At 64.1% G+C, this 56,678-nt stretch carries 51 protein-coding genes and 2 pseudogenes (1 of these 53 running past the window's edge); 21 read left to right on the top strand and 32 right to left on the bottom strand.

What is annotated here, in order from left to right:
• Together BMY71_RS22230 and BMY71_RS22225 are read left to right on the top strand one after the other, a co-directional pair.
• Positions 1-1,620: the 3' portion of an efflux RND transporter permease subunit gene (locus BMY71_RS22230; protein ID WP_062313670.1), read on the top strand. It extends 1,602 nt beyond the left edge of the window; only the last 1,620 of its 3,222 coding nucleotides appear in the window; the start codon falls outside the window, past its left edge; the stop codon is at positions 1,618-1,620.
• Positions 1,621-1,908: 288 nt separating this feature from the next.
• Entirely contained in the window at positions 1,909-2,622 is a 714-nt protein-coding gene (locus tag BMY71_RS22225) for an autoinducer binding domain-containing protein (RefSeq protein ID WP_057196271.1), read from the top strand.
• A gap of 19 nt (positions 2,623-2,641) precedes the next feature.
• On the opposite strand, the gene BMY71_RS22220 is transcribed toward BMY71_RS22225, so the two are convergent.
• From BMY71_RS22220 to traA, 5 genes are all read right to left on the bottom strand, one after another.
• Positions 2,642-2,956: a transcriptional repressor TraM gene (locus BMY71_RS22220; RefSeq protein WP_175557755.1), complete on the bottom strand. Its 315-nt coding sequence runs from the start codon at positions 2,954-2,956 to the stop codon at positions 2,642-2,644.
• 494 nt (positions 2,957-3,450) lie between these two features.
• Positions 3,451-4,074, bottom strand: coding sequence for a TraH family protein (locus tag BMY71_RS22215; protein WP_057196269.1), 624 nt, complete (start codon positions 4,072-4,074; stop codon positions 3,451-3,453).
• Positions 4,075-4,084: 10 nt separating this feature from the next.
• Positions 4,085-5,320 carry a conjugal transfer protein TraB gene (locus BMY71_RS22210; protein ID WP_082757517.1) on the bottom strand — a complete coding sequence of 412 codons (1,236 nt, stop codon included), beginning with the start codon at positions 5,318-5,320 and terminating at the stop codon, positions 4,085-4,087.
• Positions 5,241-5,771 (bottom strand): conjugative transfer signal peptidase TraF, encoded by a 531-nt coding sequence (traF, locus tag BMY71_RS22205; protein WP_062313680.1) that lies wholly within the window; start codon positions 5,769-5,771, stop codon positions 5,241-5,243. The genes BMY71_RS22210 and traF overlap by 80 nt, the downstream gene beginning before the upstream one ends.
• Positions 5,768-9,088: a Ti-type conjugative transfer relaxase TraA gene (traA, locus tag BMY71_RS22200; protein WP_062313682.1), complete on the bottom strand. Its 3,321-nt coding sequence runs from the start codon at positions 9,086-9,088 to the stop codon at positions 5,768-5,770. Before traA ends, traF begins: the two co-directional genes overlap by 4 nt.
• Positions 9,089-9,338: 250 nt before the next feature.
• Here traA and traC point away from each other — a divergent pair, with 250 nt between their 5' ends.
• Genes traC through traG form a run of 3 tightly spaced genes read left to right on the top strand, consistent with a single transcriptional unit; the run spans position 9,339 to position 11,743 of the window.
• Positions 9,339-9,608, top strand: a complete 270-nt coding sequence (gene traC / locus BMY71_RS22195; protein WP_062313684.1) for a conjugal transfer protein TraC — start codon at positions 9,339-9,341, stop codon at positions 9,606-9,608.
• A 4-nt stretch (positions 9,609-9,612) separates the two neighbouring features.
• Entirely contained in the window at positions 9,613-9,828 is a 216-nt protein-coding gene (gene traD, locus BMY71_RS22190; RefSeq protein ID WP_062313686.1) for a conjugal transfer protein TraD, read from the top strand.
• Positions 9,815-11,743, top strand: coding sequence for a Ti-type conjugative transfer system protein TraG (gene traG / locus BMY71_RS22185; protein ID WP_062313688.1), 1,929 nt, complete (start codon positions 9,815-9,817; stop codon positions 11,741-11,743). The genes traD and traG overlap by 14 nt, the downstream gene beginning before the upstream one ends.
• Before the next feature lie 365 nt (positions 11,744-12,108).
• Here traG and BMY71_RS22180 read toward each other — a convergent pair whose 3' ends face one another.
• Positions 12,109-13,035, bottom strand: coding sequence for a class I SAM-dependent methyltransferase (locus BMY71_RS22180; protein ID WP_175557754.1), 927 nt, complete (start codon positions 13,033-13,035; stop codon positions 12,109-12,111).
• A gap of 268 nt (positions 13,036-13,303) precedes the next feature.
• On the opposite strand from BMY71_RS22180, the gene BMY71_RS22175 reads away from it, so the two are divergent.
• The 3 genes from BMY71_RS22175 to BMY71_RS22165 all read left to right on the top strand — a co-directional run bounded on the left by BMY71_RS22175 (position 13,304) and on the right by BMY71_RS22165 (position 14,521).
• Complete coding sequence (locus tag BMY71_RS22175; protein WP_054164259.1) at positions 13,304-13,705, top strand: hypothetical protein; 402 nt, start codon at positions 13,304-13,306, stop codon at positions 13,703-13,705.
• A 235-nt stretch (positions 13,706-13,940) separates the two neighbouring features.
• On the top strand, positions 13,941-14,186 hold the full coding sequence (locus tag BMY71_RS22170) for a WGR domain-containing protein (protein WP_054164260.1): 246 nt from the start codon (positions 13,941-13,943) through the stop codon (positions 14,184-14,186).
• A gap of 146 nt (positions 14,187-14,332) precedes the next feature.
• Positions 14,333-14,521, top strand: coding sequence for a hypothetical protein (locus BMY71_RS22165; RefSeq protein WP_054164261.1), 189 nt, complete (start codon positions 14,333-14,335; stop codon positions 14,519-14,521).
• Here BMY71_RS22165 and BMY71_RS22160 read toward each other — a convergent pair whose 3' ends face one another.
• The 14 genes from BMY71_RS22160 to BMY71_RS22095 form a co-directional block, all read right to left on the bottom strand.
• Positions 14,522-14,791 carry a DUF4326 domain-containing protein gene (locus BMY71_RS22160; protein WP_054164262.1) on the bottom strand — a complete coding sequence of 90 codons (270 nt, stop codon included), beginning with the start codon at positions 14,789-14,791 and terminating at the stop codon, positions 14,522-14,524.
• Between the two features lie 66 nt (positions 14,792-14,857).
• Entirely contained in the window at positions 14,858-15,208 is a 351-nt protein-coding gene (locus BMY71_RS22155) for a DUF736 domain-containing protein (RefSeq protein WP_062313694.1), read from the bottom strand.
• A gap of 645 nt (positions 15,209-15,853) precedes the next feature.
• Positions 15,854-16,780 carry an ArdC family protein gene (locus BMY71_RS22150; protein WP_092686174.1) on the bottom strand — a complete coding sequence of 309 codons (927 nt, stop codon included), beginning with the start codon at positions 16,778-16,780 and terminating at the stop codon, positions 15,854-15,856.
• Positions 16,781-17,135: 355 nt separating this feature from the next.
• Positions 17,136-17,723, bottom strand: a complete 588-nt coding sequence (locus BMY71_RS22145; RefSeq protein ID WP_062313543.1) for a hypothetical protein — start codon at positions 17,721-17,723, stop codon at positions 17,136-17,138.
• A 476-nt stretch (positions 17,724-18,199) separates the two neighbouring features.
• The gene (locus tag BMY71_RS22140) at positions 18,200-18,538 is read right to left on the bottom strand and encodes a hypothetical protein (protein WP_062313545.1); all 339 of its coding nucleotides are present in this window, start codon (positions 18,536-18,538) and stop codon (positions 18,200-18,202) included.
• On the bottom strand, positions 18,535-18,786 hold the full coding sequence (locus BMY71_RS22135; RefSeq protein WP_062313547.1) for a hypothetical protein: 252 nt from the start codon (positions 18,784-18,786) through the stop codon (positions 18,535-18,537). The genes BMY71_RS22140 and BMY71_RS22135 overlap by 4 nt, the downstream gene beginning before the upstream one ends.
• The gene (locus tag BMY71_RS22130; protein WP_062313548.1) at positions 18,783-18,980 is read right to left on the bottom strand and encodes a hypothetical protein; all 198 of its coding nucleotides are present in this window, start codon (positions 18,978-18,980) and stop codon (positions 18,783-18,785) included. Before BMY71_RS22130 ends, BMY71_RS22135 begins: the two co-directional genes overlap by 4 nt.
• A gap of 9 nt (positions 18,981-18,989) precedes the next feature.
• A complete protein-coding gene (locus BMY71_RS22125; protein ID WP_062313550.1) occupies positions 18,990-19,868 on the bottom strand; it encodes a DUF7007 domain-containing protein in 879 nt (292 codons plus the stop codon).
• On the bottom strand, positions 19,865-20,341 hold the full coding sequence (locus tag BMY71_RS22120) for a hypothetical protein (protein ID WP_062313552.1): 477 nt from the start codon (positions 20,339-20,341) through the stop codon (positions 19,865-19,867). Before BMY71_RS22120 ends, BMY71_RS22125 begins: the two co-directional genes overlap by 4 nt.
• Before the next feature lie 92 nt (positions 20,342-20,433).
• Positions 20,434-22,086, bottom strand: coding sequence for a ParB N-terminal domain-containing protein (locus BMY71_RS22115; RefSeq protein WP_062313554.1), 1,653 nt, complete (start codon positions 22,084-22,086; stop codon positions 20,434-20,436).
• A 256-nt stretch (positions 22,087-22,342) separates the two neighbouring features.
• Positions 22,343-27,436 carry an N-6 DNA methylase gene (locus tag BMY71_RS22110; RefSeq protein WP_062313556.1) on the bottom strand — a complete coding sequence of 1,698 codons (5,094 nt, stop codon included), beginning with the start codon at positions 27,434-27,436 and terminating at the stop codon, positions 22,343-22,345.
• A gap of 166 nt (positions 27,437-27,602) precedes the next feature.
• Positions 27,603-28,202 carry a DUF1419 domain-containing protein gene (locus BMY71_RS22105; protein ID WP_062313558.1) on the bottom strand — a complete coding sequence of 200 codons (600 nt, stop codon included), beginning with the start codon at positions 28,200-28,202 and terminating at the stop codon, positions 27,603-27,605.
• A gap of 178 nt (positions 28,203-28,380) precedes the next feature.
• Positions 28,381-29,151 carry a hypothetical protein gene (locus BMY71_RS22100; RefSeq protein ID WP_062313698.1) on the bottom strand — a complete coding sequence of 257 codons (771 nt, stop codon included), beginning with the start codon at positions 29,149-29,151 and terminating at the stop codon, positions 28,381-28,383.
• Positions 29,152-29,221: 70 nt separating this feature from the next.
• A complete protein-coding gene (locus BMY71_RS22095) occupies positions 29,222-29,611 on the bottom strand; it encodes a hypothetical protein (protein WP_062313560.1) in 390 nt (129 codons plus the stop codon).
• A gap of 201 nt (positions 29,612-29,812) precedes the next feature.
• Here BMY71_RS22095 and BMY71_RS22090 point away from each other — a divergent pair, with 201 nt between their 5' ends.
• Positions 29,813-30,085, top strand: coding sequence for a type II toxin-antitoxin system Phd/YefM family antitoxin (locus BMY71_RS22090; RefSeq protein ID WP_062313562.1), 273 nt, complete (start codon positions 29,813-29,815; stop codon positions 30,083-30,085).
• Positions 30,086-30,094: 9 nt separating this feature from the next.
• Complete coding sequence (locus BMY71_RS22085) at positions 30,095-30,418, top strand: type II toxin-antitoxin system RelE/ParE family toxin (RefSeq protein WP_062313564.1); 324 nt, start codon at positions 30,095-30,097, stop codon at positions 30,416-30,418.
• Between the two features lie 9 nt (positions 30,419-30,427).
• On the opposite strand, the gene BMY71_RS22080 is transcribed toward BMY71_RS22085, so the two are convergent.
• The gene (locus BMY71_RS22080; protein WP_062313566.1) at positions 30,428-31,333 is read right to left on the bottom strand and encodes a DUF3991 and TOPRIM domain-containing protein; all 906 of its coding nucleotides are present in this window, start codon (positions 31,331-31,333) and stop codon (positions 30,428-30,430) included.
• Positions 31,334-31,823: 490 nt separating this feature from the next.
• Between BMY71_RS22080 and BMY71_RS22075 the strand changes: the two genes are divergently transcribed.
• The 4 genes from BMY71_RS22075 to BMY71_RS22065 all read left to right on the top strand — a co-directional run bounded on the left by BMY71_RS22075 (position 31,824) and on the right by BMY71_RS22065 (position 34,606).
• On the top strand, positions 31,824-32,150 hold the full coding sequence (locus BMY71_RS22075; protein ID WP_054164522.1) for a DUF736 domain-containing protein: 327 nt from the start codon (positions 31,824-31,826) through the stop codon (positions 32,148-32,150).
• A 106-nt stretch (positions 32,151-32,256) separates the two neighbouring features.
• The gene (locus tag BMY71_RS25595) at positions 32,257-32,652 is read left to right on the top strand and encodes an IS110 family transposase (protein ID WP_062313568.1); all 396 of its coding nucleotides are present in this window, start codon (positions 32,257-32,259) and stop codon (positions 32,650-32,652) included.
• Positions 32,653-32,738: 86 nt separating this feature from the next.
• Entirely contained in the window at positions 32,739-33,296 is a 558-nt protein-coding gene (locus BMY71_RS25590; RefSeq protein ID WP_062313570.1) for an IS110 family RNA-guided transposase, read from the top strand.
• A 338-nt stretch (positions 33,297-33,634) separates the two neighbouring features.
• The gene (locus BMY71_RS22065) at positions 33,635-34,606 is read left to right on the top strand and encodes an arsenic resistance protein (RefSeq protein WP_092686173.1); all 972 of its coding nucleotides are present in this window, start codon (positions 33,635-33,637) and stop codon (positions 34,604-34,606) included.
• Between the two features lie 179 nt (positions 34,607-34,785).
• Here BMY71_RS22065 and BMY71_RS22060 read toward each other — a convergent pair whose 3' ends face one another.
• From BMY71_RS22060 to BMY71_RS22045, 4 genes are read right to left on the bottom strand one after another with little or no spacing between them, the layout of a single operon-like run.
• The gene (locus BMY71_RS22060; RefSeq protein WP_062313572.1) at positions 34,786-35,121 is read right to left on the bottom strand and encodes an NAD(P)-binding domain-containing protein; all 336 of its coding nucleotides are present in this window, start codon (positions 35,119-35,121) and stop codon (positions 34,786-34,788) included.
• Positions 35,114-35,725, bottom strand: coding sequence for an SCO family protein (locus tag BMY71_RS22055; RefSeq protein ID WP_062313574.1), 612 nt, complete (start codon positions 35,723-35,725; stop codon positions 35,114-35,116). Before BMY71_RS22055 ends, BMY71_RS22060 begins: the two co-directional genes overlap by 8 nt.
• Positions 35,722-36,216 carry a copper chaperone PCu(A)C gene (locus BMY71_RS22050; protein WP_062313575.1) on the bottom strand — a complete coding sequence of 165 codons (495 nt, stop codon included), beginning with the start codon at positions 36,214-36,216 and terminating at the stop codon, positions 35,722-35,724. The genes BMY71_RS22055 and BMY71_RS22050 overlap by 4 nt, the downstream gene beginning before the upstream one ends.
• 7 nt (positions 36,217-36,223) lie before the next feature.
• The gene (locus BMY71_RS22045; RefSeq protein ID WP_062313577.1) at positions 36,224-38,353 is read right to left on the bottom strand and encodes a heavy metal translocating P-type ATPase; all 2,130 of its coding nucleotides are present in this window, start codon (positions 38,351-38,353) and stop codon (positions 36,224-36,226) included.
• 66 nt (positions 38,354-38,419) lie between these two features.
• On the opposite strand from BMY71_RS22045, the gene BMY71_RS22040 reads away from it, so the two are divergent.
• Positions 38,420-38,833: a MerR family transcriptional regulator gene (locus BMY71_RS22040; RefSeq protein ID WP_062313579.1), complete on the top strand. Its 414-nt coding sequence runs from the start codon at positions 38,420-38,422 to the stop codon at positions 38,831-38,833.
• A gap of 141 nt (positions 38,834-38,974) precedes the next feature.
• On the opposite strand, the pseudogene BMY71_RS25060 reads toward BMY71_RS22040, so the two are convergent.
• Positions 38,975-39,978 (bottom strand): annotated as a pseudogene (locus tag BMY71_RS25060) (OB-fold nucleic acid binding domain-containing protein); the annotation flags it as partial.
• Between the two features lie 186 nt (positions 39,979-40,164).
• On the opposite strand from BMY71_RS25060, the gene BMY71_RS22030 reads away from it, so the two are divergent.
• Genes BMY71_RS22030 through BMY71_RS22020 form a run of 3 tightly spaced genes read left to right on the top strand, consistent with a single transcriptional unit; the run spans position 40,165 to position 43,019 of the window.
• On the top strand, positions 40,165-40,836 hold the full coding sequence (locus tag BMY71_RS22030) for a DUF6088 family protein (RefSeq protein WP_062313701.1): 672 nt from the start codon (positions 40,165-40,167) through the stop codon (positions 40,834-40,836).
• A complete protein-coding gene (locus BMY71_RS22025) occupies positions 40,833-41,921 on the top strand; it encodes a nucleotidyl transferase AbiEii/AbiGii toxin family protein (protein WP_062313587.1) in 1,089 nt (362 codons plus the stop codon). The genes BMY71_RS22030 and BMY71_RS22025 overlap by 4 nt, the downstream gene beginning before the upstream one ends.
• A 12-nt stretch (positions 41,922-41,933) precedes the next feature.
• Positions 41,934-43,019, top strand: coding sequence for a hypothetical protein (locus BMY71_RS22020; RefSeq protein WP_062313588.1), 1,086 nt, complete (start codon positions 41,934-41,936; stop codon positions 43,017-43,019).
• A 71-nt stretch (positions 43,020-43,090) separates the two neighbouring features.
• On the opposite strand, the gene BMY71_RS24575 is transcribed toward BMY71_RS22020, so the two are convergent.
• Genes BMY71_RS24575 through BMY71_RS22010 form a run of 3 tightly spaced genes read right to left on the bottom strand, consistent with a single transcriptional unit; the run spans position 43,091 to position 45,241 of the window.
• Positions 43,091-43,987, bottom strand: coding sequence for a protein phosphatase 2C domain-containing protein (locus tag BMY71_RS24575; RefSeq protein WP_062313590.1), 897 nt, complete (start codon positions 43,985-43,987; stop codon positions 43,091-43,093).
• A 1-nt stretch (position 43,988) separates the two neighbouring features.
• On the bottom strand, positions 43,989-44,690 hold the full coding sequence (locus BMY71_RS22015) for a hypothetical protein (RefSeq protein ID WP_062313592.1): 702 nt from the start codon (positions 44,688-44,690) through the stop codon (positions 43,989-43,991).
• Positions 44,687-45,241: a hypothetical protein gene (locus BMY71_RS22010; RefSeq protein WP_062313594.1), complete on the bottom strand. Its 555-nt coding sequence runs from the start codon at positions 45,239-45,241 to the stop codon at positions 44,687-44,689. The genes BMY71_RS22015 and BMY71_RS22010 overlap by 4 nt, the downstream gene beginning before the upstream one ends.
• 240 nt (positions 45,242-45,481) lie before the next feature.
• Between BMY71_RS22010 and BMY71_RS22005 the strand changes: the two genes are divergently transcribed.
• Both BMY71_RS22005 and BMY71_RS22000 read left to right on the top strand, forming a co-directional pair.
• On the top strand, positions 45,482-47,065 hold the full coding sequence (locus tag BMY71_RS22005) for a hypothetical protein (RefSeq protein WP_139202709.1): 1,584 nt from the start codon (positions 45,482-45,484) through the stop codon (positions 47,063-47,065).
• A complete protein-coding gene (locus BMY71_RS22000) occupies positions 47,062-49,560 on the top strand; it encodes a phospholipase D-like domain-containing protein (RefSeq protein WP_062313598.1) in 2,499 nt (832 codons plus the stop codon). Before BMY71_RS22005 ends, BMY71_RS22000 begins: the two co-directional genes overlap by 4 nt.
• Here BMY71_RS22000 and BMY71_RS21995 read toward each other — a convergent pair.
• The 3 genes from BMY71_RS21995 to BMY71_RS21985 all read right to left on the bottom strand — a co-directional run bounded on the left by BMY71_RS21995 (position 49,533) and on the right by BMY71_RS21985 (position 55,237).
• The gene (locus BMY71_RS21995; RefSeq protein WP_244526136.1) at positions 49,533-50,399 is read right to left on the bottom strand and encodes a hypothetical protein; all 867 of its coding nucleotides are present in this window, start codon (positions 50,397-50,399) and stop codon (positions 49,533-49,535) included. The two genes, BMY71_RS22000 and BMY71_RS21995, sit on opposite strands and share 28 nt — an antisense overlap.
• 62 nt (positions 50,400-50,461) lie before the next feature.
• Complete coding sequence (locus BMY71_RS21990; RefSeq protein ID WP_062313600.1) at positions 50,462-53,965, bottom strand: ATP-binding protein; 3,504 nt, start codon at positions 53,963-53,965, stop codon at positions 50,462-50,464.
• Positions 53,966-53,968: 3 nt separating this feature from the next.
• Complete coding sequence (locus BMY71_RS21985) at positions 53,969-55,237, bottom strand: metallophosphoesterase family protein (protein ID WP_062313603.1); 1,269 nt, start codon at positions 55,235-55,237, stop codon at positions 53,969-53,971.
• Between the two features lie 141 nt (positions 55,238-55,378).
• Here BMY71_RS21985 and BMY71_RS21980 point away from each other — a divergent pair.
• Positions 55,379-56,678 (top strand): annotated as a pseudogene (locus tag BMY71_RS21980) (AAA family ATPase); the annotation flags it as partial.

The raw sequence follows: 56,678 nt of genomic DNA, 5'->3' as shown, positions 1-56,678 counted from the left end.
CGCTTTCGCAAGAGTGTCGCGGTTGGAGCCGTCGCTATCATTGCGGTCAGTGCGTTCGCCACAACGCGGATGGGCGGAGAGTTCATTCCAAGCTTGGATGAAGGCGACGTGGCGCTCGCAGCCATCCGGATTCCCGGCACGAGTCTTACGCAATCGATCGAGATGCAAAAGACTCTTGAAGACCGGATCAAGCAGGTTGCAGAAGTGAAAGACTTTTTCGCACGTACTGGCACTGCTGAAGTTGCGACCGATCCGATGCCACCGTCCATCTCGGATGGCTATGTCATGTTGAAACCGCGTGAGGAATGGCCTGATCCAAAAAAATCCAAGGCGACCGTGGTCGAAGAGATCCAGAAGGCCGCTGAGGAGATTGCCGGCAGCCAATACGAAATTTTGCAGCCAATTCAGCTTCGCTTCAATGAGTTGCTTTCGGGTGTACGCAGCGACATCGGCATAAAGATATTCGGGGATGATCTCGATACCCTTTTAAAGCTCGCACGGGATGTTCAGTCGGCGATCGAGCCGATGAGAGGGATTGCGGATCTCAAGACCGAGCAAGTTTCGGGCCTTCCCGTGTTGACTGTAACACTCGATTACGAAGCGCTGTCTCGGTACGGTCTCAGCGCGAATGATGTCCAAAGCCTGGTTGAGATCGCTGTCGGCGGCAAGGCAGTCGGGAAGGTGTACGAGGGAGACCGAAGGTTCGACATCGTTGTCCGCCTGCCAGAACAAATGCGCGGAGACATCAATACGATTCGAACACTTCCTATACCTCTGCCGCCGCTCGATGATACGCAGACAGCGACGAGGACCTCGTGGACCGCCTCACCACTCGCGCGAATGCGATATATTCCCTTGTCATCCGTCGCGAAAGTCGAAGCTGCCCCGGGCCCCAATCAGATCAGTCGCGAAAATGGTAAGCGTCGGATTGTTGTGACCGCCAACGTTCGCGAAAGGGATTTGGGATCGTTCGTCGAGGAAGCGCAACGTCTGGTCAATGAGAAGGTCAAGCTGCCCCCCGGATATTGGATAACGTGGGGGGGACAGTTTGAGCAACTGGTTTCCGCCACCCAGCGACTGACCATCGTTGTTCCGGTCGCCTTGCTGTTGGTCTTCCTGCTGTTGTTGATGAGTCTCGGTTCGGTCGCCGATGCCCTGCTGGTCTTCAGCGGAGTGCCTTTAGCCCTGACCGGCGGGATAGCAGCCCTACTACTGCGGGGCATTCCCCTCTCGATCAGCGCCGGTGTTGGTTTCATCGCACTGTCCGGTGTTGCGGTGCTCAATGGACTCGTCATTATCGCCTTCATCGAACGTTTGCGCGAGGAGGGCAAGCCTGTCCTAGACGCGGTGCGCGAAGGTGCCGTGACGCGGCTGCGCCCAGTGCTCATGACGGCGCTTGTCGCATCTCTCGGATTCGTGCCGATGGCGATCGCAACGGGGGCGGGAGCTGAAGTTCAGCGTCCCCTTGCAACGGTCGTTATCGGTGGAATCATCTCCTCGACAATACTGACGCTTCTTGTTCTACCAGCGCTTTATGTACTCTTTCGGAAAGATTCTTTGCCGACTTCTCATGGTGAGAGCGCTGATGATGTCGGACAGGCGAGCCCCGGCATGAGGTGATCGGAATGATTTTGGAACGGGGAAATCGTGCCGATGACGTTGATCGCAGGTTTTTGGCCGGAACCGGCGGTAAAGCGCTGATAGTAAACTCGCTCGCTGGGGAAATGCTTGAGGAGCCCTTTATTCGCGGTGCGCTGTGCTCGAGGTTCGGCTTGACATGAATAACATGGATATCAGCTGAGCCGCGAAAAGGCGGCTGAATAAGAAAGGCCGAGGATCGGTCAGGGCTATCAGCGACGCAGGAGAGCGACGTCAGATCAACCAACAAGAGAGGGAGATCGCAGAGGAATGAAGCGCGTCCAGACTCTTGATGGGGCATTCAACGACCTCATGGAAGCGAGTGGTCTCGCACAAGACGAGCGAGCCATCAATCAAGCGCTCCGCAACTTCACGGCCGCGGTCGGATTTGATCGCTTTGCCTACCTCAATGTCCGTGCGGGCGACGCCCGCGCTCTCTCCAACTATCCCGCCGATTGGCAGCACACGTATCTTGACAACAACTACGCCGCCATCGATCCGGTCGTCACCATCGCCAAACGGACGATGCAGCCATTCGTTTGGTCACGCGAAGAAAACGCAGGCAACGTGCCGGAAACGGTGCGCTTCTTTGGCGAAGCCGCCGACTTTGGCATCCGTAGCGGCGTTTCGATCCCGGTGCGCGGCGGCTTCGGCCGGACGGCGTTGTTGACGCTTGCAACCGACAGGCCGAGCGCTGACGCCGAGGTCCGCAACTCGATTCATGCGATCACGGCGGTGGCGTTTGTGCATGTTCACCTCAATCGGCTTGTCCGTGCGCCACATAGCACGATGGTCGTGCTGACACCTCGTCAGTCGCTTTGCCTGTCTTGGGCGTCCATGGGAAAGACCATGGACGAGATTGCCGAGTTGCTCGGCATCTCCGAGCGTGCGGTGCGCTTCTATGTCAAAGGCGCGCGCGACAGGCTCAACGCAACCAATACTACACACGCTGTCCGACTCGCCGTCGAACAGGGTCTGATCTAACTGCCAACCGAGCCTGCGCTTAAGTGGACGGCACACTCGGAATGAAACCGAGCCGTTCAATCAGGGTTGCAAGCACCATCTGTCGTGCTCGCGCTGCAAGCATCAGCCTCGTATAGTCACTATAAAGTTCGGCTACCGTCTCTAAGTTAGCAGCTTGTGCGCTCTTCCAAGAATCGAAAGCTGCTTCGGCTTTCGCAAGCGACTCACGATGCTCAAGAATCGCGTCGATTGTCAGGCTCTCAATTTGGGTTGATGATAGTGGCGCGATTAGATTCGCCATTGTCGTCGCCACGTCGACGTTGTTGTGCTGGCAGCCGTCGTCCTCTGTCGTCACCATAACCTTCAGTCGGTAGGTCCGCGGTGCGCCCCCGCTGACGTCAATCCCGTAAGCCCAAGCCGGGGGTTAGAAAACCGCACTCAAACGGTCCCTGTGACCTTTAGTGCCGAGGCACCTGGACATACGTCGCAGGCCCCCGGCCGTTGGCCAGAGGATCCCGGTGCCGTAGCGGTCGGCACCAACCGTTGAGTGCGGGGTTTCTATGCCCCAGACAGCGCGTACTGTCTGGAGGGGTTATAAGCGGGCAAGGCGAGTGACGCTAGCTGAGGCGCGCACGCACGCCGACTTTTCAGCAGTAGAATTTGCCCAACGGGTGCAGCGCTGGCGCAACGCTCTGCGGGGTTGCATTTTGCGTCGGTGCGCGAAATTCTTCAGGCAAGAGATGATGGGGCTAAATTGGTCGCCGTCACATTGACGGCGCAAGATAGATTCGTGGCGAACCCTTCGGCGCTGCCTTGCGACGACCTAAAGCCCCCGCTCTAGGCGGCGTCTCAGTCATCCACTTTGCTTCTTTGCTTATTATTCAACTTCGCACCACCGATTCCCGACAGGTCGATGCGAATTCCCGCGCGGTTCGGATCGATCTCCGGCGCCGGCTGCTCGGTAGCAGGCTTTGCAGTCGGTCCGCGCGGAGCGCCGTCGTCAGCCCGCCGCGGCGCGGCCGCCGTCGAACCGGGATCGGGCGCCGAGAACACGGCAACGTCCTCGAACGTCCCGGTCCGCCACGCGATGATGGCGTCCTCGAATGCGTTGTCGTTTTCGACGCCATACCATTTCACGACGATGCGATAGACCTTCGCGAACAGCGCCGTGCCCATGCGGATGTTCTTGCAAGGATCGACCAGGTCGGCTGTGAGCTGCGAGGCGTCCGTCACGCCGACGCCGGCCGGATATTGCGTGATGCCGACGCGCACGACGGCCTGGCCGACATAGCGGCGCACGAGCTCGAGCGCTTCGTCCGGCGATTTCGGCGGCGGTACGAGCACCACGCGCCCTCCGGCGCGTACCGTCATAGCAAAACGATCGGCCGACCCCGCCGTGGCGATGAACTTCTCGACGATCGCAGGCTTGAGCCCGGGATCGGCGCATTGCTGGATCAAGGCTGCATCGACCATCACTGTCTCCTCACAGATTGAACGCCATCACGAGCGGCACGCCGAACAGCCGCGCCCAGGCTTCGGCGCTTGCGCGTTGAATCCCGACGATGGATGTGCCGGCGGTCCACCATCCGTTGCCGGTCGCGACGATCATGTCGGGCGCATGCAGCATCGACTGCAGCACCGGCCAGACCAGAAGTTGCTCGTAGCAAATCAGCGGCGCGATCCGCCGGCCTTGCGACGTCACGATCGGATTGGCGAGGAAATGCGCTCGCGCGCTGTCGCCCTCGCCGATCCACGACAGCCACGGCTGCCACATCGACACCGGCACGGGCATTCGTTCTCGATAGAGGACGCGCGCCTGCCCTGCGGCAATCTCGACCAGGACATTGTCGTAACCGTGCCGATCAACCACGGCGGCGCCGGCGATCACGACAACGCGCGTCGTGCGCAACGCGTCCATCCAGACTTGCGAGACAGTCGAGGTCCATAAGCCCAGCGCGCTCTCCGGCAAGACGACGACGCGGGCGCCCGCCTCGTGTGCGCGCTGCACATGCGCCAGCAAGTCGCGATGCTGCTCGAGGTCGGTTGCGCGGCCGAGCGATGCGCCCATCGTGGTGTCGACACCGCGCCAGCCCTCCGGTCCGGACGGCGGCGCCCATCCTGCGGCGGACCACAGCCACGCGCCTATGACCGCGACCGCCGCAACCGGCCACAGCCTGGTCGTGAGCGCGAGCATGACCATCGCGGTCGCCCCCAGGCCCAACCACCCCCATCCCGGAAACAGCACGCCGGCCGCGGTCAGCGGATGCGCCCAGCCGACGATCCCGAGCGGCAGCACCGCCATCAGGAGGCTCGCCAGCGCAAACCGCCCGGCCCGGCCCCATCCCGGCCGAACGGACCATAGAAGGCCGTGGACGGCGACGAAGACAAGGCAGGCCCCGATCCAGAGCGCCCCGCCCAAGGCGATTCCTGGCCCATAGAAGGTCATCACGCCTTGAGGCAGGCCCCGCGAGGCGGCCAGGAAATACGCCGCCGAGACCGCGGTCGCGATCATGCGCGTCGGCGCGGCCGCCCAGAGCGCGGGGAAGGCCAACGCGAGAGGCAGCGCCAAGGCGACGCCGCTCCAGCCGATCGCTCCGGCCGCGGCCGCTCCGGCGATCAATGCCGCCGCGTGCAGCCCATCACGGATCGAACGTGGCAACCGGCCGGGCGAGCCCGAGGAGCCCTGCGTCGGGGAGTGGCCCGAAGTAGCGTGAGTCATATGAGCCTGCGTAGTCGGAGTGGAGATAGAGGTGTCCCGGCGGAACGACGCCGCCCGCATAGGCGGCAAGCGCCCTGCCCTCGGCGTCGACCAGGCGGATGCGGGAATGGGCGAGCGTGCGACCGTCGATCGTGACCGATCGACCGACCGCGACATGCGCGCCGGCCATGGCGGCGACCGTCTTGATGAGTGGTCCGGCGCCGCCTGGGCAGAGACCAGCGCGCAGGTAGCCGCGTTTGAGCCCAAGCGTCAGTCCGGGCCCCGCCGGCATGCAGATAAAGATGAGGTCGCCAACCTTGATCGGCGCGACGGCCCGCTCGATGCGCCAGAGACCAAGCGGATAGCTCGGGGTCGCATTCAAGCGGAAGCCGCCCGCCCAGCCAAGGACCGCGATGCCGGCGACGGCGGCTGCGCCAAGTCCCAGCACTGAGATGACAGGCCGCGGTCTCATTTCATGGCCATCCCGCGACTCCGGGCTTGGCGCTGAACCTGGCGCTCGGTCTCGACCTTGTTCGGCGCTTGAGCGGATTTCTGCTGCGCGGCGAGTTGCTGTCCTGCGCGGAGCATGGGCCATGCAGCCGCGAGCGCGGGTCGTTCATTTTCCCGCAGGCCGGCGGCGGCGGCATCGAAGGCTGCGCCCTTCGGCTCTTTCGCGCGATTGGACAGGAACGCGCCGTCCCCGAAGCGCTCCGCCACGGCCTTGTTGAACCCTTCGATCTCCGCCGCCACCATCTTGTTGGAGAGCGCAAAGGCGAGCGCGTTCGGCAGATCGTTGCGGTCGATGGCGTCGCGAACCCGCTCCAGCACCAGCGTCGCCGCGGGCGAAAGCGCCGGGACGTCGACGGTGACACGCAGCCGCAGCGCACGCTCCTCCGTTTCGTACTTGCGCAACGCCTCCGCGCGCAGTCGCGCATAACGCTCGATTTCGCGGCCGAGCGTGGCGACATTGGCTTCGGCCTCTTTGCGCTCCTTGGTGGCGGCTTTCCCTGCGAGCACGCCCTTCGCGCCGCGCAAATCGCCGAACGATGCCGGCTCGGTTGCGAGGCGGCTGAGTGTCGCCTTGCGGGTTGCGGGATCGTGCAACACGGCATCGAAGTTCATGGCTTTGAAGGCGGTCTCCGGCTTCGCGAACACGAGCGCGAAACGGCTCGACATTTCCTGCCACTGCTTCCTGCAGGCCGGATCGGCGACGATCTTGTCCTCGACCGACTCGGCGACGGATTTCGGCCATGTGGTGACACCGGGCAGCATGGACGCGGCCTCCTTTTTGCGGCTGGTGGGCGGAACATGACGAGGGTTGAAAAGGCCGAGACGGGCGCCGACGGCCCGAAGGCGCGCGGCCACATCATCGAGCCGCTGCTTCTGACGCCGCGCCCAGCGCACGCGGTCGGACACGAGGGTTCGGGCGACGCGCATCACATGCAGGCCGCGGTTGGCGGCGAAGCGAAGCGCGTCGCGATAGAGGCCGCCACGCTCGTAGTCGAGCGTCGTCTCCTTGGCGTTGCGCTGGGACAGGATGGGGATCAGTCCGCCGGCCTTGCCGAACGATCGGCGTCCATAATAGAGCGCAACATCCTCACGGTGTCGGGTCAGCGCCACATAGGCAAGATGCCGGTCAAGCGACAGGCTCGCCAGCACCTTCACGCGGTCGACGGTCGCGCCTTGCGCCTTGTGTATCGTGGTGGCGTAGCCGTGGTCGACATTGCGGTAGAAGCGCTGGTCAACCGCGACGCGCCGGCGGTGACTGCCCTCCCCGACGTCGGCCGTGAACCGGCCTGGCGCCGCTTCGATGACGCGTCCGATCATGCCGTTCTTGACGCCGAGTGACCCCTCGTTGCGCAGGAACACGATCTGATCGCCCGCCGCGAACCGGCGCTCTCCGTCCTCGGTGCGGAAGGCGTGACCCGTGCCGACGATTCCGCGCGATACGAGCGTGGCGCGCGCCATGTCATTGAGCGCGCGCACGTCACGGCGCAGATGCGCCAGGATCAAGGTCGACTTCACCGGATCGTAGTCGCGGCTCCAATCGTCGATCAGCGCAGCCACGGCCTGCGCTTTCAACTCGGAGCCCATGACGTGCCCATGATGGCGATACGCTGCCAGCGCCTTGCCCACGCGGCCGCGGGCGAGATCGAGCGATGCGTCACGCATCCATTGCGTGTTCTGGCGGTAGATCGTCTCGAGCTCTGCATAGCCGATGCGCTCGACCAGCGCGCGGAAGGCAGCGCCGGCCTCGATCGGCTGGAGCTGCTCGGCGTCACCGACCAGGATCAGCTTGGCGCCGGCGCGCGACACCGCCTCGACGAAGGTCGCCATCTGGCGTGATGCGACCATGCCTGCCTCGTCGAGGACAAACACCGTGCGGGTGTCGAGGATCGACCGGCCCTTGCTCCAGGCGAGCTCCCATGACGCCAATGTGCGCGAGGCGATCCCTGCTTCTTTCTCCAGACCCTCGGCCGCCTTGCCCGCCAATGTGCCGCCGACAACCCGATAGCCGGCGGCCTCCCAGACCTCGCGCGCGGCCCGCATCATCGTGGTCTTGCCGGCGCCGGCGCGCCCGACCACGGCCGCCGCGCGGCCGGGAGCGGTCACATGCTCGATCGCCGACCGCTGCTCGGCCGAGAGCATGGCGTGTCGATCGAGGACGGCATTGCGGATCTGATCGCGAACGCCGAACGTCTCCGCGCCGGCAAGCCCGATCGCGCGCCTGGCCATCTCGGATTCGATGCGGATCAGCTCGCGTGTCGTGTAGCGCGCCGGCGTTCTGGCGCCGCTCGCAAAGTCGATCCCCTCGTGCTCGAGGCGGACGGCATCCGGGCTTTGCAGGATGCGCGCGAGCAGTACCCCGAACGCGGTCGGATCGTCGACATAGCGATGCAGCACCTTGGCGACGTCGCGCTCATCGAACACGCTCTTCTCGCGCGACACGATATCCAGAATGATCTCCGGGCGGCGCAGCACGCGCTCGGCCGAGACCTGCCGCTGCTCCTCGAACAACCGCAGGCGATCGAGGTTTGGTCCGCGTCCCTGCCGCTTCGCCTTGCGCTCGATCGCCTTTGCGGCGACCCCGACATGGGTCGTCGGCACGATGTCGATGCCACGCTCGGCATAGGATCGGCCATCCACGCGCACGTCGAGCCCGGCGAGCGCGAGATGATGGTTCTGCAGATCGATCCATCCCTGGCGAACCGCCAGAAACTCATTCTTGTCGCCGGCCCAGAGCTTGTAGACGATCTTGCCGGCCCGGTTGCGCAGCGGTGCTCCGTCCGCGCCCAATACGGCCACGCGCTTGGGACCGAAACCGTCCTCGGTGAGCGCGCGCAGACTCGTCATCAGATGGACATGCGGATTGCCCGGATCGTCGTGATAGGCCCAATCCGCCACGATCCCTGCGGGCAGGATGTGCTCGGCCACGAACTGGCGCATGAGCGCGATGTTCTGCGCGGTCGTCAGCTCGATCGGCAGCGCGATGATGTACTCCTTGGAGAGCTGCGCATCCGAGCGCTTCTCGAAGCCCTCAATCTTGTTCCAGAACGCCTCCGATGCCTGCGCTACGGAGCGGTCCGCCACCATCGCCCGCGCCCATTGCGGCGCGTCCGCCGGCAGCAGGAATTCCTCATGCACCATGTTGCGCTTGGCCGTGTAATCGACGGTGCGGCCCTCCGCCTCGAAGGTCATCTTCGCGCAATGGCGATACGCGGCCGCCAGCACAGCGCTGCGGCCATCGGCGCGGCTGATGAGCTGGGGTGTGAAGTGCGTGATGGCCAAGGCGGCGGTCCTGCGAGAATGACGACACGGCTCGTCCGCAGGGATCGGCGTCGTCCTTCCGGCTGAGCAGACCTACGTCGCGCCAGCGACGTATTACTGCGCCCTTGGAGCCGACCCTTCGGATCGGCGGGATGATCCCCCAAAGTGTCGGCTTCGCCGACCTGTCGTTTCCGACGGGGTGCGCTTCGCGCATTCCCGGTCAATTCTCCTTCGCGCGTACCGCGCGCCAGAAGGAGGATCACCAACCGGAATGAAAAAGCCGTCACGACAGATCAGAGAGGAAATCGCCCGTCTGCAGGACCAGCTCAAGGCGGCCGAGACGCGCGAAGCCGAGCGCATCGGCCGGGTAGCCCTGAAGGCCGGGCTCGGAGACCTGGAGATCGACGAGGGGGAGTTGCTGACCGCCTTCGAGGAGGTGAAGGCCCGATTTCGCAAGGCCGGCGCCGCGCCGCGATCCGCGCGCGGGTCGGGTTCACCCGAGCCGCCTGGCGCGGGTCCGGGCGCATCTTCTGAGGCTTGAGCGCATGGACCGGGCTCGCCGCAGCGACGACAGGAAGAAGGACACCCGCGAGAAGATTCAGCTCGGCGGGCTGATCGTGAAGGCGGGACTGCGCTACGAGAAGCGGGCGCTGTTGCTCGGCATGCTGATCGACGCCGCTGAGCGGGCGCGAGCGAGCGAAGCGGAGCGCGAGCGGTTCGCGGCGATCGGCACGAAGGCCTTCAGCGATGAACGCGAATAAGGTGGCGCTGACGATCGTGCCCGCCGCGCTGATGATCGGCGCGATGATCGCGCTGCGCGGTCATGAGCAATGGTTTGCGAGCTTCGCAAAGACACCGCAGGCGGCGCTGTTGCTGGGGCGGACCGGCATCGCCCTGCCCTACCTCGGCGCGGCCGCAATCGGCGTCATCACCCTGTTCGCCTGCGCCGGCGCGCTCGCCGTGCGCTCAGCCGGCTGGGGCGTCCTCGCCGGCGCGACGGCTGTCGTCGGCTTCGCCGCATGGTCGGAAGGGAGTCGCCTGTTCGCCCTCGCCGGCCGCGTGCGCGACGGATCGGTTCTGGCTTATGCGGACCCCGCCACGCTGATGGGGTCGTTCGCCGCGCTCGCATGCGGTTTGTTCGCATTGCGCGTCGCGCTGGCAGGCAATGCCGCCTTCGCGGCGGCCGCGCCGCGGCGGGTGTCAGGCCAGCGCGCGATTCACGGCGACGCGCAATGGATGAGCGTCGGCGAGGCCGCGCGGCTGTTTCCGGAAGGCGGCGGCATCGTCATCGGCGAACGCTATCGTGTCGACAGGGATTCCGTCGGCGATCGCGCGTTCCGCGCCGGCGACCCTGAGAGCTGGGGCGCGGGCGGCCGCGCGCCGCTCCTGTGCTTCGATGCGTCGTGGGGCTCGACCCACGGCATCGTCTTCGCCGGCTCTGGTGGCTTCAAGACGACGTCGGTGACGATCCCGACCGCGCTCAAATGGGGCGGCGGCCTGGTCGCGCTCGATCCGTCCAACGAGGTCGCGCCGATGGTGATCGACCATCGCAAGCGCGCCGGCCGCACCGTCTTCGTGCTCGATCCGAAGACGCCGGAGACCGGCTTCAACGCGCTCGACTGGATCGGCCGGTTCGGCGCAACGAAAGAGGAGGACATCGCCTCGGTCGCGTCGTGGATCATGACCGACGTCGCGCGCACCCATTCGGTGCGCGACGATTTCTTCAGGGCGTCGGCGCTACAATTGCTGACCGCACTGATCGCCGATGTCTGCCTGTCAGGTCATACGGAGCAGAAGGACCAGCACCTGCGGAAGGTGCGGGCAAACCTGTCCGAGCCCGAGCCGAAGCTGCGCGAGCGGCTGCAGGCGATCTACGATCATTCGGGGTCGGACTTCGTGAAGGAGAATGTCGCCTCGTTCGTCAACATGACACCCGAGACCTTCAGCGGCGTCTATGCCAATGCGGTCAAGGAGACGCATTGGCTATCTTATGAGAACTATGCGGCGCTGGTGTCGGGCCGCAGCTTCTCGACCGACGAGCTGGCGGCTGGAACGATGGATGTGTTCATCAACGTCGACTTGAAGACGCTGGAGAACCATCCGGGGTTGGCGCGCCTCATCATCGGCTCGTTGATGAACGCGATCTATAACCGCGCGGGCGCGGTGGCCGGCCGCACGCTGTTCCTGCTCGATGAAGTGGCGCGGCTTGGGTTCCTGCGCGTCCTCGAGACCGCGCGTGACGCCGGACGCAAATATGGCATCACCCTTCTGATGCTGTTCCAGTCGATCGGCCAGATGCGCGAGGTCTATGGCGGCCGCGACGCCGCATCGAAGTGGTTCGAGTCGGCGTCCTGGATGTCGTTCAGCGCGATCAACGACCCCGAGACCGCCGAATACATCTCGCGGCGCTGCGGCGACACGACGGTCGAGGTCAGCCAGATCAGCCGCAGTTCGCAGGCCTCCGGGTCGTCGCGGACGCGCTCGCGGTTGCTGTCACGCCGGCCGCTGATCCTGCCGCACGAGATCACGCAGATGCGCGGCGACGAGCAGATCGTGTTCACGGCCGGCAACCCGCCGCTGCGGTGCGGACGCGCGATCTATTTCCGGCGCAAGGACATGACCGCCTGTGTTGCCAGCAACAGGTTCGCGCCCACGGGCGGGCGGCGATCGGCATAATCGCACAGAAGGCGAATCAACGGATGCGAAGGGTGCGGACGTGACGGGACGGGAGGAACAGCGCAGGTGAGGATCGGCGGACCTGGCAGAGGATCGACAGCCTATGACGTCGGCACGCGGCTTGTGATTGCGGCGTTGGTGATCGCCGGTGTCACGGCGTGGATGTTTCATTCTCGCGACGGCAGTCTGTCGGAAGCGCCGGTGACGCGCGGCGGTGACGTGCTTGTCGCCGAAGGCTTGGCGCGGCGGTGGAACGGCCCCCGGCAGAGCTGGTGCGGCGGTTGACTGCCGAAGCACCGGCTCGTGCTTCAGCTTCGGTGTTGCCTGTGGCTGGAATGCCGAACGGCAACCCCGCTCGCAACCGATCAGTCTGCCGCACGCCTGCCCGCAACGAGGTAGAACAGGCCTCCGCCCGCCGTGTGCCACCGGCGTTCCTGCACCGATGCGACGATCTCTTGATCGTGATTAAGATAGTCGTGCCAGGCTGCGTCAAAGAACGCTTCTGATCCTCCGCCTGCAATGACATTGACGCGCATTTCTTCGCGATCGTAGGGTCCGATGCCGTCGGCGCGCCAGCGCGCCAGCGCATCGAAGCCCGCGATTTCACCGGGGCTGGAATAGGGTGGATAGCTGGCACTCGCTCTGTCGGAGAGCCACACCCTGACGTCCTCGAGACCGAGGCGGGCGAACATGCCCGGTAGCTTTTCGCCGACGAATTCTGCGCCTTTGCCAAGTCGCGCTCGACCAAGGACATAGCGCCATGCCAACTCCGAGAGCCGGATCAGGCGCTCCGGCGGTTGCTCGCCCATGAGTCCGCTGAACGGGAAGCGCGCGACGAGATTGTTCGGCTCGGCGCACAGCACCAGGCCACCTGGCCGGGTGATGCGAACCAACTCCTCAAGAGCCTGCTCCGGGTGTTGGAGGTGGAGAAGCAGCGTTTGACAGGTCGCCATGTCGAACGCGCGATCAGGCAAGGGCAGATTGGTCGCCTCACCCACCAGCGCGGTAATCGAGGGGGGATCGGTGGCCAACGTGCGCAATCGAGAGAGATAGTCGATGACATGGCTTTGTTCGCGATCGATACCAACAAGACCGGCGCCGATCGCAAGATGCGGATAAAGCAGGGCGCTCCAATGGCCCACACCGCAGCCTATGTCGGCGACATCGGCGACGGCGCCGAGATTGAGGCGGTGAGCGACCAATTCGAGAAAATCTGAATTCCAGAAATAGTCGCGTTCCTTGCCGAAGAACTCGGAGGAATGCGGTCTTATAGACTTATTCGGTTTGGACATGCGTATCCCCATGACAAAGTTCGCGCGCAAGCGTGCGCGCTGGATGATTTCGGATGGGGATCGACCTCACATATGATTCCCTCTAGCACGCCGTACCTTGAAGATCGACTGCGAGTGCCGCCTTTGTGGCCGACGTTAAAGGGATCATATCGCCAGCGCTGCTCGTCTACCCCGCAGGGCCAGCCACATGGATCAACCTGGACGGTCGAAATTCAGCTATCCCAATTTAGCCCGTCCTGTGGCATTTTCGGCCTGATCAGAGGACACAATGCCAAACCGGATTACGCTCGACCCCAAGCTGCCGAAGGCCTTCGACGCGACCCCCAACGACGCACGAAGCAAGACGCAGCTCGATGCATGGTGGGATCGTCCCTATGGCGTCACGCTGTCGGATGGCCGCATCGAGGTCCGGTGCCTGAATGGCGGCGCGTGGGACCGCTCGACTCATCTCGGTATTGCAGACGATTATGACGCGGCCTGCGCCTTGGCCGAAGCCAAGCAAGCGGAATGGCTGAAGTTCCGCGAGCGCCCGTGCCTTTTGTTCGACGAAGGTCAGGTCCTGGTGATGCGGCAGGCCCAACGGCCGGACGAAGCGCAGCAGCAGCTCGCGGCGTTCCCCTCCGCGGACGCCGCGAACGCCTATCTTCGTGCGAACTTCCCCGAAGTGTAACCGCGATAGCGGGGCACCTGCCGTCCCAAGTTCGCGAGAGGATCGTCACCCGAATGGGCGGAGACCGCGCAGCGGGCTCCGTGAGCGAAGCGAATAGAGCCGTCCGCCGAAGGCGGCTCGCCCAACACGTCATGCCAAGCGCATCGGGGTTCCATCATGATTTTGAATCACTGGCGGACGATCGATTCGATCTCCTGATTGGACATCATGATGGTGACGGAGCGAGACTCGGCAGATGATCGAGGACCGCTCCACACCCACGCTGCTTCGCCGGATTGATCCTTCGCGCAACATGGCGCGGTTCTATGCCCTCAGCATCGAGCCGTCGCTGTTCGGCGCCGCTGCGCTGGTCCGGGAATGGGGCCGGATCGGCGCCCGCGGCCGGCGGCGGATCGAACTCTTTGGGCGCAGAGAAGAAGCGGAAGCGGCATTCAATCGGATCGAAAGCCGCAAGCGCCGCCGCGGCTACGTCGATCGGTGACGTGAGTGGTCGGTTCGCGCTCAGAGGCCATGTCTCCATGTCCCGCATGGATGTCGGTCAGAAGAATCCCATCAGCCAGCGATTGACATCAATCGCGCGGTGAGCGTCCTTTCAGCAATGTGGTCTGGCAAAGGAGACGCTGCGATATGCCGACGATTCAGCTTTCTGCCACGCCCAAAGGCAACGGCTATCAGGCGACCGTGACATTCCCCGACGGCGTCTCGATCAGTTCGCAGGAAACCTATCCGACGATCGCGGAAGCCCTCACCGCCGCGGCACGCAAGCTGCTCGACATGCCCGAGCGTTTGGCGACGCTCGATCGAACAGGCGCGTAATCAGCGCCTGTTGGCGAGGTCGATCAGCACGTCGCCGTGGCATGCGAGCGGCGCGCACCAGCAGACGAGATCGCGGCCGCGCAGCTCCTCGAGCGCGTTCATCAGCGCGGGCTGCGTGACGATCCACGCGCGATACTTCGCGACGACCTCGGCGCGCGAGCCGTCGCGCCCGATGACGAACGGGTTGCCCCATTTGCTCGGGCGTCCGATATAGACGCGCGTCGCGCTCGCGTGCTTGCCGACCTGTCGCGCGTTCAAGACCTTGCACATGATCGTTCTCCTTTCCGCTCACGAGCGAAGGCCCCGCCGCGCGGCGGGGCCTTCTTGCGTGACCGCTCAGTCGCGGTTCGGGCGGGACCAGATGAGCGAGTGGCCTTCCTCGCCTTCCACCTCGACCAGCGTGGCGTAGATGGGCGCTGCGAAGCTCGGGTCGTCGAGCTTGACCGAGAGATAGTCGCGGCTCGACTCCTGGGACTTCTTCTTCCACGCGGCACCGAACTCGATGGTGCCCGCGAAGATCCGGAAGTCCGGGGCCTTCTCCGAGGTGCGCTCGGCGGCGACGATCTTCGCCTTGACGGTGCCGAGGGCGAGGGTCTTGACGGTGCCCACGAAGCCGTTGCCGTTCACGGTGAAGTTGCCGATGGTAGCCATGTTCGTGTCCTCTTTCGTTTCTCGGGCCGCGACCATCGCGACCTCGATGGCTGTCGTTGACCGGAGGCGATCGGGCCGCACCCGAAGGGCCGCAACGCAGTGGAGGACGGCCAGGGCGAAGCTTTCTTGTCTCGCGAGGAATGGGCGCGCAGCGCCCAGGGGAAGAAAGCTGAGAACGGCCGTTGCGGACTTGAGATCGAGGCGGAGCGCAGGGACGACGGCCTTCGGTCAGACAAGCCAAATCGAGGACGCAGTGGACGCGTCAGACCGAACGATGGGGACACGACGGAGCGGCCGGCACACCACCCCGAACGACAACGGTGTCCGGGCACCTGACGAAAGACCCTCCCGCACACCGCGCAAGGCCTCTCGCCTGAGACCACCGCGACGCCCCGGACAGCCGATCTGCGATGCGACCGACGATCGCCGCGGGAAGAGGGTCAGGACAGGGACATGCCGACGTCGCGGACAGCCAGGCGAACCGCCGCTGCCCCACCTCATCGGCGCGGCTCGGTCGGGAGGGCGGAATGACCGCTCCTCTCCGGTCGCCGGCGCACGCATGACGAAACACGCAAGAAGGCCCCGCCGGGTGGCGGGGCCTTCGCTTATATCAGACAAGGAGAACGATCATGTGCAAGGCGGCGCGCCTGGCCTGCCCCGCAATCGACGGGGCGGGACACATCATGCCGCCTCCCGGACCATGCCAGAGTCGGGCTGAAGTCCGTGCAGATAGGCGACCGCGCGTTGCGCGTGCGCCGCCGCAGAGAAGATGAAGCGCTTGTCGTTGGATAGCACGTCCAGCCACGAAGCGAGGTAGCTCGCATGGTCGGGGCGCGGCGCGAGTTCGGGCACGATGTCGAGATCGGCGCAAAGGAAACATGCGCCGAGCTCGGCGACCAGTTCTTCGCGGGCGCGCTCGCTGCGAGCCTTCGCGTAGCGGCTGAGGTCGCGATTGACACGGTGCGCTGGCGCGGTCCAATGCACGCTTTCATGCGCGAGCGTCGCCGTGTAGCTCTCGGCGTCGCGAAAGCTTTCGAACGGCGGCATCTGAATGATGTCGAGCGACGGCGCAAAGTAGGCCTTGTCACCGCCATGTCGGATAGTCGCGCCGGTATTGGCGAAGAATGCGTCGGCGTGTGCGATACGCTGGGCCGGCACGCCGTTCGGCGCCGGGCGTCCGTAATGATGATCCGGCAGGTTGTCGATCTGGTCGACGCAGAAGACGATGTAGGCGCGCAGAAAGGGAATCGCGCGCTCCACATCGTCGCCATGCTCATCGGTCTCGGTTTTCGTGATCCGATTGGCATACACGACCATCGTGCCGGTCTCGCCCTTGCGGACATGGCCGCCGAGCTCGGCCGCCTGCTTGAATGTCATCCAGATCGGCGACGTGAAGCCGCGCGACACGGCCTCCGACCAGAGCAGCACGACGTTGATCCCCTGATAAGGCATGCCGTTGTGGCGCAGCGGGCGCGTGATGCGTCCGGCCGTATTGGCCGCGTTCCAGGGCTGGACCCAGGGTCGCACGCCGCGTTCGAGGTCGGCGGCGATGCGATCGGTGATCCGCGCATAGATGTCGGCGCGGGGCTTGGTTTCCTTCCGGCTCATGATTCAAACCTCCGTTTGGAGGCCGCGCCATCGCGGCCCGTCACGGCGGTCCGCGGCGGAGGTCCGCGGGGCCGCGCATCCGGTCATGAAAATGTGCGGCGTGACGGCTAAGACGCCGGACCGGAACGTCAGTGGAGGACGGCGCAGCCGTTGCGCTGCCGCGCGGGCCGGAGCATGGACCGAAAGCCGCGACGGGCCGCGATAGGCGCTCGAACCTGATTTATTTCTATTTGTGCAATTCCCTTCGCGCGCCTGCACGGCTGCGGCGCGCGACATGAAAAAGGCCGGCTCCGGAGGAGCCGGCCGGCATCGAAGGATGGTCGAGGAAGGCGGGGCCGAAGCCCCGCCGGCGGCGTCAGCCGAACGCCGCCATCTGCACCTCGGCCGCCTTGCGGCTGACGGTTTCGCCGGGTTGGTCGGACTGACGCTCGAACGGCTTCCAGCTCTCGCCGACGGCGTGTTCGTAAGCCGCCACGGCGCCCTCGGCCGCCATGCGCAGCGCGTGGGCCTGAAGGGCAACCTCAGCCGCGAACTCGCGCTTGCGCTGCGCTGCGGAGTCGAAGCCGACGGGACCGTCGAGGTCGGCGTCGCGCGCATCGTTGGCGAGTCGCGCCGTGGCCTCGCGCGCTTCAGTGACGGCGCGGCTGTAGAATTGCCCGGCGCCGTGCGCGGAGCCGACATACGACCCGACGATGCGCTGCAGGTGAATCTGCATCGCGCGTTCGCTGAGGCCTTCGTTGAGCGCGTCGGCAGTCTCGACGATGAGCCGCTGGTGCAGATCGCGGATGCCTTCGCTGTCGAGGACGGTGAGGCCGAAGCTTTCCGCGATGCGGGTGGCTTGTGCGGCATCCGGGCAAACGAGCCGGATCATTTCGAGGGTGGTGCCGCGGCGGAGCGGGACGACGCGGGCGCTGGTGCGGGGTGCGCGGGCGGTCTTGGTCATGTGCAGTCCTTTCCTGGTTTCGCCGCCGGGTTCGATCCGGCCCCTGCCGGACCTCCCTTCGGGTGCGGTCGCCGGGCGCCGCCGGTTTGAGGGCCACTTCTAGGCCCGGGGGCCGCCAGGCGAGCGAGGTCCGGTTGCGGACAAGCGGGGCGAAAGCCCTGCGCAGGCCGCGGCCGGGCCTTGCCGAGATCGGCGGGCTCCGGTCGCTTGCGACTTGGCCTTGAAGCGGACCGCCGGCGGCGCAGACCGCAGCAAACCCGAGGGGAGGACCGACAGGGTGCGGGCCGGCTTGGCGATGCCGGAAAGGATGTGACCTGGCCGCGCGGTCGCCACGTCCGGTATCCGTTCCGCCCCCGTGCCGCCGCCCCGAATTGTCGCGACGTCTCCGACGCCGCGTCCGCGTCGCGGTTCAGCTTCTCCCGGAGGAGATGTCGATGCACCGGGCGATCCGCGCGAGCGGCCACGGTTGCCGACGATCAGCGCTCGACGATGGCCGCGGTGGCCGCGATGCCGTGTCGAACGCGCAAGGCGGTGAGGGCGTCGTCCTGTCGGGCGAGGTGGCGGATCAACACGTCGAACTCCGGCATGCGCGCGAGCATCAGGTCGGCGACATAGCCTTGATAGGCGCGCTCGTCAGCGCCGGTCCAGGCGCCAGCGCTAGATCGGCGACGGCGCCGTTTCGCCCGCGCCGTGATCGTCATCCGCTCGGCGCGTTTGGCGACCTGCCGCTCTATCACGGCGAGATGGTGCTGGGTGCCGCGTCGCGCGGCGTCCATGCGGGCGAGCAAGGCGCCGATTTCCGTGTGGCGCGTCATGGCTGTCGTCTCCGCGGCCAGGCCGGAAACGCCGTCGCGTCGGGTTGGTAGTCGCCCGCGATGGCGACCGGGACAATCGAGCCCGCGATGTCGTCGCCGGCGACGGCCCAGTCGATGAGTGACGAGTGAGCGCCGGCATATTTGCGCATGTCCTCGGTGAGGATGCCGTGCAGCGCATCGGCGACCTCAGCTTCCGGCGATACGTTCGCCTCGACAAGGAGATGAACCGCGACAAGATAGGTCGTCATCGCGAGGCCTCCTTCCGCGTGTGTGGAAAGTTCGGCCCCGCAGGCGCGCGGATCGACAGCAGCGCGGCCCGCTTCCACGCGTCGGCGCCCGTGAAATGGCGTCGCAGCTTCGGATGCCAGACGACGAGCACATCCTCGTCGTCGTCATGCGCCGCCTTCCAGCCGAAGGCGGCGGCGATGATTTTCCAGGGCATCGCCGCCTCCTATCGCTGCCAGCCGATGAAGCTCGACGGACCGCCATAGAGGCGATGTCGAACCTCATTGATGACGAAGCCGAACCGGCCGACGTGATACTCGTCCGCGGGAACGAGGAAACGCCGCTCCTCGGTGCCAAGGCCGCGCTTGCCGCCGAGCGTGGCGACGACTTCGACGAAGCCCTTCTCGTGATCGGAGGTGATCGCGGAGACGACGATCCAATCGCCGGCATGGTCGCGCTCGAAAGCGCGCCGATCCTTCTCGCGGGATTCTCCAGGCTGCAGCACGGTCCCGAAGATCGTTTCCCACGCATCGGGCCAGCTATCCTTGACCGTGCGCTCCGCGCAGCGCCGCTCATAGCTGGTGAAGAGGTGCGGGAAGGTCAGCGCGACGATCGCCCAGGCCGCGTCTTCCTCGTACCAGCCGCCGCGCGCACGCAACATCGAGTGGACCTTGCGGTTGCGCTCGGCCGTGAGGTGGAAGCCGCCGTGACCGGCCGTCGCGTGGCAGGTGACACCCTCCGCATAGACGGTTGCGCCCTGCGACCGGCCCCATGGCGTATTCGCTGTGGAGGCGATGTCGCTGCGGCGGAGCATGCGCTTCTCGCGCTGGTGCTCGGCGTTTTCATCGACCTTGGCGCGGAAGGCGGCCTCATCTGCGAGCTCGCCGGAATGCCCGTAGAAGTCGGAGCGCATCCACTCCGCGATCGGCCGACCGATGCGCCAGCCGCTCGCGAGATGGTGACGTCCATCGCGCGCCGGCAGCATGGCGAGTGCGATGTCCCCGACGCGCGCGGCGAGAAAACCCTCGGCGCTGCGTCCGAATTCCACCTCCGGTATTGCGGAGGTGGGGTCGTTATCGATCGTGGCTGGAGCGCGCGTTGTCATGCGACGGCCCTCCCTTCAACGCTCCCGTTTGCGGCGGTCTCCGCCGTCACCTCGTCGAGGACGGCATCGGGATAGCCGTGGCTCTTGAGCCAGGTTTCGGCGTCGGCACGGCTGCCGGCGAGATGGACAAGCTCGGCATCGTCTCCGCAGCGGTCGAACACGCGAACGGCGCCGGCAGCGGGCTGCTCGGTGACGACGAAGGTGAGCGCACTGTCGACCGAAAACGTGCGATGCACGCGAAGGACGACGACACCGCCGCCGCCGTAGTCGCCTTCGTGCAGCGTGAAGGTCGCGGCCAATGTCGTGTTGCCGACGCGCCGTTCGGCCTGCTTGCGGATCAGTCGGCCGCCGCTGTTGCGGCGTTCCCACGCGGCGAGCTTCTTCGTGAATCGCGCGGGTGGCCGCGGAGCGCCGTCGGAATAGCGGATGATCGCGCCGAGCGGCGCGCAGTCGAAGATCGATCGTGCGGACATGATGTCCTCCTGTTGATGAGCGTGAAAGCGAAACCGCCGCCGGCTGGGTCGCCGGCGGCGGGGATCGGTTGAAGCGGCTGAAACGCGCCCGCCTATTCGGCGGCAACCGCATAGTCGTTGTGCTCGTCGTCGCCGGCTTCGGTCTCGTCGAACTCGCCGTCGTCGCCTTCGTCGACGTGCGCGTGCCTCTCGGTCCATTCCGCAATCGCGTCGGCCTGCGGCGCGAACAGCGCGGCGGGATGCACGAAGCGGCCCTCGGCGAAATGCGCGACAAGCGCGGCGCGCGTATCCTTCACGCGCGGACGCGGCAGGACCGACGTTCCCTGCAGCGCGGCCTCGAGCGCCGTGCGCGACAGGCACGAGAGAAACTCCTCCGTCGCCAGATTGGGGAGGAACTCGTTGGCGCCGACCGCTGCGCCGGCGACGCGCGCGACAACACCGCTGTTCGAACGGTTCTCGCGGCACGACAGCACGTCACTCAGCACCTCGCGCGCGACCACGCGCAGGGTGTCGCGGTCGTAGGCAAGCGTGCCGTCCTCGGCGATGAGGCGCCTCGCCTGCTTCGCGCACGCGCCGTATCCGGACGTGCGTCCCGATGCGACGGTGACATTGTTCGCCGCGATGGCGAGGACGAGCAGCGCGGTCAGCGTGTCGTCCTCGATCGGGGCGCGCGTCAGCGCCTCGTGCAGCGCGTCGGTGCGAAGATCGCCGATCATCTCCATGCCACGCCGGGTGACGTCGGGCCGCGACGTCGGGGCAATGCTGTCCGCTTCCGCGGCACGGGCGCCCTTGCCCTTCGCCGCATCCTTCTTCGGGCGCGGCATCCGGTAGGCGACCGACTGTACCGAGCCGTTGCGCGGGTCGAGATACCAGCCCGTGCAGTCGCTCTTGTTCGGCTTGCCATAGACGCGCTCGGCCTTCGGCGGCAGCTTCGGCTCGCCCCAGGTCGACACCTCGATGACCGCGCCGCGCTTGGGCAGGTGGTTGGTCATCCATTCCTGCTGCGCGCCGAGGAACGCCTCGACGTCGTTGGTGTAGCGGCTGTCCTCGTCGGCCGGCGCGAACAGGTCCTCCTGCCAGACGATGCCGTAGGCCTGCGCGAGATCATCGCCGAAGCTCGCGTCGCGCGCATACATCCGCGTCTTGGTGAGCGCACGCGCCACCTCGCTCCACGAGACCTGCGGATCGATCTTGCGCGGCTTGTGCTTCTTCCAGACTTGCGCCTGCTCGTCCTGCGTCGCCGCGGCGATCGTGCGCAGATGCTGTTCGTTCGGCATGTCGCCCTTGGCGATGTGGTCGAGCATCGCCGGCAGGATGTTGGCAAGCAGGCGGAGCTTACGGATCTGGCGCACGGACTGTCCGAGCGCGATGCCGATCGAGTCCTCGGTCCAGCCGAGCGCGACCAGGCGCTCGATGCGCCGCCACAGGTCGACCGGGTTCAGCGGCTCGCGCGCGACGTTCTCGATCAGGCTGCGCAGAGCATCCTTGTCGTCGTCGGGATCGGCGACGAGAACCTCGATCTCGTCGAGCTTGGCGGCAATCGCCTGCGCCACACGCCGCCGGCCGATCTGGATGACGAGGCCGTTGCCGCGGCCGGACTGCGGGGTGACGATGGGCGGCTGGATGACGCCGACGGCCTTGATGCTGGCAAGCAGCAGGGCGTCGCTCTGCGGCGTGGACTTGGTGAGGCGCGTCGGATCGGGGTTCTCGATAAGCGCGCGCGGATCGATCTTCATCAGTCTCATGGGATGATCTCCATTGCAGGGGTTGCGGACCGCGCGGTTCCGGCGGTCCTTTTCCGTCTCCTTCCGGAGACCCCTGCCGGCCCGCAGGGCGCGAGCGGCCGGCGCAACTGCCGGCGAGCGTCCCTGCCCGGCCGCCCAAGCGGGGCTCTTGGGCCCTGCGCAGGGCGCCGTGGCCGGGACTGCGGAGGCGGCGGTTGAGGCTCGTCGCCGGCCCGAACGCTCTGCGACCGACCTTCATCGCCGTCCCTTCTTTTCGTCAGGCGGCGGCGCGGGCATCTCCGGCCTCGCCGTCAGCCGGCTGATCGCGCGCGAGATCGGCTTCAACCTCGGCGAGCCGCCGCCGCTTCTCCTCTAGCTCGCCGGCGAATGCGAATTCCCCGCCCTGGCGGGCCTCGTAAGATGCGAGCCGGCGTCGGGCATCGGCCAGCCGCAGCCGATAGCGCTCCTGCTCGTCCTCGAATCCGGACACGGCGTGTTCAAGCCGCGCGACCGCGCCGAGCGGCGTGACCGTGACCGGAAGTTCGATCTCGTAATTGGCATTGGTGCGCATCAGCATCGCCGTGTAGCGATAGCCGTCGCGACCGAAGCGTTCGCCGCAATAGCCGACATCGAAGCCGCCAACCGCGGCGACTGTCTGCGTGCCATCCTGCCGACGCTGCGCGCGTGTCAGGATCTCCTGCATGAGCGCCCGCCCGGCGCTCTTGCGCTCGTCGTAACGCTTGCCTGCGACCATCATCGTGAACGCGTCGCCGGCGGTCGGCACAAGCCGCGCAATGTCCTGGCCGATTTCGGTGATGCGGCGTGTCGCGAGTTCGATGTCGCGCTCCGCGTCGCGCACCTGCCGGCGGACCGCGTGCTGATCGTCGATATGTGCAGCGCGCTGGCGCTCCAGCCGCGCGATGTCGGCCTCAAGGCCCGCCTTCTGCATCAACCGCTGATCGCCGCTCGCAATCGCCTTGGCCAACGCGAACTGGTTCGCCTGGCCTTCGCCGATATCCTCGAGCCTGCGGATCGAGGTATCGCCGGAGAGCGCCGCCGCGATAAAGCGGGCCTTGCGCTCATTGTTCTGCCACATGCTCGCGTCGAGCGAGCCCTCTGTCGCATAGGCGAAGATGTCGATGACGTCGTGCTGATTGCCCTGCCGCTCGATGCGGCCCTCGCGCTGTGCGATCTGCGAGGGCAACCACGGCACGTCGAGATGATGCAGCGCCTTCAGCCGAAGCTGCGCGTTGACGCCGGTGCCCATCGTGTCGGATGAGCCGATCAAGAAGCGGACCTTGCCGGCGCGAACGTCGCCGAACAGGCGCTGCTTGGCCTCGGACTTTTTGTAGTCCTGCATGAACGCGATTTCGGACGGGGGAACTCCCATGCCGATGAGCTCATCGCGTATCCAGCGATAGGCCGAGAAGTCGCGCGACTTCTCGACGCTCATGGTGCCGAGGTCGGAGAAGATCATCTGCGCCGCGCCCGGCAGCTCGTAGGGCTTGGCGTCCGGCCGGACGTAAGTGTTCGGCGCCGTTTCCTGCCAGATGCGGAAGGCGGTGCCGATCAAGAGATTGAGCTTGTTGTCCGGCTCGTTGTCGCTGTCCGGATCGACCAGGCGCAGGTCGATGGCAGCATGGCGGCCGTCGGTGATGACGGAGAGCAGGATATCGTCACCCGGCTCCGGCGCGCGGTCGCGCGCTTCGATCGCCTTGATGCGCTCCTCGAGGTGGCGCTGATAGACCTTGAACGCGGCCGACGGCTTCGCCGTGAGGATCTGCCGCTTGCCGGTCGAGATCGCCGGAACCTTCACATACTGGCGCAGATCCTCCGGCATCACGACATCAGCGAAGGTGCGGAACATCGTGATCAGCTCGGCCACGTTGACGAAGGTGGCGAAGCGCGTGACGGGCTTGTACTTGCCTGACGGCTGCAACTCGAGCTCCGTCGTGGTGTCGCCGAAGGTCGAGGCCCAGGCGTCGAACTCGTGCAGGCCGCGCTCGCGCAGCGCGGCCGCGCCGAGGAAGCGCTGCACGGTGAACATCTCGCCGAGCGTGTTGGTGATGGGCGTGCCGGAGGCGAGCACGAGCGCGCGGCCGGGGTTCTTCGTCTCGATGAAACGGGACTTCACATGGAGGTCCCAGGCGCGCTGCGAGCCGTTCGGATCGACGCCTTTCAGCGTCGACATGTTGGTCGCGAAGGAGAGCTTCCGAAACTCCTGCGCCTCGTCGACAATGATCTGGTCGATACCGATTTCCGAGATCGTCAACAGATCGTCCTTACGCGTGGAGAGCGATTCCAGCCGCTCCTGCAATCCCTCCTTCAGCCGCTCGAGGCGCTTGCGCGAGACGCGGTCGTCGCTTTCGACCTTGGTGAGCAGCTCCTCATAAAGCGCCAGCTCGTCGTGGATCATTTGCTGCTCGAACGCGGACGACACGCCGATGAAGCGGAACGCCGAATGCGTGATGATGATCGCGTCCCAGGTCGCGGTTGCGGCGCGCGAGAGGAACCGGGCACGCTTGTCCTTGGTGAAGTTGGTCTCGTCGGCCACGAGAATGCGTGCGTTCGGATAGAGCGCCAGGAACTCGCGCGCCGCCTGCGCAAGGCAATGGCCCGGCACGACGAGCATCGCCTTGGCGACCAGGCCGAGCCGGCGCTGCTCCATGATCGCGGCCGCGATCGTCAACGTCTTACCGGCGCCGACAGCGTGCGCGAGGTAGGTCGCGCCCGACGCGATGATCCGCCAGACGCCGCGCTTCTGGTGGTCATAAAGGACGAAGGCGCCGGACGCGCCTGGCAGCTTGAGATGCCTGCCGTCAAAGGCGCGCTGCGCGATGTTGTTGAAGCGGTCGTTGTAAAGACGCGCCAGCCTGTCCGTGCGATCGGGCTCCGACCACACCCAGGCCTGGAACGCAGTCTTGATCTTCTGCAGCTTCTCCTTCGCGGCCTCGGTGTCGATGACATTGAGCATGCGACGTTCGCTGTCGCCATCCTTGATGATGTCGAAGATCTGCGGGACGGCGCTGTTCAACGCATCGGACAGAAGCTGACCGGCATGACGGCGATCGGTTCCCCATTCCGACGTGCCGGCGGCCGTCCAGCCGAGCTGGCGGGCCTCGACCGTCCATGAGGCGAGTTCCGGCATGTGCCGGATCGTGATGTCGGCGCCCATCGTCTCCTTGACGAAGGCGACGACGTCGTCCGCCGGAATCCATGGGGCGCCGAGCCGCGCCGTGATGTCGGAGGGGCGAAGGTCCGCAGGCTGTACGGCCTGCAAGGCCCGGACATTGCGACCATAAGCGTCGTCAAGCCCCGCGGCCGCTTCCGCCGCCTTCAACTTGTCGCGGACAGGTCCGGACAGATAAGCGTCAGCGGTCTGCCAGGAGCCGTCAGACGGGTCGCGGAAGATCGCATCGCCCAGTTCGGCGATCACGTCGTCGACGTCGCGATGCAACAGTTCAGCGATATGTTCGGGATCAACGTAGCCGCGCTCATTGAGCACCACGGCGAGCGCATCGAGAGCCGAGGTGATGACGGGCGCGGGCGGCGGCGCGATCACGCGCTCGGTGAAGATCGGGCCGGGCCGCGCGGTGTTGCTGTCGAGATCGTAGTCCTCGATCGAGGCGACCAGCCAGCAATCGGGATCGTCGGCGAACGGGGCGAGGTTTGGGCGGCGATGGGTCTCGCGGACCTCGCCGGTTTCCTCATCCTCGACCGTGGAGACGACGGTCGTGTTGATCGGTCCGAAGTCTCGCACGAAACTCGACCAGGCGATGCGCAGGCGAACCTGTGCCTGCTTCCATGGCTCGTCGCGCTCCTGCGCGCGAAGCACCTCGCGCACGGCGTCGCGGATCGGAATGAGCTTGCGGATGATCCGCGCGTGCTTGTCGAAGATGCCGTCCGTCGAGCGAGCCTTTCGCACCCTCACGACGACGGGCGCGCCATCGAGCATCTGCATCAGCGCGGCCCCCGGGCCGACGACGTAGCTGCCCTCGCGGATCGTTGCGCCATCGGCGGTCACGGCCGCGACCTGCGGCGTATCGCCCTCGGTATCCGGATCGACCGCCTCCGGCTCGCCGTCATAAATGGCTTCCGGAAGACGAGTGACGGCCGCGGTCAGCGCAGCGTCGAGGTCCACGCCGCTGCGCGGCGTGCAGGTGTATGTCTCGCCGTATGGTCCTGACGTCAGCGCATGGATGCCGAGCACCATCTCCTGCTGCTTCGCGAACCAGCCGTTGATCCGAATGGCGCCCTCATCGGCGGTCGCAGCGCGGACCTGGGCGAGATCGAGCCAGCCCTCGCCGCACGCCGTCGCGCCGGCGCCACGCTTGCGAAAGAACACGATGTCGACGACGACATCGGTGCCGGCATCGGCGCGGAAGCTGCCTTCGGGAAGCCGGATCGCGCCAACGAGATCGGCCGTCTCCGCGATGTGCCGCCGTGCGCTCGCATCGGCCTTGTCCATCGTGCCATGCGAAGTCACGAAAGCCGCGAGACCGCCGGGCTTGAGCAGGCGAAGCGCCTTGGCGATGAAGAAGTCGTGCAGCCGCAATCCAAGCCCGCGGAAAGCGGGATCGCTGCGCACGGTTCGGTCGGAAAACGGCGGGTTGCCGACGGCCAGATCGAAATGCTGCGGCAGGCCGACGCGTGCGAAGTCCGCATTGAGGATGGTCGCGCGTGGATTCAACAGCCGGGCGATGCGCGCTGTCACGGGGTCAAGCTCGACGCCGGTGACATGCGAAGTCGTGCGCAGCTCGTCGGGCATCAACGCGGGAAACAGGCCGGTGCCGATGCCGGGCTCGAGGATGCGGCCGCCACGGAAGCCCAGTCGGAGCAAGCCATCCCAGATCGCGCGCACGATATGGTCCGGCGTGAAATGGGCATACTGCGTGCAGCGCGCGAGCGACGCATAGTCGAACGGCGTGACGAGCGCCTCGAGCTCGGCGCCGATCGTGTCCCAGCCGTCGCGGAATTCGTCCTCGCCCGGGCGGCGAAAGACGGTATTGGCGAGCGCCGATGCGCCGAAGCCGGTGAAGCGGATGAGCGCTGCCTGCTCGTCCGGCGTCGCCGGCCGACCAGCCGCGTCGAGCTCGGCTGCGAGACGGATCGCCGAGATGTTGTCGCGGGCGCGATCGCGCCAGGACGCAGCGAGGCCTCGCCCGTCGCGAAGCCGGACATTCTCGCCCTTCGGCATTGATCCGCCGGGCGATGCCGACGGCGCCGCAGGCGCCGGCATCGCAGGCGGCGGTTCATCGTCTTTGCCGTCGGCCGCGGGGTCCGGCGCGAAGGCGGTGACGCCGAGGCCGAGACCCGGCGCGATTGCGGAATTGCCAAAGAGGTCGAGTGTGAAGGGATCGTCGTGCGCCATTGGAGAAGCCCTTCTGTTGGGCGCGCGCGGCCATCGCCGGCGTCGCGAGTGCGACGGCGGCACGGCGTTGCGGAGGGTTGGGGGGAGCGGCTCCGTCACCGGGCCGCGAAAATGCGAAAGCCCGGCGCGGAGGCCGGGCTGGTCGCAGGTTCGGGGGGATCGCGGTCTATGCCGCCTCGGGAAGATGCCGGAACTGAACCGGCAGCTTCGCGGCGATCTCGACATCGGTGAGATCGGCGAGCGGCTTCAGGACCGTGCCGAGACCGCCGCAATAGACGAGCACGGTGCGCTTACCCTGCATGTTGGACGGCCAGCCCTTGCCGGCATAGCCGCGGTAGTCGTCATGCGTGCTCGACCAGATGTGCTCGAGGCGTTCGTCGCGCGTCATGGCGCGGATCGGCCGAGACTCGCGCTCAATGATCGTTCGCTTCATCTGCTCGGGCGAGCTGCGATCGGACAAGTCGCAATAGGCGTGGAAGAAGCGTTTGTGACCGTCGATCCAGAGCGCGAAGAAAATGCTGGTGACGTTGTCCGTCATGAATTCGCGCATCGCGAACATATCGCCGCGCATCCACAATGGCGGCAGAATTTCCAGCATGTAGTCATGCTCGCGCTCGGCGATCTCGAACCACTCGCCGGCAAAGAGAGGCGCGGCATCGCCTGCCCCATAGGACGGATCGCCACGATGTCGGTTGAACAAACGGTGCATCTCATGGCGCGTGGCGACGCCCTGGAAGATCTTGCGAATGATCGGGAGGGTGTGCATGGCGGCTCCTTTCAGCCTCGCGGACCGAAAGCGTGAGTGATCCGCCTGATCCCTCATTCACTTCAGCCCTTCATCACCTCCTCCCGCGGGCCGCCTCTCCGGTCCGGCGGGTCAAGGGCCGCGGAACGCGGGCGAAGCTTCCCTTGACGCGCCGGCCGGGCATGCGGCATCGCGTTTCTCATTCCCCCTCCCTTCTTCCTTTTCCTGCATTCGATTCGGCACGGCGCTGTTCGGCGCTCTTGATGGCCGCGAGCGCGGCCTTGAACACAGCCGTGCCATGCTCCTCCATGAGTTGGGTCGCTGCGGCAACGGCGAGACATGCCGCATGCACGTCATCGCCGGTGATGGCATCCGGCGACAGCGTCGTAAGAGCGTCGTCATAGGTGATGACCTCGCCGATCATCGTCCGCACCTCGCTTTCGTCGAAGCGCAGGAGCACATGCGTTCGCGGCGCTGCTGCGGTCGCAAGCTCCTCGCGGAATTGCTGCAGCGCCTCGTCCGTCGAGCATGACCGGATCGAATCGGCAGTGATCAGTGTGGCCATGCCGCCAAATCCGTCCGGCCGCATGCGCGAGCACGTGAATGCCGATGAGACAGCTATCTCCTCGAGCGTCACGGAACGCCGCACGATGTCCTGAAAGACGGTCGCCCACGACGTCACGGTCAGGTCGAGCTCGATGTGGGTCTCGGCGTCGGCGCTTTCCGCCAGGCGCTCCCCGACGATTGAGTCGAGAACGCTGTCGCCGTCGGCAGAATCCCGGTGCGCGGCGCGCAGCTCGGCGGCGTCGACCTTGATGCACTCGCGCGGGCTTTCCTCGGCGAAGAAATAGAGCCCGTCGTCGTCCGGCTCAGCGTCGAACATATGTGAGAGGACGAGCCGCTCGAGCGGCGTCATGTCGGTGTTGGGAATCGTCGTCTGCACGACGGTCGGCACGTAGTAGCTGGCCATGTTGGTCTCCTGAAATGACAAAGCCCGGCGGGACCGGGCGGGATTACGGGATGGTGGGGCTGGCGCCGGATCAGTCCGGATCGCGGGCGCCGACGAGGATGGCCTCGGCCTTGGCGATCGCGGACACGGCGCGGTCCTGCCAATAGGCGCGATCCGACGCCTCAGCGCCGCTCAGCACCTTCACGAGGCCGAGCAGCACCTCGAAGTGATCGGCCTTGCGCTGGACGGTCTCGCGATAGTGCGAGGGGACCGGCGCGGACGGACCGCTATAAGCGGCGTCGCGGCCTTCCCAGACGCCGGTGACATAGGTCTCGCCGACGGTTTCGTGGTCGTGCTTCGCGCCGTCCCAGTCGTCGTCCTCGACGGCAAGCCGGCAGGCCGCGGCGAGATCGGCCGCTTCGTAGCTGCGCTGGCGATAGACCGGCAGGCGATAGGTCGTCTCGATTGTAAAGATTGGCATGAGGTTGTCCTCCCCTTCGGGTGTTGAAGACACCCTCGGGGCGCGGCCGCCTCGCCGGTCCGGCGGGTCAAGGGCCGCGGAACGCGGGCGAAGCTTCACCCTTGAGGCGCCGGCCGGGCATGCGGCAGCGGGAGCCCCTTCCCTCTCCTTCTGGTTCGGACTATATTCGGTCCATATTCTGGTCTGGTGAGGCGAAGGCAGATGAAACTATCCGATCGGGTGAAACCCCTCAGCCATCTCAAGGCGCATGCGCCGGAGATCATTCGCGGCCTGGCAGAGGGGCAGGATCCCGTCGTCATCACGGTGCATGGCGAAGCCAAGGCCGTGCTGCAGGATGTCGGTCGCTACGAGCAGACGCAGGAAACCCTCGCGCTTCTCAAGGTGCTCGCCCTGACCAACGCGCAGGTCGAAGCGGGCAAGGTTCGTCCCGCCGGCGAGGCCTTCAAGCGCATTCGCGCGCGCGTCAAAGGCTGATCGCGCGCGATGCGCTTTCGCGTGCTGCTGGCCGAGGATGCCGAGCGGGACATCGAGGACATCTATCGCTACATCGCGAGCCACGACTCTGTCGGCAGCGCGGATCACGTGCTGGCCGCGCTCGAAGGGGCTTGTGAGCGGCTGTCCGAGATGCCAGAGCGCGGTAACATCCCGAAGGAGCTGGCCGGTCTCGGAATCACCGACTATCGCGAGACGCACTACAGGCCGTATCGCATCATTTATCGCATCATGGGGCGCGACGTCGTCGTCTACTGCGTCGTCGACGGCCGTCGTGATATGCAAACGCTCCTGGAGCGCCGCCTCTTGCGGTGAGGCCGGGCCCTAACGAGTCGCTCGCACCGCCTCCTTCAAGTCCTCATTCCAATCGTCACGCGACGGCCGCAGGCGATCGTAGCGGGCGCCGACATCCTTTGCGATGGCGCGCAGGCGGTCGCCGAACACGTCGCCCTGCAGGTTGCTGTCGGTCGCGGCGACAAGAAGCGTGCCTGGGCGCGCGGCGATGGCGCGGATCGCAGCTTCGGTCGCCGGCGACCAGCCGCCGCCGGTGCTGACATAGAGCGTATCGTGGCGCAGACCTTCGATCGCCGCGCGGCTCATCGCGTCGATCGCTGCCTCGGTGATGCAGACACGCGTCGCATGCGTCGCGCCGAGGCGGAACAGCACCTTGGATCCATCGGTCGCAAAGCCGCGCCATTCGGAGCCGCGCTCTTCCCAGCCGACGACGGCGCCGGACTCGTCGGTATGGGCCGCCCACATGCTGCCATGCGGGCCTTCGCGCAGCCGGTCCTGATCGACGGCCTCCTGAATCAAGTGATCGGGAATGGCTCGCGTCTCAGCGAGATAACGCCAGGTCGGCGAGCCCGGCCGCGGCTTGAGGCGCGCGGTCCAGCGATGCGCAAGCGGCGCCGGCGGCTTCGTCCGGGCCGGGCGTTTCCAGGCCGGCTGCCTCGGCGTGAAGCCAACGAGATCGGCGACCTGCTGCAGAGCTACCGCAAAGCCGGCTGCGCCGAGATGCACGGCGAGGTCGAAGACGTCGCCCTTCGCGTCCGACATCGGATCGAACCAGCCGCGCCCGTCGTGAATGACGATGACGATCTGGCCCTCGCCGTGGCGGTACTTGACCGCCTTGCGGGTGCTTTCCTTCAGGTCGACTTTCCAGCCCGCCTTCTCCAGGACGGACGCGCAGGGCACCTTTCCCCGCAGCTCGTCAATGTCTTTCTTCGCCATGACCCTTACGCCGAACCCGCCGCGGCGGCGATGTCCAGCCCTTTCTTCGGTTGGCTTCGCAATTCCCGCCATTGACGGGACGACTCCGACCGGCCGCGAAGCCTGCCGGGGGCAAGGGCGCGTTGACAAGACGTCGCATTCGTCGGGCTCCGGGCGCGGCGAAGCCTCCCTTGCGGCCGGCATGGCGCAAGCGGCAGCCAGCACCCGCCCCAGCCACCCTCCATCCGGCCGATCGGGATCGGAGGGCGGGCTTTGTCACAGGGACATTGGGCTTGTGAGACCCGTCGGATTCGACAGGGTGTGCGGCGCGGCGCCCCGGTGGATGCTCCTGCCCACGGCGCGCGTCGGCATGGGAGCGATCGGAATGCGAGCAAGTGGAATGGCGCGGCTGCTTGGGCATGGCGCGGACGCAGGCAAGTCCGACGTTCCGGCCAAGACCGCCGCGCATGCCGGGCCGGATGCCAGCCGGAATGAAACGGGGAGACATCACATGCCAGCCATCGGCTACGTCAACAAGCTCGACGACGGTTCCTATCGCGGCACGCTGCGGACGCTGTCGATCTCGGCGGCGCTGAAGATCATGCCGAACAAGGAGAAGAAGCCGGATAGCGACCAGCCCGACTATCGCGTTTATGCCAATGGCGCGGAGATTGGCGGCGCCTGGATTCGCAAGAACAAGGAGAACGGCGCCGACTATGTGTCGGTTTCGATCTCGGCGCCCGAGTTCGGACCGCGCAGGCTGTTCGCCAATCTCGGCCGGGCCGCCGGATCGGAGAGCGACGACGAATTTGCGGTGATCTGGAATCCCACGGAATAGACAACGCCAAGGCTGGCGGCGGCGTTACGTGAGCTGGGGTAATCCGATCCCGGCCTCTCGATAATCTTACGCTGGGATTGATTCTGCCCAGCAAAGGAGATGCGCGATGTACCTGTTCGTCGGACTGGACGTTTCCCTCAAGACCACTTCAATCTGTGTTGTGGAAGCGGATGGCTCACCCGTTTGGGAGGGCAAGGCCGAGAGCGAACCCGCAGCTCTCATCAAGGCACTCATACGCTGGCGCGAGACCATCACGCTCGTCGGTATCGAAGCCTGCCCGCTATCGGAATGGCTCTACGGCGCGCTGGTCGAGAGCGGATTTCGAACAGTCTGCATCGAGACTCGTCACGCGCAACGCTTTCGTTCCTCTCGGCCCAACAAGACTGACCGGAGCGACGCACGCGGCATCGCCGACATGATGCGGCTTGGTCACTACCGGCCCGTCCACGTGAAGAGCAAAGACGTCGCAACTGCTGCGAACCATGCTGATCGCCCGTCGTAAATTCGTGGACCACATGCTGGCGGATCGAAGATTCCATCCGTGGTCTGCTCAAGGTTCACGGCATCAAGCTCGGATTAGTCCATCGGGTGCGTTTCGCAGCGAAGGTTGAGGCCATGCTCGCCGATGCGTCGGAACTGCGCGGCGCGATTGAGCCATTACTGGAAGCACGCAACATGATGCGGGCAAAGAAGGTGACGTTAGATCGGCAACTTTCGCAAGTGGCCCGCAAGGATGACGTTTGCAAGCACCTGATGACGGTCTCCGGTGTTGGGCCAATCGTGAGCCTGTCATTTAAGGCGACGATCGACGATCCAAGCCGGTTCAAGGATTCCAAGGCGGTCGCCGCGCATCTCGGCCTGACGCCCCGTGTCTATCAGTCGGGTGAGATTGACCGCTCGGGCAATATCAGCAAGTGCGGTGACAAGATGATGCGCCACGCGCTGTATGAAGCCGCGAACTCGCATCTGCGGATCTCGAAGAAGTGGTCCGTTCTGCGGGCCTGGGGCGTGAAGCTGGCCAAGCGCATTGGCGCGAAGAAGGCTTGCGTGGCGGTGGCTCGCAAGCTTGCAATTATTATGCATCGCATGTGGGTGGACGGAAGGGACTTCCAGTTCGGCCATCCGCCTGTGGCGCGGTCTGCATAGGGATCGTTCCGGCGTAGCGATCTGCTCTGCCGAGGACGTGGGGAAGGTCAGTCCGTTTCGATCCCTGTGCGGTGCGAGTATCCAGCACGCGCTGTGAGCTTGGACGACCTAACTCGCCGAACCCCATCATGGAGCGCGCCTTAGGCCGACTCCGGACAGAAGCGCGGGCCAGGCACGAGCAGTTTGCGGCAACGATCGTCACCCGAAGGGCGGAGACGCGGCGCGGCTCCGGTCGCAGGCGTCTGCCTGCGAGTAGAGCGTGACCGAGCAGAGCGAAGGGGCCGCCCAAGAAGGCATTTTCATGATTATGCTACGATGCCCGTTCGACTCGGGAGGGGATGTTGGTGGAACGTGTTCGTTCGTGGATGGAGGCAAATCAGATCGCGGTCTACTTCGCCGCGATTGTACTGGGTATGCTTGCCGCTTTCTCTATTGCAGGCGTTGAGAAACTGGAGTGGTCCATCAACCCTGCGCTGGCGTTGATGCTCTTCGTCACGTTCCTGCAAGTGCCTCTATCAGACCTGCCGAAGTCCTTTTTGAGTAAGCGGTTCCTGCTGTGCCTTTTGATCGTCAATTTCGCGATCATACCGCTGATCGTGGCCGCGCTTGTGATGTTCTTGCCCGCTGATCCGATGTTGCGTCTGGGTGTCCTGCTGGTGCTTCTGACCCCATGCATTGATTACGTGGTGACGTTTACGCATCTCGGGCGGGGTGACGCAAAATCCCTTTTGGCGGCAACACCGCTGCTCTTGATCGTACAGATGCTGCTACTGCCTCTCTATCTCGGCGTTTTTCTCGGACCAGACGCTTCGCGTTTGGTCGAGCCGGAGCCTTTTCTTCATGCCTTTATCTGGCTTATAGCTGTGCCGTTGGCGCTCGCTGGCATCGTGCAGGCGCGAGCGACACGATCCTCTGGCATCGCGCGGTTTTCCAGCGCGCTCAACCTATTGCCCGTGCCAGCGACAGCCTTGGTCCTGTTTCTAGTATTGGCCATTGTCATGCCGCGCGTTGGTCAAGCCTCCGCCGCTGCACTCGCAGCTCTGCCGATCTATTTAATCTATGCCGTGGTAGCGCCGTTGTGTGGGTGGCTAGCGGCTCGCGCTGGACGTCTCGGCCCGCAAGCTACCTTGGCCGTCGCTTTCAGCGCCGCGACGCGCAACTCACTGGTAGTCCTTCCTTTCGCTTTTGCCGTTCCTGGCGGCGTTCCACTCATCCCTGCGGTTATCGTGACCCAGACGGTGGTCGAGCTGCTGTCCGAACTGGCGTATGTCCGCTTCCTCAAACTACTGCCCGCGCGGAACGGCCCGTAGCATCGCGCCGCTTGACTTGTTGGGTCGGATTACAGAAGGGATCGACGCCCGAAGGGTGAAAACCCGGCGCGGCCGGGGTTTCAGCGGAGCCGAGAGCCCGGTCCCGCAGCGACACGCCCGGCCCTCTCATCTCGCATTCGGTTCGGCACGGACCTAAATGATGGGTCTATGTGCAATGTCTATGCAGGATCTGGAGCTTGGTATACCGAACTCGACTTGCCACGAGCCGACGACCTTAGCCGCCATCCCGCGGCATAGTCCTCCAGATAGTCGGCGAACTCCTCACGCGACGGATAGCCGTCCGGATCGCCGGCGAGCGGCAAGCCGGGAAGGGCGCTGAGGTTGCGCGGCGTGAACAGTGCCAGGGACTCGTATCGCTTGCGCCAGCTGTCGCCGATGCGGACCAACTGCTCGACGATATGGAGGTCGAGACCTTTGCGTTTGAGATGGTAGTCGGTCGCGAGACCCGCCTGGCCCGCGCCGATCACAAGCGCATCGAGCGGCCCGTCAGGCACCGACCAGCCGCCTCAGCTTCGTCAGCACGGTCTCGCGCGGTTCGTGCATGTCGAGCGTGCCGGCGAGTTGCCCTTCCGCATTCATGAGGATCACGCCGGCCGTGTGGTCCATCGTGTAGCTTCCGCCCTCGATGGGAACCTTGCGATAATAGGCCGCGAACGCCTTCACGGCTGCGTCCGTCTGTGCCTGACTTCCCCGCAGCGCGACGATGCGCGCGTCGAACGAGGTCATGTAGCTGGCAAGAAGCTCCTGCGTGTCGCGCTCGGGATCGACAGTGATGAAGAGAGGCGTGAGGCGATCCGCGGCAGGACCGAGCTTACTCATGAGATCGGTCAGCTCGAACAGCGTGGTCGGGCAGATGTCAGGGCAATGAGTGAAGCCGAAGAAGACCAGATAGGGCTTTCCAGCAAGCCGGGCATTGTTGTAGGTCTCGCCCTTGTGCGAAGTCAGCTCGAACGGACCACCGATGGCGGCAACGCCGGTCGCGACAGGCTGCTGAACCCGCCCGGTTCCCGGCAGGATGCCGCTAAAGCCGATCCAGATGCCGGCCGCGATCGCAACCGCCACCCAGGCCGCGATCCGGAGGATCTTTAGTGCGCTCATTGCGAGCCACCATGCCCGGAATGATCTTCAACCGCCGGCGCGGATGTTCGCATCTGCACCATGAACTCGATATCGACACGACCGGCCTTCTCAAAGACGAGCGTGGCGGGAAAGCGTTCGCCGTTGCACAACTGCCGGTTCGGCTCGATGAACATGAAGTGCAGGCGCTCCGCCACGAAGTCGACGGTTGCGCCTGGTTCGACGGTCACGCCATCGAGCGACCTCATCCTGGCTATGCCGTCCTCGACGACGGAACGATGGATTTCAGCACGGTTCGCAATTGGCGACGCAATAGCGACCAACCGATCAGGCTCCGATCCAGCGTTGTTCAGTTTGACATAGCCGCCGGCGACCTTCGCGGAGGGCGGCGTCGGCCGCGACCAGGGATGGCCGATCCTGATGTCGCCAGCCGTGTAGTCGTGGGCGATCGACGGAGTTGCCAAGCCGATGAACACGGCAAGCATCACGAGCGTTGTCTTGAGTAAGGCCATATCCTGGTTACTTCGATGGTCTGTAGGTGAGCAGCCTGAGCGCATTGGCGGTAACGAGAACGGTCGCGCCGGTGTCGGCCAGGATCGCCATCCAGAGCGTCGTTACGCCGAACAGCGTGGTGACGAGGAACACGGCCTTCAGTCCGAGCGCAATCAGGATGTTCTGCCAGATATTGCCGAGAGTCGCCTGTGAGAGAGCGACCAGGTCGGCGACGCCTCCCACGCGGTCTCTGAGCAGGGCCGCATCGGCGGTTTCCAGCGCCACGTCGGTTCCGCCACCCATCGACACGCCGACCGAGGCCGTCGCGAGCGCGGGCGCGTCGTTGATGCCGTCGCCCACCATCGCGACGGGGCCTGCCTCCTTCAACCGGCCGATCTCGGCGAGCTTGGCGTCCGGCAGCAACTCACCCTTGGCTTCGAGCCCAAGCCCTGAGGCAATGGCGGTCACGGTGCGCTGATTGTCGCCCGACAGCAGGAGCACCCTGACGCCGCGATCCTTCAGACGCCGGATGCCCTCGGCGGCATCGTCACGCGGCTCGTCACGCAGCGCGATCAGGCCCTCCATCTTCTTGCCGGCCATCAGCACGACGACGGTCCTGCCTTCGCTTTCGAGCGCAAGGATGCGGCCGCGCACATCGGCCGGTATATCAGTTTCCTCGGCAGCATGGCGCGGGGAGCCGACCGAGGCAAAGCCGGATTTGAGCCTCGCCGTTACCGCCTTGCCGGGCACGGCGATTCCACCGCCGAAGACCTGCGGAAGCTCCAGCGCGCGCTCGGTCGCCGCTTCGACGATCGCAATGCCAAGCGGATGGCTGACATTGCGCTCGACGGCGGCTGCCTTGGCAAGCACGTCGTCCTGAGAGCCAGACAAGGCGATGACGTCCGTCACCTTGGGATGGCCGCGTGTCAGCGTGCCGGTCTTGTCGAAGGCGACGGTGACGACCTTGCCGAGCGTCTCAAGTGCCGCACCGCCCTTGATGAGCAAGCCCTGACGCGCGCTGGCCGCAAGACCCGACGCGATCGCGGCCGGCGTGGAGATGACCAGTGCGCAGGGACAGGCGATCAGCAGCGTGGCGAGACCGCGATAGATCCATGTCATCCAGTCGCCGCCGAAGGCCAGCGGCGGAACGATGATGATGAGCGCCGCCACGATCATCGCGCACGGCGTGTAGTATTTCGAGAAGCGGTCGATCATGCGTGCGGTCGGCGCCTTCGATTCCTGCGCCTCTTCGACCATGTGGATGATGCGTGCGATCGTGTTGTCGGCGGCGACATGGGTGATCCTGACCCGCAGCTCGCCGTTGGCGTTGATCGAGCCGGCAAAGACTTGGGCACCCGGCTCCTTCAGGATTGGAACGGACTCGCCCGTCACCGGGGCTTCGTTGACTTCCGACGAGCCGTCCTCGACCACGCCGTCGGACGGTATCCGGTCGCCTGGGCGCACCACGACACGATCGTCGATGGCAAGCGCCTCCACTGGCACGCTTTCGGTCTGGCCGAAGGGGCCGAGCCGGAACGCGGTGCGGGGCACAAGGTCGATCAGGGCCTCAATGCCGGCCCGCGCCCGCCCTGCCGCGACCGTCTCCAAAAGCTCGCCGACGGCGAACAGGAATATGACGACCGCGGCCTCTTCGGCATCACCGATCGCGACGGCGCCAAGCGCGGCGACCGTCATAAGCGTCTCGATGGAAAAGGGCGAGCCTGCCAGCGCCCCGGCAACTGCACGGCGGGCGAAGGGCACGACACTGACCAGCGCCGCGGCCGCGTAGAGCCATGTATCCCACTTGGGAAGGAAGAAGCTTGCGACGAAGGCGGTGGCGAACAGCGCGCCGGTCATGAATACCAGCCGCGCCTTCATCCCCTGCCACCAGGGCTCCCTTGCGCGCTTTGTCGGCAGAGCGGGTTGGGTTCCCGGCGCCGAGCCGGCCGGCTGGTATCCCAACGCCCTGATCTTCTCCTCGATGGTCCGTTGAGAAGTCCTGTCCTGATCGACGTTCATCGCCAGCGTTCTGGCCGCATAGCTGACATTGATGTCGCTGACGCCGGGCAGCCGCTCCATGGCGGCCTCGATCTTCAGCGCACAGGCCGCGCAGTCCATGCCTTCGATCTGGAGTTTGAGCGGGCTTGCAGCCGCCATCGTGTCACCTCGACTCTTGCGACGTGACACCCTAAATGATCCCTGTAGTCACTACAGGGTCAAGCTATGGACGCGAGAATATTGACGATCGGCCAATTGGCCCGCGAGACCGGCACGAAGGTCGAGACAGTCCGCTTCTACGAGAAGTCCGGCCTGCTGCCGGCCCCGGCGCGCACCGAGGGCAACTACCGCTCCTATGACCGGACGCATCTCAACCGGCTGAGCTTCATCCGCCGGGCGCGCGACCTGGGATTCTCGCTCGACCAAGTTCGTGCGCTGCTCGCGCTCTCCGACGACCGCGAACAGTCCTGCGCAGCGGTCAACGCGATCGCCAAGGAGCATCGCGCCGAAGTCGAGCGCAAGATTGCGGACCTGCAATCGCTCAAGAAGGAACTCGATCGGATGATTGATCATTGCGGCTGTGGCATTGTCGCCGATTGCCGCATCATCGAATCACTCTCACCGGATGGGCGCAGGTAGCTCATTCGCCGTATCAGCGACAGGTTGGCGGTTGATCCAGACGCAGGCCAGAACTATGCCGAGCCGATTGATCGGCTTTATCGGAAGTCCCGCGGCTTAGGTAGCTTGATCGGCATAGTCTCCGGCTCGGGATGAGACCCTTTATGCCGAGTTCGGCAGGCCACGCCGATCGAGCGCCGGACTGCCGTGATGCAGCTCGTCGCCGCGGCCATGCGGTAACGAAAGGCGCTGTCCCGGCGGCCGACGCTGGCAAGTTCGGCCGAGGTCGGACAGGTGCCGCGCAACCGGATGCACCACCTCGCCTTTCCGCTGGATGCGGCCGCGCACGGCCAGCATGCCGGCGGACAGAACGACACGCCGATATTGCTCAAACACCTGCGGCCAGACCACCAGATTGGCGATGCCGCTCTCATCCTCCAGCGTAATGAATATAACGCCCTTGGCGCTGTCCGGCATCTGCCGCACCAGAACGAAGCCCGCGGCTTCCAGCCAAAGGCCGTCACGCGCAGACATCGCCTCGGCGCAGGTGACGATGCTGCTACTCCGCAGATCATCGCGCAGGAACGAGACCGGATGCGCGCGCATCGCGCACGACTTGCGCGGGCGCGTAAAAGCCCATCGGCTGCGCGTTGAGCAGCGCACAACAGAAGACATCGGGATGCCAGCATTTCATCCAGGAGGAGGCGTAAGCGAGCAACGCGAATGAGGCGACATGGCTTTCAGGAAAGCCGTAGCTGCCGAAACCCTCAAGCTGACTGAAGGTCTTTTCGGCAAATTCGCGCGTGTATCCGTTTGCGACCATCCCTTCGACCAGCTTCTTTTCAAACTTGCTGACGCCGCCGGTGTGCTTGAACGTCGCCATGCTTCGTCTCTCAATTGATCCGCCTCGCTGGCGGTGAAGCCGGCGCAGCCCATCGACACCTTCATGGCCTGCTCTTGAAACAGCGGTACGCCGAGCGTCTTGCCGAGCACGGCCTCAAGCTCGGGCCGCGGGTAAAAGACGGCCTCTTTGCCCTCGCGTCGGCGCAGATACGGATGCACCATGTCGCCCTGGATCGGACCGGGCCGCACGATTTCGCGACTTCGATCACCAGATCATAGAACGTGCGTGGCTTGAGCCACGGCAACGTGCTCATCTGCGCGCGGACCACGAAGGGCTTAACGCCTCAGCATTGAGTATGTTCTATATTTGTTCTCGTTTCGAAGAGAGTCAATGCAGCCGTATTCGCCCGGGAGAAACCGGCTGGGTAGGGAGCCGGGCGCATGTCCGAAAAATGCAGCATCATTCGGACGCCCTTGCTTATGTCCGAAAATTGCATCATATTTCGGACATGCTTGATAAACCGACCACAGACCTCCGGCCGCGACTCCTCGCCCGTATCAACGTGGCACCTCCTGGAGAGGTATGGACGCCGAGCGATTTCGCCGATCTCGGCAGTCGTGCGGCCGTCGACAAGACGCTGCAGCGCCTCGTCGCCGCTGGCGAGTTACGCCGTATCGACCGTGGACTCTACGACCGGCCGCGAATGAGCAAACTCATGAGCAAGGTCGGGGTCCCCGACTATCGAGCCGTGATCAGAGCTGTGGCACGCCGCGACCAGGCTCGCATCGTGGTCGACGGAATGACGGCCGCGAACGATCTTGGTCTCACCACAGCCGTACCGGCGCGCATTGAGGTCCTCATCGACGCCCGTCTGAAACCGATCAAGCTCGGAAAGCAGGTTATCCATTTCAAGGCGGCGGCGCCGAGCCGTCTCTATTGGGCTGGACGCCCTGGCATGCGGGTCGTTCAAGCGCTTTATTGGATGCAAGATATGATGGAGGGGGACAATGATCGGGAGGCCATAAAGAACGGCCTCAACAGACTGTTCAAGAATCCCGAGCATGGAAAGGAGATCTGCGACGATCTTCGCGCAGGCCTGGCGGCAATGCCGATCTGGATGCAGGATTTTCTCAGACCTTTGCTCGGATCCGCCGACGCCGTGCCAGAGACTCGCGCGTGAGCAGCGCCGCCTATAACAAGGTCATTCTCGCGCCAGCGAACGAAAGGCTCGATCTCTTCTTGACGACGGCAAACCGGCTCGGCGCGCCGATCGGAAACATTGAGAAGGACTTTTGGGTCTGTTGGACACTGAACGCTCTCTATCATGAGCGACCAGCCGGAGGGCCGCGTCTGCTGTTTAAGGGCGGCACGTCTCTGTCGAAGGCGCATGGGCTGATCGAGCGCTTTTCCGAAGACATCGACGTCACAGTGTTTCGCGATGATCTCGAAGAGCCTGCTTCGGTTGAGGAGTTCGAAGCGCTTTCGAACAAGAAGCGTCGTGCTCGACTGGATGCGATCCGGGACGCCTGCCGTAGCTACATCACCGGCCCACTTCATGCGTTCCTGGCTGAACAACTTGCCGAGGCCACGGGAGGAAGAGGACGCGTCGAGATTGACGAGGTTGATTCCGACGCCCAGACGCTTCTGATCTGGTATCCGGAGGTCGAGCCGCGGGACGGCGCTTATGTGCGTCCTGCGGTGCGCATTGAATCGGGAGCGAAGTCGGCGCTCGACCCGAACCATCCTGCGGACATCCGTCCTTACATTGCAGATGAAGCCGCAGACCTCGATCTGTTGGTGCCTAACGTCACCACGATCGACGCAACGCGCACGTTTTGGGACAAGGTCGTGATCGCGCACGGCTTGCGTCGCTGGTTCGAGCGTCGCGGCGAACTGAGGCAGGAAGGGCAGCGCATCTCACGCCACTTCTACGACCTGCATTGCCTCTTCGCGTCCGAGGCCGGCAAGACAGCCCTCGCCGACGCGGACTTGGGCGCCGACTGCGTCCGACATGCGCGAATGTTTTTCAACCGGCCCGATTACGACCTCGCTTCTGCCGTGGCTGGCTCGTTCGCGCTTGTACCAACTTCGAAGATGGTTCCCGGCCTCACCCGCGACTATTCGAACATGACGGCGATGATTTTCGGCGCGGCGCCTTCGCTTGAGGAAATTATGGCGTCAATTGAAGCGATCGAACGCTCTGTAAATGGCGGTGCGGCGGGCGACCGCGCGAAGCCGGTCAAGGACCGCGCGGGCCCGAAATGATAAGGTGGCCACATGGCTGAGATTTCGGAGAACGCACCTACCAGACTGCCTGACCACGGCTCGGTCGAGGCCGTCCTGGCGCGTCTGTCGGCGGGCGCCGACGAGACCGCTTTGGCGGCGGCATTGAGTCGCGCCTTCCCGGGATTTGCATTTTCGGCGTCGAACATCGACGACCAGTATTGGCGGGACACGCGCTCGGTGCTGGCCGTCGACGGAATGCGGATCGCCGAGTATCGTCCGTGGATGAAAGTCGAGCTTGCGAAAGACAATGGAGACATCGCGGCCGTCTGGCGACGGTTGCAGGACACAGATCTCCAGATCTCGGAATGGCACGGCAACAGCGTCTATGCTTTCGCGCCGACAGGACCCAGCGCCGCTGACTATGTGCAGATTTCGCTCGGTCGCGAGACCGAGTGGTGCGCGGGTCCGATCGTGAACCCATCCCGTCGGCCGTGGGGCGAGGAGGAACTGCTCGATCCGTCGTGGATCAGCCACGACGAAATGTCAGCTGACAAGGTGCTTGCGGGTCCGCTTTACAGCCTGAATCGCACCAGCAGCGTCGTGTATGTCCGTACTTTTCTCGCGCGCTGCGCGCGCCTCGAACGCGACAAGCGGGAGGCGCGACGGCCGGAACTGGAGCGGCGCGTCTGGGTGGGCTCCGACGGCACGCGGACACCGTTTCTCGATCTGCAGCCCAACTACTTCGATTTCACGCCGCGCGAGGTCCGCTTCTTTCAGGACTGGGAGGAGTCGAGCGCGCGCACGAGCCGCGTCTACGAGCATTGGGCCCTCGACATCAGGGACTACGAACACAAGGGTGAGCGCGAGCTCGCCTTCATTCCTCGTCCGCTGCGTCTGCCGGAAGAGCACTTGGAGGCGGGCGATTCTTCCGTTCACATCCTTATGGATCGCGTTGAGGCGATCGACCGGGAGATGGGCCTGCCGTTCGCGTGGTTTTTCTTCATGACGCACGGCAACAAAGTCTCTCCCGCAGTCGGCGAGGCGATCGCGCAAGGCCTGCGCGAGGCGCGTGTCCGCCTCCCCGAGCACGATGCCAAGGTGCTGCTGCGCTGGGCCGACGAACAATATCTCTTCTAGCCCTGGGATGATTCCGGCCTGCATGACCTTCCTGCAGGCGTCGAAGCTAATAGCCGTTCGCCTAAGTTCAATCAGGACAACCCTGGCGGCCGACATCGAGCGCCTCTGACAGGGTGAGGCTGCCGGTGCATCCCGACGGCCGGCCGCCGTTCACGCATTTTCTCAAATCCGCGGCTTTCGATGGATTGATGTCGTAGGTTACTTCCTATTGGCTTTCGCCGCGTTCCACCATTCCTTCTCTCGCGCCCTTTTATGTAGATCTTGCGTGGAGCTTCAGTCCCTGAGACCTTGGTCGATCCATCTCCGCCAATCCGCATTATTTGAAGCACGCTGCGATCATCTCCCTCTCCGGTGTGCTCCGTCATGCGTCCATGGATGAACGCGCCCTGTTGTGCCTCATCAAGCTCAGCCCAAAATCCATCCGTTGCCACAAGCAGCGTCGTCTTGTCCGACGAGATTGAACAGGTGGCTGGTTCGACAAATTCTCGCGAGCGGAAGCTTCGTGTGAGACGATGACGACTGACATCCTTCGCGAGTTCGCTGATCTTCATGGGCGCTACGGCGTTTGCGAGTGTGTGCGGTTGGACCAGCCAGGATACCTGACCTGTCGGTGAGCAATCGCCAACCAAGCAATCGCCTGCGTGCAGGATGAGCGCCTCTTGCCCATCGCCGAGGTGTATCAGGAGGTAGCTCGCCGAATCCTGCCGGAAATCCGTCGCGAGTTCGGCATGCGTCGCCCGAAGCTGCGCAGTCAGGACTGCCGCAGTGATTGCCTGTTCCGTCGACACAAACCAATCGACCATTCGGCGCGCAATCTCCCAGGCGAACGCTCCGCTGTTTGCTCCGGAGCTCGAACCGTCAAGGACGATGGCGAGGATGTCCGTTTGCCGTATGCCGATCCCTGCACAGTCCCGGTTGTCAGGCGTTCTCGTTCCCTGCTGGCTCTGCCATTGGATTGCGAAGGCCATGTCAGTCGCCGCCGAGCTTGCTCAGTGCGATGACGCGGTCGCGCACAATATTAGCGCGTCCCTCCGGCCCGCGAATATTTCCCTGGAGGAAATGATCGAAGTCGCGATCTGCAAGTAGGCTTTTGCATTCCTCCGCAATGTAGGCGCGAACGTCCCCATCGGCGGCAGCAACTTCGTCAACCAATTCCGGCCGGCCATCAATGACGAGGAGTATGTCCTCGGCGTCGCGGCTGCCGATCAGGTCGCCAGCCCCTCTTCCGCGATAAGCTTCCAGCTTGGTTGCGATGAACAATGGCGCGGTGAGACGACGGATGGTGATGGCGTCATCCAGAGACGTCTGAACGGCTGTTTCGATCCCGTTTGCGTACCAGCGATTGCTGAAGCCGAGGATCGCCTCGTCGTCCGGCATAAAGTCGACCTTGAGCTCGCCGAGCTTCATCCGACATATGACATTCTCGTCGGCTGCCTCGGAGAAGCCTTGCTGGCGAAGTTGCTCCACGAGCTGTGCCCACGCCGGGAAGCCGGCGAGATCCACAATCAGGTCGACATCATCTGTGGCTCGGACTCCCTCGAGCGTGACGGGATCGGTTATGTACAGAGCGGTTGTACAGCCGCCCACAAAGACCAGTCGCGCAAGAAGTTCGTCGCCGAGCGCGACGGCAACCGTCGTCAGCATCTCCTTGAGACGGCCTTGGATCGTCATCCCAGCCTCTCCTTAAGCAGATTGGCGGCAAGGTTCGCCTCGCGCTGATTGCCGAGCCGTATTGCGTCAACGAGCGCCAAATAGGCGTAGAGGCGCTCATCCTTCTCGGCAGCTTCCGGCACGGTCTTAAATAGCGGTTCGATAGACTGCCCCATCTCGTAGCCACGAGCATAGGGCCAGACGTGAATCAGGCTGCCCGCGCTGTGGAGTGACTCTTTCAGGACAGGGGCGGCGAAAGCTGTCGGCAAACCGCGCTGCATCGGACCTGGCTTTGCCGGAAAAACAAACTTCAGCCCGTAGGTGATAAAATCGCGCAGATTTCTGCGATTGGGATTTGGGCGGTTCGTGTTGCGATCCTTGATCGCTATGCCGGATGCGAGACTGCGCTTGATCGAGGCCCCGATTTCCGTTTTGCTGATCCCGAGAGAAGCCTCGAGCCCTCTCACGGAGTACGGGTCCTCGCCATCTCGGTGGTGGTTCGTTCCGCCTGCTGTTTCATGATCTTGCAAGCTCACAAGCTTGAGCAGGACGACAATATCCTGAGTTTTCATGGCATCACCGATCTGTCCTCTGTCCTCGGACAGAGGACACTAAGTCTTCGCCTGGCTGATTTGTCAAGTTTTCCCGAGGGCTGGGGCGGCCTGACGCACTTCCAGCACTGACACCGGCCGGGCGTCGAACGGTACATGCTCGAGACCGAACAAAGGGGCGGAAAGAAGGTATCGCTCGCCAGGTTCCGCGAAGCTGCGGCATAAGGAAGTCACTTCACCTTCCTAGCGACAGGTGCCTCCGTGAGCGCTGTGGCCGTAGTCAATTTTCCCGAATGGACCGAGTACCGCAAGAAGAACGGACTTGATCCCCTGGGGATGCAGAATAGCAGCGTCACGCTGTACCAAACGCTGATACCCGGCATCGGCAACGTGACGCTGCGGATGCGATATTATGGACTCTACGCTTGGCTTAGCTGGGTCTACGCCAAGCGCATTGGCGATACCAATCCGCAAACCTGGCAGCGGATGATACGCCGTGCCGAGGCGCTCTATGCGCTCATCGCACAGCGCCGGGGTGACGAGGGCGGCGTTACCGGCAGCGACTGGGCCCAAAAGACACTCGACAATTTGCACGGCCGCACGATCGACTTTGCGGAGGCCGCCAAGACCAGAAAAGAAACCCCGGACTACTATTTCGCAGTCGATTGGGGCGCCTATGGGTTGGCATACGCGAGCCAGCTTTTCCAGATCGGGATCTTTGATCCGTCACGAGAGCACGCTATCGCCCTCCCCAGTGTTGACCTCGGTGAGAAGCTGGCGCTCGCTTTTGACAAGGAACTAGGGGAGCTGTCCGGTCAGTTCTACGACGCGATCCAGCGCGGCCGAGTATCCGTTCGCGATCTCGACGCATTTGTACGCCTCGCTCCGTCCGGGATCCGGAACGGCGGGACTGAGCGCAAGCTCTACGAAGACATTCTCTTCGGTCGCATTGGCCCGCAAGATGAGGCCGCCACCTCCCGGCGTGCAAGCCTGCTGTTGATCCTGACCATCGCGAAACAAATTCAGCGCGCGCCAACACCGGATGACGTGCGGTGGACCCTCTACGCTGGCAAGGACCAAGAAGGCCGATTATTCACACCCGCCGCGCAACAACTGCAGGCGCAGACCGAGCGCTGGCGGCTCTATCATGCGAATGATCTGTGCCATGTCGCTCTCGAATGCCTGCTGAAATACATTCTGGACACACTGGACGAGTACCCGCGCGGCATCGCCCCATCTTCGTTGATCGCGCGGTGCGTGGATGAGATCACCTCAACGTCAACCCATCCGCCCCCTTCTTGGAATGCCTTTGTCTTAAGCTTGCCGCCCGGCGCCAACCCCGGCGATCCGAATATCCAAGACAGTGAATTCGCCCTCGTAAATGCTATCATGGCGGCCCGCCGCCCGATTCACCGCTGCTCGGCGGATGTCGCTCGAAACGCCCTCACGCTTCTCGCCATCCTCCACAGGGCGTTTCGCGCCAATACGCAGGCAATCACCGAAGAACTGAAGAACCTCGACTTCACTGCATTTCATTCATTGCTGACGGAAGGCCGGTATCTGGAGCAAGTCGGTGACGCGCCGTTTCAGGACGCCGTCGCGCGAATTATCGAGGAGCGCGTAATGCGTCGACATCTTTGGGTTGCTCTCCGCAAATTCCAGCGCCAAGGCGACTACACCTTCCTCGTCGAATCCGATGATGGCCTCATTCGGCTTCGGGAAAAGGACGGTCCCGTGTTCACGAACCCGCGGCTCGGGCCTGCTATCCGGTTTCTTCACGATATTCATCTCTTGGGCGAGAACGGGCTTACCCGCCGCGGCGTGGAGGTGCTTCAGGCGTCATGAAACTCTACGAACGCTTTGGAGAGCGCGGCTACCACACCAGCATCATCACCACCTTTGGCCTCGATTTCGACACCTATGAGAATGTCGTGTTGGCTCGCCTCAAGGGCGCCGGCTGCAACAACAACATCCTGCTGTGCGATGCTGCGCTGCTCACGCAATCTCTAGCTGGTTTATCGTCACTCCCGCGCACCGCTGGCCGCCACTATACGGTCAATAGCGCCTATGCGCCGGGCGCCTTCCATCCGAAGCTGGTGGTTCAATTGGGGAGAAATGGCGGACGGATCATCGTCAGCTCCGCCAACATGACTGCAACCGGCCTTGCGGGAAATCTCGAACTTGCCGAGGAGATTGTCTGTGGCGCGGAAGACAGCGGCGAACAGCGGCTCGTCGCGCAAGCTTGGCGCTATGCGTTGCGGCACTGTGACAGAACAGGACAGGCGTTGGACGCTCAGATCGCATGGGCCGAAAGCCGCGCGCCGTGGTTGCGACGCGCGCTCCCGGCGACGGATAGCGTCTCGCTAAGCGACGGCTCGATTGCTGCTTTGCTCACAACTGGCGAGTCTGCCGGCATCGGGGAGCGGTTCGCCGCCCTCGTCGGCGATGACAGCGTAAAGCGCCTTGTTGTCCTCAGCCCCTATTGGGATGCAAACCTTCGCGCGCTCAGCACTATCGCAAAGACGCTGTCGGTCTCGAAAGTCGATTTGCTTATCGATGCAGACGCACGCCTTTTTCCGGTGTCCGCACTGAAAAAGGTGAAGGGGGCGCGGCTATTCGACCGCGATAGCTTTCGCAAAGGCCGCTTTCTCCATGCGAAGATCCTCATCGCGCAAACGCGTAAGGCGGATCACGTCCTCTATGGCAGCGCGAACTGCACCCTGGCAGCCCTCGGTGCGAAGGGCTTCGCCGGCAGCAATGAGGAGGTCTCGATGTATCGACGACTTCCTCTGGGCGCGATACTTGACCGTCTCGAGCTGAAGGAGCTCCTTAGTCCGAGTCGCGAGATCGATCCCGACGATCTCGACGAAGTCGATGACGCGAATGCCGTCAATCTCGACTTCTGGCGCGGCCGCGCGATAGGTCGTTTCGAATGCAACTACGGCACTTTGACGTGGACGCCACCGACAGGACTCGACCCTGACGCGGTATCGATCAGCCTGCTCGATATCGATCAGAAGGAACTCGGCTGCCGTCTCGGGGCAGCCGAGGTTAGAGGTGGCACGCGACGGTATGAAATTCTCGGCGCCGTTCAACGCCCGGCTTTTGCAGTTCTGCAACTTTCCGACGGTGCGCGATCAGCGCCGGCAATTGTGACGCTTGTCGATAGAATTCAGGAAGAGGCAAGGGAGGCGCGTTCCAAGCAAACTGAAGAGGCCGCCTCCCAGCTCAATGAAGAAACCGACGAGAGCCTATTGCTGCTCGACATTCTCGATACGATCGAGTCGGCGGAGCGCCTGCTACAGACCGAGGAGGTGCGCCCACCCGTCAGACTGGCGCGCAAGACGAGCAGAGAGCCCAGCGATGCGCCGGCTCAGTTTCGGACGATGACCTATGAGAAATTCATCGCAGGACGCAGAGCGCGGACCGACGGCGCCGCAATTGGGAGGAGTAGTCTCAGCGCAAGCGAGGCCTCATTGGTGCGGAGCTTCCTCAATAGAATCATTGGTGTCGGAATTGACGACGCCGCACCAGGAATCGAAGCGGAACCAGATCTCGACAACGCCTTCGACCTTGGCGATGAGGCGGTCAATGCAGAGGACGCGACGACTCGCGGCGATAGTTTTGAGCCGGGAGCGGGTGACTTGTCTTCGAAGGAGGAGCAACGTGAAGAGCTGCGGCGAAAGGCGACGCAGAGAAAGGCGACGCGCGAGCAAATTGCCGCTGCTGTCGCCGCATTCAGCGAGCGGATTTCTCAGCGGAAAAGAGACCGCGCGCTCACAACCTTCGATGTCCTTCGCCTCCGTGCATTGCTGATGATTGTGGCTGCGGCTGGCTGGAACGGCAGCGACGCCGACGGCAGAGCGGTCCCTGCGAGAACATCATTGCAGGTTTTGGCCGTAGAAGGTGGCGGAGATAGCTGGCCCAAGCTTATGGGGCGCATTCTGTTCTGCTTCTTCGGAGGCCCAGATCCTGCCATACGGCATTTGAACCTCGACGCACTGCATGACCAACTCACCGACGACATTCTGGAGTGCTGGGCGACGTGTTGTTGGTGCCTCCACGCCTGCCTTGGCGCACCATGCGCGAAGGATGAGCGAGCCGCCCTCGCCAAACACATCCTGCCATTAGGCGAGAAGACCTATCGGTTGACGGGCATGAATGAGGCTGAATTGCATGACGAGGGTTTCGTATTGCTGATGACGCGACTGAGCGAGCGTTTTCGCATCCGCTTGGGACTTGATGCGAAGACGCTAGCAGAAGGCCATCAGTCGATGATGCGCGCCATCTTTAATCGAGTGACGGCAAGCGTTCATGGCGCGCCGACCTCCGCCCAATAAAGGCGATCCTGCTCGGCCTTCAATTCTTCGAGTGACACTGGGATCGGATCGAGCTCGACATTGTACATTGGCAATGGCCAATGCCGATACAATGCGTTGACGTGGTCCTGCGTGGCGGAAGCATTCGGCAGCCCTTCGGCAATCAGCCGATCCAGTAGCTCTTTCGTCAGACACTCCGCATCCCGCAACGTCTCCATCTTCTGGAACTCCAGCTGCCCCCAAACCTCAGACGTGGCTTTCAGCCCCGCGAGCGAAAAGATTCCGCAGGCGGCCATCGCGTCGACAACCTGCACCACGGCGGGCATGTGCGCTGGGAAGCCGCTTGGGTGGACGACGGGCGCGTTCCAGATCGGGGTTCCATCCTCGTACGCTTCCACATCGGCGTAGAGCTTGCTCTCCCGCCGATAGAGGGTGTCATTCGGAACGATGTACTCGCCCATGTGCCCCTCAAGATAGTGAGCCTTGCGCAAGGGCTCGACCGCTTTTCGCAACTCCGCCACGTCCGTGAACCACCATTCCGTTAGTTGGGCGTAAATCAGCCGATCGAGATGTCCATAGAACCGGTTCAGCAACTTGTTCAGCTTGCCGGCGACCTGCTTCTCTGGGCAGCGAGCAATATCGAGAAGAATGAGAGCCTTTGCCGCCTCCTCCTTCGCGAACCCGGCGAGCACCTCGGCCTCCCGAGGCCTATCTCGCAGCTCCGTGGAGGCCGACCAGAATCCCATCGCGCTAGCGTGGATGATCGGAAGCCCCTCCGCGAGGAACGCTAGCTGATCGGTCGCCGCCATCTGGCAAATGCGGCTAGCCTGTCTCTGTCCAATCTGCAGCTTCTTCGTCATCGCCCCGATCGACATCATAGTCGAAAAACAATCCCGGACGCCTCCGCCAGTTGCGACAGCCCTCAAGCAAACTCGCGTTTCATCACTTCGTCTTCGAGCCGATGCAATTGCGCCCCCGGGCACACACGTTGGACGATCTCGCACAGATGCTGATGATGGGTGAGATAGATGACCTGGCCAACTTGCGACATCTCCGAAAATAGGCGGAACGCCTCCTCTGCGCGGAAATCATCGAACGTCTCCATGATGTCGTCTGCGACGAAGGGGACGGAGCTGCGAGCCCGCACGAACTCGTAATAGCCCGCGACGCGCAGCGCAAGATAGAGCTGGAAGCGGGTACCCTTGGAGAGCTTGTCGGCAGCTTTTGAGCCTCCCTCGGCCGAGACCGCGATCAATGTATCGCCATCCCTGCCAGGCTGGGCGACGAGGCCAGTATACGCGCCTCGGCTGATGGTGCGGAACGCCTCCGACGCGCGCGTCATCATGGAGCTACGATGACGTTCGCGATAAGTGGCGAGCGCCTGCTGGGTGGCTGCGATGCCCGCTCGAAGCTGCAGATAGCGCATCGCGCCATCCTCGATCTCAAGCAGCGTCGTCCGCCGGCGCTCCTCGATGATGGCGACTCTCGCATCGCCGCCGATCGCCTCTACGCGATCTTCGGCCGCCGACTTCGCCGCGAACAGCTCGTGACACCGCTTGTCCTGATCGTCCGCGCGTGCCGTCAACTCGGCAAGTTCGGTCTCCAGAGCAGGTCTGTCCGCTGCATCGAGCGCCGCTTGCGCGCCCTGAAGATCCGTCGCGCGGAGTGTCTCGACAATATCCTGCTCCGCCTGCCGTGCCTGTTCGACGAGATCGGCGCGGCGAGCGATATCGGACAGCTTTTGCGCCACCTCATCCAGAGAGGTGACCTGGAAGAATGCTGTCATCCGATCCGTCTGTTCATCATGAACCGCGGTCGCCTCGGCGAGCTCGCGCTGCCGCGCCCTCGCGTCTTCAAGCCGCTTTGTCAGATTCAGATGACGCTGGCGGGCCGCAGCCGCGTTTCGTACCGTCTCGCCGATACGTTGGGCCAACTCGAGAGCTGGGTCGGCACTATCGTCAATTTTCAGAAGCGTCGTCAGAGCGGTGACTTCTTCACCGAACGCTAGCTGGTCTCTCTCCATCTTCTCGATGCGGTCGATCAGCGCTGCCCGCTTCTCGATCGTCGGCGAGAGTTCGATGATCGCAGAGAGAACTTCGCGGACCGCACCGATCGCCGGCGCTTCCCCTACTTCGCCAAGCCAGCATCCGCGGCATGTCGTGGACCAGGTCTCCTCCCAAGTCCGATCGTCCGATCCTGCCTGCTCCGCCGCCCGCTCACGCGACGTGACCTCACGCCGGCGTTCGTCCACTTCGCCGCGCAGACGGCGCAGTTCGGCTTCCCGATCAAGTGTCGTTTGAGCGCTGGCAAGCATAGCGTCGAAGCTTACATCGGATGCGGGCGGCAGCCCGGCTGCGGTTATCGCAGCCGCCAGCCGCTTGGCAGCAGTTGTGCCGTCGGCGTCAGCATTGCGTATATCCCGTTCCGCGGTCCGTACTGTGGCGCTCGCCTCGAGCGCCTTCTCGCGGCGGCTGATCCACGCATCGATATCCGGCAGCGATGGCGGTTTTGCAAAATGCGAGGCGATCGGCTGCACCGCCGCCGCAATCTCGACGTCGATCGCCGCCAAGGCCGTGGCGGCGCGCTCGCTGAGCTCGACAGCACGGTCATGGTCCGCTCGTGCGAGGGCAAGCGCCTGTCCGCTCTGATGCAGCTTCGCCAACTCGGATATGTGTGAGAAACGACTCGCGTTGATGATGTCGTCCTGACGCAGCGCCGCCTCGAAGGCATCGGCAGAGTCAGCGTCCAGCAGGCGCCGATGTGCCGACCAGGTTTGCTCACGCCGCGACCGTATGTCGGCAGCTTCGTGATCGGAGACGATGCCGGTCGTAGAAGCGAAGCTCGCCTCTTCAGCTTCACAGTGCCGGACCAGCGTCGTGAGCCGTTCGACCTCGGCCTGGTGACGCAGTACTGCGACCTCCGCCTCGCCTCGCGCTGCCTTCCAACGCTGCAAGGCCTCGGCACTGGGACATTGCATAGCGGCAAGCTCATCGACGGTGCCATGCCGTGGTCCCAGAGTGGCAAGTCGGTCAGTCAGCAGATCGAGCGCGGCCTCGCGGGCACGCTCTGCAAGCCGACGCCGAATATGGTGGTCGGCGGAGCGTATCGCCTCGACCACGACGGCCAGCTCGGCCAAAGCGCGATCCCGTTCGGCACGGAGCTGAGGATCCGCCTCGCCCTCCGGCAGCCTCGATGTCGCCTCATCGAGTCGCTGACGCGCTTCGGCCAATTCTCGCGCGGCGTTGCGCGTCGCGCCTTCGATGCCCGAGCGAGATTCGATCAGATCGCGCAAACGGCCGATGGTCGCCGCTGGCAGCACGAGGCGTTTGGGATCAGGTTCATCGGATCGCTCGATCCGCTGCAGGATCCCGGAGATCGCGAGATCGAGCTGACGCAATTGCAAACGCCGCTCGGGAATATCCTTGTCGGCAGTCACGTGGCGCGCACGCGAATCGGCTAGTCGCTCAACGCGCTCCTCGAGACGCAATGCGGCCTCGTCAACGACGACCTCGGCCAGCTCGACCGCGAGCTGATCGATCTGCTCAGCGATCGCTCTGGTTTTGACGCCGAGCTCGATCTCTTGCTTTCGAAGCTGGGGCAGTTCCCCGGCCCATGCCGGCGGGTCCGCGGGGACATCAGCCAGCGGCGCAAGGCGCTCGTGGATGCCACGCAAGGCGGAGAGACGCGGCAACGCCGTAAGATAGCGCTGGATTTCATCACTGCGTCGATGGATACGCCCGCGTTCCTCGACCGCCTCATCATATTGCACGGACGCCCGGTCGCGCGTGTCGATGAGCCGGGCGTGATCGGATGCGAGAGTGTCGAATTGCTCGCGCTCCGCCTTGAGTTCTGCCAGCCGCGCTTTCAGATCAGCGAGCGCTCCCGTGCGAGCGCGATACTTGTAAAAGCCGTCCGCTTCCCCCTTCAGACCAACGAGCTTGTCGCTGAGATGCGAGAGGCCCGCACTTGCCGAAAACAGCAACTGTCCGAGATCACCCCTACTCGCCAGAATGCTCTCGCCGCCTTTTTCGAGCGTCTCATCATCGAGCGAGAACATGGTGCGGTACGCATCGCGCTCGATGCCGCCGAGCTCAGCCCGGATTGCGGCCTCGGGCAGGGTGCGACCGTCTCCGTCGAGGAGGCTGTTCTGTGGCCGTTTGATCCGCGCGAACTCCCGCGTATCGCCAGCGAGGTCCAACGCGGCGCCGATCCGCATCGTGGGATACGGATGAATGAAGTCGAACGGGCTCTGCGAACCAATTCCGAACAACAGGTCGAGAAAGGCCGCGAGTGCGGTCGACTTGCCGGCTTCATTCGGTCCATAGATGACGTGCAGGTCAGGCTGACCCTCCGTCCGCTCACCGAAATCGATGCTTCGGTCGGTGAACTTGCCGTATCGAGTAAGGTCGAGGCGACGCAAGCGCATGACTTAAGTCTCCTCGCCGGCAGCCTCAAGACGTGCCATGACGCCCTCGGCGCCTTCGCGCGCGAGGCGAGCCATCACCTCCTTGGAAGAGGCTTCGTCCGATCCGAAGATGTCACGACAGTCTTGCGGAAGCTGAGCCCTGATTTCTTCGGCGACGCCCATCAGTTGGCTTCGAAACGCCTCCGATCCAAAGACATCGTCTTCGATCAGGCGATGGAGCTCCCTGATCGGGTCGCCCGACGGCTGGCCCTGCTGCTCGGCCGGCCGGCAGGCGATTTCGAGTTGCTCGATCCAGCATCCCCCGATGACAGAGCCCCTGTCGTCGGCCTCTGTCTTCAGCAAGTCCGCGTCGCGCCGGATGCGCCAGGCTAACGACGTCGCGCCCGTTATGCGCACGCGAGCGACCAAATGCTCGGACCGCACAGCGTCGCGCTCCTTTTCGAGCGCCTGGGTCACTGCCGCGACGAGGTCGCGCCAGTCTTCCAAGCCGCTCGCGTCGACCGATATCCGCTCGAACTGAGCCACGCTGGTGATCCGTTCCTCGATGTGAATTGAGTGATCGTTGGCGATGGTGACGAGCGTCACCGATTTGGGGCCGGCTTCATTGATGTCGCGGCCTTGCGGTATGCCGGGCATCACGATCGCGCATCCGCCCTCGATAGCCGAGCGTTTGTGAACATGGCCGAGGGCCCAATAGTGGAAACCGCTCGCCTGGAGATCGGCAACGCTGCACGGCGCATAGAGATCGTGTCCCGGAGCTCCTGCAAGGCTCGTGTGCAGGAGGCCAATATTGACCGCGCCATCGACCGTGGGGCGAAATCGTCCGAGGAGGCTCTCCGGGGCGTGCGGCTGCGCGAAGCTCAGGCCGTGGACGACAACAGGAACATGGCCCGGCGCGCGATTAATATCGATTGCCTCCGCTCGCCCGCCGAAGACTTTCACGGAATCCGGCAGTACCAATTCCTTGGTGATTTTTGACAGCGCGTCGTGGTTGCCGCGGATGATGAAGACTCGAATGCCAGCTTGGCTGAGCCGCCGGAGCTGTTCGGCGAGGAAACGCGCCGTCTTCATCGAGGTCTGATCGCCGTCGTAGAGATCTCCGGCGATCAGGAGCGCGTCGACCTGCTCGTCCAGGCAAACGTCGATCACCCGGACGAAGGCGCGCCGGGTGGCGTTGCCGATCAGCTCCGCCAGGTCGGGATGGCGCAGCGCAAGCGAGCGCAGGGGTGAGTCAAGATGAATATCCGCAGCATGGACAAAGCGATACGTCACCGTCTCCCCCTATTTACGTCCCCTGCGCGTCCGCCGGACCTTACGCGCTGGGCAATCAGCGTGATATTGAAATAGCTCAACGGAGCCGGATTTCCCGCAAGAATCACGCGAATAACTTGTTATCTCTCCGGGGGGATGGTGATGACTGCAGAGCCGATCGACGACGTCTTGGACTGGGCCAAGAAGCTCTCATCCTGGAAACAGGACGCGCTGCGGCGGCTCGCAATCAGCAATGACCTCACGGACACGGACCTTGGCGAGTTGCTCGCCATGGTCAAGACCGCCGCGGGCTTCAGCCTTGCGAGCGCACCCCCTGGCGCCGTCCCGTTCGCTAAGGCCCATTTCGGAGGCGGGAAGCATCAGCCCATCATCCTCAAAGGAATCGCCAACGTCGAAAATATCAACCGTCTGGTTCCGAAGGCTGGCCTCACCTTTTGTCCGAAGGCCTTGACGATCGTGTATGGCCGAAATGGAAGTGGCAAGAGCGGCTTCGTGCGAATCCTCAGGACGGCTTGCCGCACGCGCGTCGAGAACCCGGCCAAGCTCAAGGTCTTGGCCGATGTGTATGGGGCGTCCGCAGGACCGCAGACTGCCGAGATCGTCATCGACGCCGGGGCCGGCGACACGCCGATTTCCTGGTCTCCCGGGAAAGCCGCATCGCCGCAGCTCATGCAGGTGGCTGTCTTCGACACCGCCTCCGCGCAGCTTTATGTCGACGGCGGAAATCAAATCCGCTTTCTCCCCTTCGGGCTCGCCCTGCCCCATCGGCTCAATGCGATCTGTATCGGCTTGAAGGACACGCTGGAAGCGGAACGGGCGACCGAGGTCGGCAACAAGGTCAGCCTAACGACGATCGCCTTCGCTCCTGTACGCGATACAGGAGCCCAGCGGTTCGATAAGGCGCTGAGCAAGTCCACCACAAACGCCCAGATCGACGTAGCGACCGCATTCGGTGAGACCGATCAGGAGCGTCTGGATGGAATCACCGCCGCGCTGTCTGCCAGCGCCGCGGCGGCCGCCGACGTTACGGCGTTTGCCCGATGGGCTGAGACCCTGGTGACCGAATGCACCGCAGTGGTAGCTGCGTTTATGGACGAGCCGTTGCAGAAACTCACCGCCCTGCGCGAGGCCGCGACAGCAGCGCGGGAAGCCGCCACGGTCGCGGCGGGCGCATTGTTCACCGACGACCCGCTGCCGGGTGTCGGGAGCGACACCTGGCGGGCGCTTTGGGCCGCGGCCCGGGATTACTCGCTGAAGGAGGCCTATGTAGGCAAGCCATTTCCTGTGGTGGCGACGGATGCGGAGCCCGCCGCTTGCGTGCTGTGTCAGCAGCCGCTTCTGCCCGATGGCGTGAGCCGTATGCACCGCTTTCAGAAATATATGGACGACACCCTGGATGCGGCGGCCACGAAGGCTGAGCAGGCGGTAGCCGATGCGCTCG

The sequence above is a fragment of the Rhodopseudomonas pseudopalustris genome (genome assembly GCF_900110435.1).
GTDB lineage: Bacteria > Pseudomonadota > Alphaproteobacteria > Rhizobiales > Xanthobacteraceae > Rhodopseudomonas > Rhodopseudomonas pseudopalustris.
The sequence above is the reverse complement of the archived record's forward strand: the minus strand, read 5'-3'. Positions and strand labels throughout refer to the sequence as shown.

Coding starts and splice junctions, on each gene's coding strand:
- BMY71_RS22225 (WP_057196271.1), top strand. CDS start 1,909: ATGAAGCGCGTCCAGACTCTTGATGGGGCATTCAACGACCTCATGGAA.
- BMY71_RS22215 (WP_057196269.1), bottom strand. CDS start 4,074: ATGGTCGATGCAGCCTTGATCCAGCAATGCGCCGATCCCGGGCTCAAG.
- BMY71_RS22210 (WP_082757517.1), bottom strand. CDS start 5,320: ATGACTCACGCTACTTCGGGCCACTCCCCGACGCAGGGCTCCTCGGGC.
- traF (WP_062313680.1), bottom strand. CDS start 5,771: ATGAGACCGCGGCCTGTCATCTCAGTGCTGGGACTTGGCGCAGCCGCC.
- traC (WP_062313684.1), top strand. CDS start 9,339: ATGAAAAAGCCGTCACGACAGATCAGAGAGGAAATCGCCCGTCTGCAG.
- traD (WP_062313686.1), top strand. CDS start 9,613: ATGGACCGGGCTCGCCGCAGCGACGACAGGAAGAAGGACACCCGCGAG.
- traG (WP_062313688.1), top strand. CDS start 9,815: ATGAACGCGAATAAGGTGGCGCTGACGATCGTGCCCGCCGCGCTGATG.
- BMY71_RS22180 (WP_175557754.1), bottom strand. CDS start 13,035: ATGTCCAAACCGAATAAGTCTATAAGACCGCATTCCTCCGAGTTCTTC.
- BMY71_RS22175 (WP_054164259.1), top strand. CDS start 13,304: ATGCCAAACCGGATTACGCTCGACCCCAAGCTGCCGAAGGCCTTCGAC.
- BMY71_RS22170 (WP_054164260.1), top strand. CDS start 13,941: ATGATCGAGGACCGCTCCACACCCACGCTGCTTCGCCGGATTGATCCT.
- BMY71_RS22165 (WP_054164261.1), top strand. CDS start 14,333: ATGCCGACGATTCAGCTTTCTGCCACGCCCAAAGGCAACGGCTATCAG.
- BMY71_RS22160 (WP_054164262.1), bottom strand. CDS start 14,791: ATGTGCAAGGTCTTGAACGCGCGACAGGTCGGCAAGCACGCGAGCGCG.
- BMY71_RS22155 (WP_062313694.1), bottom strand. CDS start 15,208: ATGGTCGCGGCCCGAGAAACGAAAGAGGACACGAACATGGCTACCATC.
- BMY71_RS22150 (WP_092686174.1), bottom strand. CDS start 16,780: ATGAGCCGGAAGGAAACCAAGCCCCGCGCCGACATCTATGCGCGGATC.
- BMY71_RS22145 (WP_062313543.1), bottom strand. CDS start 17,723: ATGACCAAGACCGCCCGCGCACCCCGCACCAGCGCCCGCGTCGTCCCG.
- BMY71_RS22140 (WP_062313545.1), bottom strand. CDS start 18,538: ATGACGCGCCACACGGAAATCGGCGCCTTGCTCGCCCGCATGGACGCC.
- BMY71_RS22135 (WP_062313547.1), bottom strand. CDS start 18,786: ATGACGACCTATCTTGTCGCGGTTCATCTCCTTGTCGAGGCGAACGTA.
- BMY71_RS22130 (WP_062313548.1), bottom strand. CDS start 18,980: ATGCCCTGGAAAATCATCGCCGCCGCCTTCGGCTGGAAGGCGGCGCAT.
- BMY71_RS22125 (WP_062313550.1), bottom strand. CDS start 19,868: ATGACAACGCGCGCTCCAGCCACGATCGATAACGACCCCACCTCCGCA.
- BMY71_RS22120 (WP_062313552.1), bottom strand. CDS start 20,341: ATGTCCGCACGATCGATCTTCGACTGCGCGCCGCTCGGCGCGATCATC.
- BMY71_RS22115 (WP_062313554.1), bottom strand. CDS start 22,086: ATGAGACTGATGAAGATCGATCCGCGCGCGCTTATCGAGAACCCCGAT.
- BMY71_RS22110 (WP_062313556.1), bottom strand. CDS start 27,436: ATGGCGCACGACGATCCCTTCACACTCGACCTCTTTGGCAATTCCGCA.
- BMY71_RS22105 (WP_062313558.1), bottom strand. CDS start 28,202: ATGCACACCCTCCCGATCATTCGCAAGATCTTCCAGGGCGTCGCCACG.
- BMY71_RS22100 (WP_062313698.1), bottom strand. CDS start 29,151: ATGGCCAGCTACTACGTGCCGACCGTCGTGCAGACGACGATTCCCAAC.
- BMY71_RS22095 (WP_062313560.1), bottom strand. CDS start 29,611: ATGCCAATCTTTACAATCGAGACGACCTATCGCCTGCCGGTCTATCGC.
- BMY71_RS22090 (WP_062313562.1), top strand. CDS start 29,813: ATGAAACTATCCGATCGGGTGAAACCCCTCAGCCATCTCAAGGCGCAT.
- BMY71_RS22085 (WP_062313564.1), top strand. CDS start 30,095: ATGCGCTTTCGCGTGCTGCTGGCCGAGGATGCCGAGCGGGACATCGAG.
- BMY71_RS22080 (WP_062313566.1), bottom strand. CDS start 31,333: ATGGCGAAGAAAGACATTGACGAGCTGCGGGGAAAGGTGCCCTGCGCG.
- BMY71_RS22075 (WP_054164522.1), top strand. CDS start 31,824: ATGCCAGCCATCGGCTACGTCAACAAGCTCGACGACGGTTCCTATCGC.
- BMY71_RS25595 (WP_062313568.1), top strand. CDS start 32,257: ATGTACCTGTTCGTCGGACTGGACGTTTCCCTCAAGACCACTTCAATC.
- BMY71_RS22065 (WP_092686173.1), top strand. CDS start 33,635: ATGTTGGTGGAACGTGTTCGTTCGTGGATGGAGGCAAATCAGATCGCG.
- BMY71_RS22055 (WP_062313574.1), bottom strand. CDS start 35,725: ATGAGCGCACTAAAGATCCTCCGGATCGCGGCCTGGGTGGCGGTTGCG.
- BMY71_RS22050 (WP_062313575.1), bottom strand. CDS start 36,216: ATGGCCTTACTCAAGACAACGCTCGTGATGCTTGCCGTGTTCATCGGC.
- BMY71_RS22045 (WP_062313577.1), bottom strand. CDS start 38,353: ATGGCGGCTGCAAGCCCGCTCAAACTCCAGATCGAAGGCATGGACTGC.
- BMY71_RS22040 (WP_062313579.1), top strand. CDS start 38,420: ATGGACGCGAGAATATTGACGATCGGCCAATTGGCCCGCGAGACCGGC.
- BMY71_RS22030 (WP_062313701.1), top strand. CDS start 40,165: ATGCTTGATAAACCGACCACAGACCTCCGGCCGCGACTCCTCGCCCGT.
- BMY71_RS22020 (WP_062313588.1), top strand. CDS start 41,934: ATGGCTGAGATTTCGGAGAACGCACCTACCAGACTGCCTGACCACGGC.
- BMY71_RS24575 (WP_062313590.1), bottom strand. CDS start 43,987: ATGGCCTTCGCAATCCAATGGCAGAGCCAGCAGGGAACGAGAACGCCT.
- BMY71_RS22015 (WP_062313592.1), bottom strand. CDS start 44,690: ATGACGATCCAAGGCCGTCTCAAGGAGATGCTGACGACGGTTGCCGTC.
- BMY71_RS22010 (WP_062313594.1), bottom strand. CDS start 45,241: ATGAAAACTCAGGATATTGTCGTCCTGCTCAAGCTTGTGAGCTTGCAA.
- BMY71_RS22000 (WP_062313598.1), top strand. CDS start 47,062: ATGAAACTCTACGAACGCTTTGGAGAGCGCGGCTACCACACCAGCATC.
- BMY71_RS21995 (WP_244526136.1), bottom strand. CDS start 50,399: ATGACGAAGAAGCTGCAGATTGGACAGAGACAGGCTAGCCGCATTTGC.
- BMY71_RS21990 (WP_062313600.1), bottom strand. CDS start 53,965: ATGCGCTTGCGTCGCCTCGACCTTACTCGATACGGCAAGTTCACCGAC.